We start from the raw sequence: 57,189 nt of genomic DNA, 5'->3' as shown, positions 1-57,189 counted from the left end.
ATCGCCGCGGCGAGGGGCGGAGCAACGCTCGGCCATTGGGTGACCGGCGGTGACATTGCCGCGCGCATTGGGTGGGCGCAGGAGCTTGTGCGCGGCAAGGCGACGAAGGACGCGATCCGGCTGATCACCGATCTGGTCGGCACCGGCGTCGCCAGTCAGGAGTCCATTCCGGCTGCATTCGCGGTGCTGGAAATCGCCGGCGGTGATCCCTGGCAAGCGGCGGTGATTAGTGCCAATCTCGGTGGCGACACCGATACGATCGGCGCCATCGCGACCGGCATGGCCGGCGCCTGCACCGGCTTTTCCCGATTGCCTCAGAACCGCATTGCTGACCTCAAGGGCATCGACATAGCGGCGGTTGGCGCGCTCACCGCCGACCTTGTTGCGGCCCGTATATCCAAGCGCCGTGCGGACAGGACCGGTCCCGGCAAGGATGCGGCGGCATGAGTGGGCGTCTCGTCCATGTCGGCAGCACGGTGGTCGACTATGTCTATCGCATCGACGCCTTGCCGGCGCCGGGTACGGAGAAGACGGCGTCGAGCTACACGCAAGTCGCCGGCGGCGGCTTCAACATGATGGCCGCGGCCAGCCGCACCGGCATGAAGGTGGTGTTCGGCGGCCAGCTCGGCAGCGGACCCAATGGCGACTTCCTGCGCACGGCCTTAGCCAGTGAGGGGATCGAGACACTGACGCCGCCATCGCCCGTCATGGACAGCGGCAATTGCGTCGCCATGATCAGCAGCGATGCCGAGCGCACCTTCGTCTCGTGGCCTGGTGCGGAGAGCTTGCTCAGCCTTGACATGATGGCGCCCGTCTCGGTCGCACCGGGGGATTGGGTGTTCACCTCCGGCTATACGCTTAGCTATCCGGGAAGCCGAGACGCGCTTGTCGACTGGATCGAGGCACTTCCGGCCGACACACCGCTTGTCCTCGACCCGACACCTGTCGTCGTCGACATTCCCCGCCCTATCCTGTCGCGGATACTCGCCCGCACCAACTGGTTGAGCTGCAACACGACGGAAGCGGCCGCGATTGCCGGTCCGGGCGGCGTCGAGACACTCGCGTCACGGCTTCTTAGCGACCACTCCCCGAAGGCCGTCGGCGTCGTTATTCGCGCCGGAGCGAAAGGCTGCCACATACGGCTGGCCGATGGCTCGGCGCAAACGAGTGCCGGCTTCAAGGTCGACGCCATCGACACCAATGGCGCCGGCGACACCCATATCGGCGCTTTCGTGAGTGCGCTGGCGCGCGGCGTGCCGCCTTTTGAAGCAGCGCGCTACGCCAATGCGGCGGCGGCCATTTCCGTCACCCGCCACGGTGGTTCATCAGCGCCGACCGACCACGAGATCCAGACATTCCTAAGCCATGCCGGCGGTCCGCCGATCGGCCTCCATGGCCGGAAGCAAGAGGCCAAACGCCCGACAGCCTGACAAAGCCCGGGAAGCGGGCAAACACAGAGAGGAACGAACATGCGCATGCCCGACTTGACTGCCCTGCTGACGGCGACCGCCGTCTTCACCTCCGCACTCGCATTTGCCGCCAAGGCCGACGAGGTGCACGTACTCAACTGGAAGGGCTACGGCGCCGACGAGCCGTGGGCCATCGAAGCCTTCGAGAAGGCGACCGGCAACAAGGTCGTCAACGATTTTTTCAATTCCGAACAGGAGATGCTGACCAAGCTCAGGACCAATCCCGGCCTTTACGATGTCGTCATGATCAACGCCGCCTTCAACGACCAGGCGATGGCGGAAAAGCTGATCCAGCCGATCGACACGTCCAAGCTGCCGAACTTTCCCGACATCAGCAAGGACAAGGCCGGATCGCCGATGCTCGTCCATGACGGCAAGGTCTATGGCGTGCCGTGGGTCTGGGGGCTGACGGCGCTCGCCATCAATGAAAAATCCTTCGATAAGCCGCCGACGAGCATCGCCGAAATGTGGGATCCCGCTCACAAAGGCCGCGTCACCATCCGTGATGATGCCGTCGAGGCGGTTCAGTTCGGCGCCATTGCCACCGGCCAGAACATCAACGACATCAAGGATATCGAGGCGGTCAAGGCGAAGCTCACCTCGCTGATGCCGCAGATCAAGACGTTCTGGAGCTCGGAGAACGACTGGAACCAGATGGCTGCCTCTAACCAGATCGACATCGGCACCTATTGGAGCGGCTCGGCCGACCGCGCCAAGACCCATTTCAAGCTGCCGGTCGCGCTCGTGATCCCGCAGGAGGGCGCTGTCGCCTGGCTCGACGCCTTCTCCATTCCGGTCGGTTCCAAGAATGTCGCCGGCGCCGAGGCCTTCATCAACTACATGATCGACCCGAAGTTCTATGTCGAATGGGTCACCAAGGTCGGAGCCCCGGTATCCGCCAACACCAAGGCTGTAGAAGCACTTCCCGGGGATGCGTTCAACCGCAAGGTGATGGGTGACCCGGCAGTCGCCAAGCGCATTCAGTTCCAGGCGCCGATCACAGACGCCCAGCGCGAAACCTATCTGTCGCTCTGGCAGCAGCTCAAGGTCGACGTGAAGTAACAGCAGAAGCCGGGATCAGCCGACCATCCATGTCGGCTGATGCTTCCCCATCCTGGGAGGTGGATGTCATGGCAGCACAGGTTGCGGCCGCGTCGCGCAGCGGATTGAGATCGGCCTTGCCACTGCTGGCGCCTGCCTATCTCTGGCTGACGGTTGCGATCTTCCTGCCGCTCTCAGCCATGGTCTTCTTCTCCTTCATGACCGACCTGCCGCTGTCGGGAAAGCCGTGGGCGTTCACGCTCGAAAACTATGCCGCCTTCTTTTCACAAAGCCTTTATCTGACATTGCTTTTGGCCTCGCTGCGCCTCGGCCTCGAGGTGACGCTGTGGTGCATCGTCATCGGTTATCCCGCCGCTTATGTGCTGGCCAAGGTGCTGAAAGGCCGCAGCCGAGAGGCGATTTTCCTTCTCGTCATCCTGCCGTTCTGGTCGAATGGGCTTGTGCGCATCTTCTCCTGGGCGATGGTGCTGCGTGAAGGAGGCATTCTCGACACCGCGCTCAACGCCGTGCTGCCGTTCAAGATCAACATCGACCTGATGTATTCTTATCCGGCGGTCATCATCGGGCTGGTGCACTCCTACGTGCCTTACATGGTGCTGACCTGCTACTTGACCCTGCAGGCCATCGATGACTCGCTGATAGAGGCCGGGCGCTCGCTCGGTGCCTCGCGGCTGCAGGTGCTGAATCGGGTCATCATTCCGCTGTCGTTGCCGGGGCTGGTGGCGGGCGCAGCGCTCATCTTCGTCCCGGTTGTTGGTTCGTTCATGGAACCGCGCATCCTCGGCGGCCGTACCGGCACCTTTTACGGCACTGTCATCGAGGACCAGTTCGTCGCAGTGTTCAACTGGCCGCTGGGTGCTGCGCTCTCCTTTATCCTGTTGGCCGTCGTGCTGGTCATCCTGGCGGTTGCCTCGCCGGTGCTGCGGAGGGCTACGTGATGGCGACGACACGTGTTCTCGAATGGCTCGGCCGCCTCTACATCTGGCTATTGCTCGCCTTCCTCTATGTGCCCATCGTCATCATGGCCCTGATGTCTTTCAACGTTTCGCCCTTCTACCAGCTGCCGTTCGAGTGGACGACGGAATGGTATGTCTCGCTGTGGCAGAACGCCCAGCTTATCTCAGCCACCTGGAACAGCGTCGAAATCGCAGTCATCAGCACCATCATCTGCGTCGTGCTTGGCTCGGCCGCGTCACTTGCGCTCTACCGCTATGAGTTTCGCGGCAAGAAATTCCTGCAGGCGCTGCTGTTTCCGCCAATCGCCATTCCGTGGCTGATAACCGGCACGGCGATGTTGATCTTCTTCTTCGGCGTCGGCATTGGGCGCGGCCTGTTCGCCATCCTGCTCGGGCACGTCGCGCTTGCGCTGCCCTACGTCATTGTCGTCGTGTCGGCCCGACTGCAGACCTTCGCGCCCGAGTTGGAAGAGGCGGCGCGCTCGCTCGGCGCCAATCAATGGCAGGTGACGAACCGCGTCACGCTGCCCTGGATCATGCCGGGCGTCATTGCCGGCGGGCTGTTCGCCTTCGCCGTGTCCTTCGACCAGTTCGTCGTATCCTACTTCCTGTCGACGCCCGGCCAGACGACGCTGCCGGTCGAAATCTACGCCGCGATCCGCAAGGGATTCACACCCGAGATCAATGCGGTCTCGACGATCATCATTGTCGTGTCGATGGCACTGATGCTGCTGACGGCGCGCTTCTTCAAATTCGGCGGAGAGAAATAAATGGCTGGCGTCCAAGTAGCGAACGTGTCGCGCGCTTTCGGTGCCCATAAGGCGCTGGACGATGTCTCCATCGATTTCGCCGATGGCGGCTTCTATGCCCTGCTCGGGCCGTCAGGCAGCGGCAAGACCACGCTGCTGCGACAAATCGCGGGCTTCGACTTTCCCGATTCCGGCCGCATCACCATAGGTGGTGAGAGCGTCGAGCGGGTGCCGGTCGAAAAACGGCGCATCGGCATGGTGTTCCAGAACTACGCCCTGTTTCCCAACATGAGTGTTGCCGGCAATGTCGCCTTCGGCCTGTCGGTACGCGGCGAGCCCAAGGCAGTGATTGCCAGCGAGGTACAGCGCGCACTCGACCTCGTGCAACTCGGCAGGCTCGGCGGCCNTCGGCGGCCGCCGGCCGCACCAGCTGTCCGGCGGCCAGCGCCAACGGGTTGCGCTCGCTCGCGCGATCGTCATCCGGCCGCGCGTGCTGTTGCTTGACGAGCCACTCGGCGCGCTGGACAAGGCGCTGCGCGTCGACATGCAGATCGAGCTCAAGCGCATCCAGCGCGAGATCGGCATCACCACCATCTTCGTCACCCACGACCAGGAAGAAGCGCTGACGATGAGCGACCGCATCGGCATTCTGCGCGATGGCAAGCTGGTGCAGGAAGGCTCGCCCGAGGAGATCTACGATCGGCCGAAGAGCGAGTTTGCCGCCACTTTCCTGGGCGACGCCAACATCCTTCGCGGCGACAGCACGGGCAACGGCATCCGACTGCCGGACGGCACAGCGATTGCCGCTGGCGCGGGTGCCAAGCTTGCCGCTGGTGCCAAGGCAAGCTGCGCCGTGCGGCCCGAACGCCTCCGCATCTTCATTGATGCCGAGGCTCCGGATGCGGCCAATGCGAATGTGCTGCGAGGGCAAGTGTCCAAACGCATCTTCGCCGGAAATAGCAGCACTTACTTTGTCGAGCGTGCCGGCCAGACACTCAAGGTGATTGTGCAGAACACCGGCGCTGGCAGGCTGGCGGAAGGTCAGGACGTCGTGCTGAGCTGGTCGCCAGAAAGCACGGTCTTGATCGCGGCGGGTTAGATTGACAATCACCGTCGATTTTGTCGTCGGCGTTGCCGCGGTGGCCTATCCGGGCAAGGGTGGCGGATTTACCAAGACGCTGCTTCGCGGCCGCACCTCTCGCGTCGTGGTGACGATGGGCATGCCTTCCTTCTTTACCGGCTCTGGTTCCTCGGCCACGGCATTGCCGGCATGGGGCGCAGCATCTTCGGCGCATTCATGCACGGCTCGACCTCAGCGCGGCAGATCGACGGCGAAGCCGATGGGCCTTCCGAGCCCTCTATGGCGTTATAGGTCTTGGCACCGTCGGCCCTTAGCGGAGCATGACGGAAAAGGCTGAAACGCCCCCCTTTTCGCCGCAGCTCAGCCGCTTTCCATCGAAGGGCTTTCAAGGTGGTAGGCGCGTGAGCCCGTTCCTAGTCCGAAATGATTACTTGCGCTGTAGCTAATGTAATTACAATCTTATCAAGCCGGAAGCCGCATCGACCGGCCAAGCGCGAGTACCGTCTCCGCCACTGTCTCAAGACAGCCGACGACATTTTTTGCGGTGCGCTCTAAGGGGGAAATTCAATGAGATTGACGATTATTTGTGCGGCAATTGTGATTGCCGGATCCACCGCCACCGTTGCGCACGAGAAGAAGATGGTGGTCAGAACAGAAGTCACGTCAGCCTGCCCCGACTTGTCAGGCACGGTCAAGAAAAAGAGGGGAACAGATTTGGATTGCCGTTCAACCGGAACTGTCTCCAGCGCGGTCCCGAAAGACAAATCGGAGCCGCGCCTAGGCTATGAAACGGTTAGTCCCGGATCATATCAATCTTTTAGCTCACAACCGGCTACGAAGGCGAGCGCCGGCATGATGCGCTGCCCCTCCCCGTGCGATTGTTCCTTCGATCGGCGACAGCAACGAACGAGCTGTGAAGCGGTACTGCCCCAAGCGGATGTTGTATCACCGTCTTGGTCTGTCGGATGACGAGATGAGGCCGGCGCCAGCTAGGAACCTGCGAACTGCGATGCGAACATCCTGCTGCTGTCCAACCAGAAGATGTCCGCCAGTGTCGTAGACGACCAGTTTGGGCCTTGAACGGCCCTCCACTCCGGTAACAACAGGCAACTGCAATATGGAACAGTCGCCTGGCCCTCTGCATAGCCCTTCAGATGCGTCTTTGATTATTGCTTGAGGAACGCGCCCGTGTAGGTCTGGCCGGCAAGCGTAACGGTTCCGGCCAGGGCCCCGTCGGGCCGCATGACAAAACTGACGTCCGCGCCATTCGGTAAGCGCTCAAGCTTCAACGTGCTCCCTACAATTCTTCCAGCGCCGGCGGCCTCTCCCGGATAGTTGTCGCCCAGATTTCCCCACGCATAGGTGACCGTCACCTTTCCATTGGAAGAAATCGTCTGAACGGCAAGTTTGGCGTCATAGATCCCGTCCAATTGTCCGGCCCATAGACCCGAAAAAGCAGCATACTTTGTTGGAACGCCCTTGCCAGGGGGAGTGACCGCCACGGATTGATCTAAGATCGCTGAGCCGGAAGGAACAGCGCCAGGATCCAAGGCAGGTTGTGAAGGAATACTATCAGGTTCTAACGCAGGTTCGAGAGTGGCGGGTTACGGCGTTTCAGGAGCCGATTGGCACGCGGCTAAAGCAAGCGCCGCGAAGCCAAGCATTGCGTTGCACATGCGGTGTGCCATCTTCTGGTGCCCCGGGCCATCTTTGAGTCTAGCGCGGGCCGACCTTATCACGCGTTTTCACAACCTGTGTCTAGGCAAGGTATGTCGTACGACGGCGGCTCGTCGAAAAGGAGCCTTTGGTGCCGTTCAGATCACAAAGTTGATGGCTGACGCTGACCGCTAGCTGACGATGCTTTGCCAACGTTGGCGATCTGACAGTTGCTGGGCCCATCATTCTTTACCGCGACCTCGGCGGCGAAGCATTGCGGTCGACCGCTTGACGGATCGATACGGTCGGGGTCGGGATGCGCATTTGCGCGTTCACTGCTGGAAGCGCGAATTGGCAGTCTGAAGCTTGCACCGGTTGAGCTATCCCGAGGGATCTCCTGATTCATCCGCCGAGATATTTGTCTCAAATATTCTCCGGCGTGACTATTTCGAAAGGTATGGACCGCTGAAGCGTAGCGAACGGTGCTTGTGGTCCCATGACATCAATCATTGTCTGCACAAGAAGTGCAGAGATCGCCTCCAGCGGATGACAAAGGGCTGCGGTGATCAACCCTTCAGATAATCCCTTTCGGGTCTCGGGGCCAATGTCACGGCAAACCAACTTGATCCCCGACCGCCTTTCGGAAGGAACCTCCCTCAGTGCGCGAAGTACACCGGTTATTCCGCCGCCGACGATCAGAATTCCCACAAGATCGTCAGTCGCCTTCAGCAACTCGGCCACCATTCGGTAAGCCTCGCTCGATTCCTCGTGGGTGGGGCGACTTTCCTCCACCGTGAGCCTTGGAGCGTGCTCGCGCAAGTAGGAGCGAAAGCTAGCGTCTGCGACGTCTTGGCATTGATACCGATGATTCCCTATGAAAACCGCAATGCGACCAGGACCATGGGTCGTTTGGGTAATCAGGAAGGCTGCAGTGCGCCCCAGTTTCCAGTTGTCGGTGCCCACATACGCCGCCCGTTCCGGCGCTGATTGGTCCGTAATGTAAGAAACGACTGGTTTCCCCATCTCCTTCAATGAACGGATGGCCTGACCAATGATCGGGTGATCTGCGGCGACCACCGCGACGGCATCGCATGCGTCGCCGAGTGCGATGAGGCGGCTCGAGATAGTCTCTGGCGTCAGCAGATCCACAAAGTCGACGACAGGTTCAATCACCTCGTCCCGACGATCGCGACAGGCGCCGACGATTTTCTTCCCGAACAGCTGGTAGAGGTCGCGGGTGGACTGCTGGAGCAGGAAACCTAATCGGTACTGGGGCGATAGCTGACGGGCCCGGTTATCAATCGCTCCGATAGCGTAAAACCCTATTTCTTCCGCCGCGCTTTGGACGCGTTGAACGGTTTTCGGGCGTACGGAAACGGTCCCACTCAGAATTCTGTTTACAGTCGCTGTAGATACGCCTGCCGCGGTAGCGAGATCGCGAATTGTCGGCCGTTTCATGAATGTTAACCCTCTTTTGTATCATCATGATTGAAGCTAAATGATACAAATGTCATTTTGATATTATTTTCGACTTCTACAAATATCAACCCTCCGATATAAAACGTGCCGAGCTAGGGCTCAATTTGATGATGAGCCCCGGGGCGACTGGACCCGCAAGCACACGACTGATCCGGGCAAGGAGGTGCTGTTACGATGGATGACCTTCAGTATGGAACACGCGACAAACGCGGCAATTGGGCACCGCACCGCCGTGCAGAGCCGGCGCCGTTGTGGCATTGTCCGTTCAATGCAAAAAAGGTGGTTGCCTGGATTCCCGATTTTTTTTGGCCATGGAACGCTTTCCACATCGCCACAGCGATCCTTTGGGTCAACCTGCTCATCCCGAGCTGGCAGAGCCTCGCAAGCTTGTCGCTACTCAACTATTTCTGGCTATACGGTCTGAACGCCGCCGGCATTTTCCTGTTTTATGGTTTCTTCGAGCTGCGCTACTACGTTCATCGCCGGCAGGGGACGCGCTTCAAATACAATGCGAAATTTCCGTCTGATGTGCCGTCCGACGTTTTCTGGTTCCAGCGCCAGAACCTAGACAATTTCCTGCGGTCTTTCTTTGTGACCATCCCGCTGTGGACCGTGGTCGAGATCATGATGCTGTGGGTCTATGCCAACAGCTGGGCGGCCTGGCTGCCCTGGACAACCAATTGGCTCTACTTGTCCTTCCTGGTGTTGATCGGACCGTTTGTGCACGAGGTTTATTTCTTTCTGCTGCATCGCGCGATCCATTGGCCACCCCTTTATAAATGGGTGCATTCGGTCCACCACAACTCGATCAACCCGAGCCCGTGGTCGTCTCTGTCCATGCATCCGGTCGAGGGTTTCCTGTACCATGCCGAGGCTTGGCTGCACTTATTGATCCCATCCAACCCGGTCTGTGCCTATTTCACGCTGCACGGCGCCGGTTTCGGCGCAGTCAACGGCCATCTTGGCTTCGAGACATTCGAACTCACCGACAAGATGAATCTCGATAGCCATTCCTACGTGCATTACCTGCACCATAAGTACTTCGAGGTGAACTACGGCGGTGATGGCCTCGTGCCCCTCGATAAGCTGTTCGGTACTTGGCACGACGGTAGCAAGGAAGCCGACGACGCGATGAAGACGCGCTTCCTCAAAAAGAAGGAAAGGCGGCGCGCCAAGCAGGAAGCCCGCGGCGCGGCCTCTGACATGCCGGCAGAGTGACGGAACGACACCGTCCCGCATGTGCCTGAGAGGAGCGGGCGGGCGGGACAGTAGAACTTAATTTCAACACCCGCGAGGCGGGTGAAACCTGGGAGGACGACTGTGACGTTATTCAAGACACTCGTGTCGGCAACGGTGCTGACAGCATTTAGCACTGGCGCGACGCTTGCCGCCAACATCTTCGTCATCGGCGGCAAGCCGGACGACCCGTTCTGGTCAATCGTCAAACGCGGCGCCGAAGACGCGGGCAAGGTGGTCGAAGCCCAGGGTGGCAAGGTCACCTGGCTCGGGCCCCAGAACTACGACAATCTGGGCGTGGACGCCGCCGAACTGATCCGCCAGGCAATCGACCAGAAGGCCGACGCCATTGTCGGTCCAGACTGGGTGCCGGAAGCGATGGACCCTGCGTTCAAGGCAGTCGTGGATGCTGGCATTCCCCTAGTGATTTACAATGCCGGCGGGTTGAAAGCGGCCGATCGCCTCGGCGCCATGAACTATGTTGGCTCTGACGACTACAAAGGCGGCGTCGCCGGCGGCGAGTATCTCGCCAAGGCCGGCAGCAAGAAAGGCGTCTGCATTAACACCCTCCCGGGTGCGGCCAATATCGAGGCTTACTGTGGTGGCTTCAAAGAAGGGATGAAGAATGGCGGCGGCGAAGCCGACGTCCTGCCCTTGCCCGCCACGTCCTTCGGCTCGGCTACAGCTGTGGCCCAGGCGGTAAAGGCCTATCTGCTGCAACATCAGGACGTGAACGCCGTGTTCACCATCGGCAACGTTGACGCCAACTCCGCCATGAACGGCATCACGCAGTCCGGGAAAGACGGCAAGGTTCAGCTCTGCGGCATAAACTTCGACGAGACCATCCTGAATAACGTGAAGGAGGGAAAACAGGCCTGCGCCATCGACCAGCAGGGATACCTGCAGGGCTACCTCGCCGTCGCGATTCTGAATGGCAAGGTGAACTACGGCCTGACCGTGCCGACCCGCGAAATTCTCACCGGCCCCGGCATAATCGACAAGAGCACTGTCGAGGCCACCATTGCGGGCGTGAAGGCTGGGACGCGCTAAGTCCTCAACCATGGCCGCTCGCGAAGAAGCGAGCGGCCCTTCCATCCCTGTAATGTGGCGACCGCGTTCGGCCGCCCGCTTGCTAGCGGATCCATTATGACGGCGCATCCAGTGATATCTCCCGCAGCCCCAACGTCAGAGCCCGCTCGTCATGCACTGGCGCTCGGCCGTCTGGCGCGCCGGCCCGAGGCGGGCTCGTTCCTCGGCATGGCCGCAGTCTTCCTCTTCTTCGGACTTTTCGGTGGCAGTGGCTTTCTGTCAGCAGCCGGTACGGCCAGCTGGCTCAACGTCGCGGCTGAGATCGGCATTATCGCCCTTCCGATAGGATTGCTGATGATTGCCGGCGAACTGGACATATCGGTTGGCGCTATCATTCCCGCCGCCTCTCTGACCGCCGCCATCATCTCCGGCCACTATGGCCTACCAGATTGGCTCGGCATCTTGGCTGCGCTCGGGATGGGCCTCGCCGTCGGATTCATCAATGGCTTGTTTGTGACGCGAACCATCATCCCGTCCCTCATCATTACCATAGGGACCATGTTCGGCACGATGGGCCTCACGCTTGGCCTCACCGTCATGATCGCCGGCAGCACCGGTGTATCGTTGGTGCCGGACGCTCTCACCAAGGCGATCCTTGGCCAGTATCTCGGCGGCATGTTCCAAGTCACAATTCTCTGGTGGCTGGCCTTCATCGTCAGCGCATTCTGGATGCTGCACGTCTCGCCGGTTGGCAACTGGATCTATGCACTCGGCGGTGACAAGGTAAGCGCGCGCAACGTCGGTATTCCTACCAACCGGCTTACAATCGGCCTGTTCATGTTCAGCGGCTTTAGCGCCGCTTTCGTCGGGGTCAGCCAGGTGATGGTCTACCAAAGCGCGCAGGTTCTGGCAGGCGGGTCCTTCATCTTCAATTCCATTATGTGCGTGGTTATAGGGGGCGTGCTGCTTACCGGCGGCTTCGGCTCAATCGTCGGCATCGTGTTCGGCACGATCACCTTCTCAGTCGTCAACCAGGGAATCTACTTCACCGGTATCGATCCTAACATGGGAAGCATCATCATCGGCGCACTTTTGCTGATCGCGGTGCTCACCAACGACACCTTCCGGCAGCTGGCTCTCAGCTATTCGGCGAAGAAGGCGTGAGGGACAGCCATGACTGATGCAATCAAGGCTTTTCTGCGCCGCCCCGATGCGGGCTCGATCCTCAGCCTGGTCGGTGTCGTACTGTTCTTCGTCATTTTTGGCGGTGTCGACCTTCGGACCCTCGTCGGTGCGGCCAGCTGGGTCAACTTCGCCGCCAATCTCGGCATTGTCGCCATTCCTCTCGGCCTCCTGATGATCTCGGGTGAACTCGATATCTCCATCGGTGCGTTGATCCCAGCGGGCTCAATGACCACCGCCATCCTCACCGGCTATTACGGCATGCCCATGATGGTCGGCATCGTGGGCGCGCTCGCGGTTGGCGTGATGGTCGGCCTCGTCAACGGCCTGCTGACCGTCCGCACTTCCGTGCCCTCGCTTATCATTACGCTCGGCACGCTGGTCGCCATGCAGGGCGTGGTGCTCAGCGCCTCGGTGTTGTTGACCGGCAATGCCAGCGTGGCGGTCACCGCGCCAGGCTGGGCCAAATTTCTGTTCGGCCAACTGATCGGCGGCAGCCACCAGGTCATCATAGTCTGGTGGATAATTATCGCTGTGATCGTCGGCTTCGTCGTGCATCAGACTCGATACGGCAACTGGCTATTCGCCATGGGCGGCGACCGCATAAGCGCCCGCAATGCAGGCATTCCGACGGGCCGCATGACCATCGCGCTGTTCGTGCTGTCCGCCGTCAGCGCCACATTCGTCGGTATGTGCCAAGCCATCCAGTTCAATTCGGCCCAAGTCTCCGGCGGAATGAGCTTCATCTTCAATGCGATCGTGTCTGTGGTGGTGGGCGGCGTGCTTCTCACCGGCGGCTTCGGCTCGGTGATCGGCATCTTCGTCGGTACAGTCACGTTCGCCATTGTGAGTCAGGGAATCTATTTTACCCAGATTGACCGCAACTGGTCGAACTTGATCATCGGTGTGATGCTCCTGGTGGCTGTGCTGATGAACCAGTCCTTCCGCGAGTTAGCCCTGTCGTACAGACCCCGGAGGGGCGCGAAGCCCGCCGGAGGTGCCGCCAAGCACTGAGAGAAGTTTATGAAATTGAAGGCCAATCCCGCGAAAAAGGGCTGAACGCGTCATGAGCGACAAACCTGCCATTCTCGAACTGAAGAACATCAACAAGTCCTTCGGCGCGATCGACGTGCTGCACGACATTTCATTGGAAGTGCGCCAAGGTGAGGTGTTGTGCCTGTTGGGCGATAACGGTGCCGGCAAATCCACCCTGATCAAGACGCTAGCGGGCGTCTTCATGCCCACCAGCGGCCAAATCTTGATGGACGGCCAGCCGATTAGCTTCAACGGGCCAAGTGATGCGCAAGAGCGCGGCATTGCCACGGTGCACCAATTCGGGGGCACTTTCCCGCTAATGAGCATAGGCCGGTCTTTCTTCGTGGGATTGGAGCCAACGAAGGGCTGGGGCCCGTTCAAGTTCTACGACCGTAAGCGCGCCAACGAAATCGCGGTCAAAGCGGTGCAAGATTTCGGCATCACGCGCATCGACGATGGCGACCGGCTGGTCGGCGGCCTGTCGGGCGGCGAACGTCAGTCCCTGGCTATTGCACGCGCCGTTCATTTCGGGGCCCGCGTCCTCATCCTCGATGAGCCAACCGCGGCGCTCGGCGTCAAGCAGGCGGCACACGTGCTTCGCACGTCAACGAAGCCAAGCGCCGCGGACTCGCGGTCATCTTCATTACCCACCAGGTGATGCACGCGATGGCTGTGGGCGACCATTTCGCCGTGCTCATCCGCGGTGCCATCGCCGCGGATTTCCGCAAGCACGAAAAGACACGAGAGGAGATCACCGACCTGATGGCCGGCGGCGAGACCATGGCCGACCTCGAAGCCGAGATCGAAAATTATATGGATGAGCACGAAGGCCATCCGCCGCCTCTGGAAGTAGTTGAGGAGCGAACGAGTCGATAGGCTTCCCTCAGCAAGCGCGGCATCCGCCGCCTCCACATCAACCGACGCCTTAGGATTGCCAGGGTCGGCGGCCGTTAACTCAGAAAAAAGGCAGAAGAATACATGACAACCCGCATTGCCGTGATTGGCGCCGGCCTAATGGGCGCAGACCATGCTAAAATAGTCGCCGAGGACCTCCCCGGCGCCACGCTCCAGCTGGTGTGCGACAGGGACGAGGCGCGTGCCCGAGCGGTCGCCAATGCCCTTGGCGCCTCCGACATCTCCACCAACCCCGAAGGCGTCATCGCACGGCACGACGTGGATGCGGTGATCATCGCGAGCCCCGATTTCACGCATGCGCCGTTGTCGCAGGCTTGTATCGCGGCCGGCAAACGCGTGCTGTGCGAAAAGCCTCTTTCTCCATCGTCCGCCCAATGTGTCGCAGTGATGGAGGCTGAACAGAAGGCGGGTGCGAAGTTCGTCCAGATCGGCTTCATGCGCCGCTACGACCGCTCCTACCAGGAAATGAAACGTGCTCTATCAGGTGGCCGGCTTGGACGGCCGCTGATGATGCACAATTTCCACCGCAACGTTGAAACGCCAGCGGCCGATTTCACCGGCGCCATGGCCATCACCAATTCCGCCCCGCACGAATTCGACGTGGTGCGCTACGTACTCGACACTGAATACGCTTCAATCTCGGCCTTCCAGCCGAAGCGCTCCGATGCACTTGTCGCGCCAGTCTTCATGGTGCTCCAGACAGTTGACGGCCAACTCGTCAACATCGAGATCAACAACAATGCCGCATATGGCTACGACGTGCGCGCCGAGCTTATTGGCGAGCAGGGTGCTGTGGCGATGAACAATGTCTCCTACACCCGCTTAGATTCGGCGCTCGCCCAGAGCACGGGCTACGATGCAGACTGGCGGACCCGCTACGCCGACGCCTACCGCAGGCAGAATCGCGACTTCCTTCGTTTCGTAACTACCGGCGAGTTCCCCGGCACCGCCGCCGATTGCTGGGACGGCTACTGCGCTGCCACCGTTGCCGAGGCGGGCGTGAAGGCGCTGAACGAAGGGCGCAACGTGTCCGTGCAAATGATCGAAAAGCCGGAGTTTTATGCATGAAATTGGGTTTCGTTTCCGACAGTCTAGGCGACCTTCCCTTCGAGACGATGCTGGACCATGCAAGCGCATGGGCGTCGATGGCGTCGAGGTGAACACCTGCGGCTGGTCCACCGCACCGCATTTCCCGCTCTCGTCCCTACTGGGCGATAAGCAAGGCCAGAAGCGCTTCATCAATGCGTTTGAGGAGCGCGGGTTGGAAATCATCAGCCTCAATGCAAACGGCAATCCGCTGCATCCAACCGACCCAGCCCAGGGTCAGGGGTTGAAAGATACGATTCGCGTGGCCGGGGAAATGGGCATCCGGACCGTGTGCACCATGAGTGGCCTTCCTGGCGGCAAAGCTGCCGACGCCATGCCTAACTGGGTCGTCTCGTCGTGGCCCCCGGAAACGCAGACCATCCTGAAATATCAATGGGAAGAGAAGATAATCCCGTTCTGGACCGACATCGTGGCGCTGGCTCAGGAGAATGGCGTGGAGCGCATTGCGCTGGAACTCCACGGCAACCAGTGCGTCTACAACGTGCCCTCGCTCTTGAAATTGCGGCAGGCGGTCGGCCCGGTCGTAGGCGCCAACCTAGATCCCTCGCACCTCTTTTGGATGGGCGCTGATCCCCTGGCGGCGGCTCAGTCGTTGGGCGAGGCGGTCTACCACGTTCATGCCAAGGATACGATGCTGAACGGCCCGGTGCAGGCGACGACCTCTCTATTGGAAAACGGCAGCCTGATGAATATTCCGGCGCGATCCTGGAGCTACATCACGCTGGGCTTCGGCCACGGCGAGGAGTGGTGGCGGCAATTCTGCTATCGCCTGAAGATGGCTGGCTACGATGGTTGGCTCTCGATCGAGCATGAGGATGTCCTTTTGAACTCGCTCGACGGGCTCGAAAAGTCCGTTGCGCTACTCCAAGGCGTCATGCCGTCCGCCCCTGCCGACTTCAAACCGCAAGCCATCTGAAGGAAGACACCATGCCCTGGATCAACGCCTGTGCCGCCAACGAAATAGAAGCCGAAGAAGCCAAACGCTTCGATCATGGCGGCCGCACCTTCGCGATTTTCCGCAACGACGCGAATGAATACTACTGCACAGACGGGCTTTGCACGCACGAGAAGATTCACCTCGCTGACGGCCTCGTCATGGCCAATACGGTGGAATGCCCCAAGCACGCTTCCGTTTTCGACTTCACGACCGGCGAAGTAGAGACGCCACCGGCCTGCGAGAACCTCAAGACTTACAAGACGAAGGTCGAGAATGGCCGCGTCATGATCGAGGCTTGAGCCATCATGGGCCAACCCTTCCAGCTGGCCGCCTGCGCCGAGATGCTTTGGCTTGATCGCCCAATTGCTTGGCGCGTCGCGCGCTTGCATGAGATGGGTTTCGGCATCGGATTGTGGAATTGGCCGGACCATGACCTCGAGGAGCTCGAGAAGACGGGCGCGACTTTCACAATCATGAACGGCTATCTCGACGGAAGGCTCGCCGATGATGAGGGGGCCGACATTCTCTTAAAATCGGCGCTCGAGACCGCGAAGGTCGGAAAGCGCCTCGGAGTTGCTCGGTTGAACCTGCATGGCACCGGTCTCGGCGAGGGCGGCATTCCTATTGTAAAAACTGACGTCGAGACTGGCCCGATGTGGCTCAAGGCGCGGGACACGTTAAACCGCATCTGTGACATGGCCGAGGCCGAAGATGTAACCTTCACGCTCGAGAATCTGAACCGGCTTGACCACCCCGGCTGCCCATTCGGCTCGACGGCAGCAGTGCTGGCATTGGTGTCGTCGATCAACAGACCGCAATTGCGTATCAATCTCGACCTCTATCACACTCAAATCGGCGAGGGCGATATTGTGCGCTGGTGCGAGAAGTGCCTGCCGTTCATCGGCGAGGTGCAGGTGGCTGACAACCCGGGTCGTCGCGAGCCGGGAACGGGCGAGATGAACTGGCGGTACATCGCGAGAGCTCTATTCGACATGGGATACCGCGGGCCGGTGGGTTTGGAGGCGTTTGCCCAAAACGATCCGGAAGCGGCGTTGGACGCTTTTCGGCGGGCTTTTACGGTGTGAGCTATGCCGGGAACGGTCATCATAGGTGCGATGCGGGTTTGGGCGTTATGATCAAGCGCGGCAAGCTATCCGACTATGCTTTCCGATCCGAACACCGCTCGCAGACTCATTTTCAAGGTCGCCTGAACTGCAGCGGAGGCTGATTATGGGCATGTATCACAACCGTCCTCATGTCGAGGACATCCGAAAGATGAAGAAGAATGGACAGAAAATCTCCATGCTCTTCGTCAGCACGCCCGACGAGGCAGCTGCCGCTGCCGCAGCAGGCATTCATATGCTTTCCATCGAGGGTCGATTTTTCGATTCGGAAATGCGGCAGGCAGCGGGCGACTGTTTCGTACAGGTCGGCCTGCCATATGGCAGCTGGGGCAGCTTTGCTGGCCGCCCGCTGGCGACAGCAGAGGATTATCTGCGTGCAGCCTTCCACTTCGCTGGCATTGGTGGTGACGCCTTTTATTGTGCGGCGTCTTACGACATCCAGAAGGCACTTTGCGACAACTACATCCCTGTCGTTGGCCATATCGGCTTAACCCCGTCATACATCACCTGGACGGGCTGGCGCGCAGTCGGCAAGACCGCGGACGAAGCGATGCGCCTCTGGCGACACACCCAGAAACTTGCGGAGATCGGCGTCTTCGGAGCGGAACTGGAAGTCGTGCCCGATCGGGTCGCGAAATTCTTGGCTGAAAACTCATCGCTTGTCATGCTTGGCATGGGCGCTGGCAAGTATGCGGATGCGCAGTACCTCTTCACGGAAGATGTGTGTGGTTACGGCAAGAACCACACGCCGCGACACGGAAAGGTTTACCGACACCTTGGCCCTGAACTGCAGAAGATCCAGGACGAGCGCCTTGTCGCCTTCAGGGAATACAAGGCAGACGTCGATTCCGGTAGGTATCCCGGTGACGAGCATACTGTTCCGATTGGGGATGCCGAGTTCGACATGTTCATGCAAGCAGCCAAACAGTGAGAACCATGCGTGTGGGGCTATCTGATTCCTCACGAGCGGGCGGTAGACAAGTCGTATCTCGCGACAGTCCGGTGCCAACGCTCGCCGAACTCAAAATGCTGATTGCGAAAAAGGAGCTCGTACTTCCCACGAAGTTGGAAACTGTCGCCCGGGTGATGTTTGCGCAGCCGGACTACGTGGCTTTCGAGAATGCCGCCGCGATCGCGCGCCGATGCGGAGTGTCCCCGACAACCTTATCCCGCCTCGCACCGCGCCTCGGCTTTAGGTCCTTCAAGGAAATGCAGAATTGCTTCCGAAATTGTATCCTAAATCGAAAGAACCAAGCAAAACAAGCTGACACGCTTTCCAGCCCGTCATTGAGAGACGGCCAGACCGCGTCCGGTTAGCTTAGATCATCGAGAGCTGTGAATAGCAGGAGATGGAGCAACCTCGACCTGCAGCGTAGTCCTCGGCAATGTCCGCTTTTCGGCGATGGCGAAGTCCGCAGCAATGACTGACTTGGTGAAGCGTTTCTGGTGGCCTCAGGCGTACGAAAGTCTCTCATGCAGGAACCCGCGGGCCGCGGACGATTGCCTATGGGGATTTGTGCCTCGGGGGTGCCAGCGCTTGTCGCGAACCCCGCATTGGGCATGTCGTGGAAGCGGCTTCCGGGCCAGGTCGCAGAGCCTGTAGCGTTGCTTCCGACGGGAATGGTGTGCGTGACGACCGGCGCCACGGCAACGTGCACATAGCATCCTGTTGACCGGCGCTTCAGATGACGCAGGAAGGCCTGATGGTCGGCCAGGTGCGCCGCCGATCCGAAGAAGGCGAGCCGACCGGCGTCGTGCAGCGCGACCAGCCGGGTCAGGAACAGACGGCGGAACAGGTTGGCCAGTACTCTGACTGGAAGAACGAAGGCCGGCCGCGACGATATCCAGCGTGATCCGTCCGGCGCGATGCCGCCGCCCGGCATCCTGCTGCCTATGGGGTCCCAAGCCCGCATCAGCATGTCTTGCTGCATGCGCTGCGAAGCGGCGTGATCGGAGCATCGGTCGACAAGGTAGCCGTGGCAAGTTCCTCTCGTTGAAGGGAACTCCATGATCAAATCGCAGGCTTTACCTGCTCAAGGCCTATGAATACGCGTCACCTCAGAACCAGGCGACCCTCCCGCGAAGCGGGTTCGTGCATACGGCGCAAAGCGGTCATTTTAGGGTATGTTCCGAAGTGATATCACACCATCGATCGCCACCAAGGTAACGTTCAGGTCGATAGCCAGCGTTCGTTACAGAAAAGCCTTGGGTCTAAAGCTCGATCTGACACGGCGCGTTCACAAGCGGTTCTGTTGTTCGCTCAACCGCTCGCCCCGTGGTCGCTCAGACAGGAGGGACCTGAGCGCGCTCAGGATTTGAACCTGCGACCCCATCGTCCCGAACGATGTGCGCTACCAGGCAAAGCCGCAGGTTCCCGGGTTCCTTCGTCACGCTCGCTCCGCAATGATTGCATTTCCTTTCGGGCTTTGTGTGGGGAACCTGTGGTGCGATCGGGCCAAGTTCACGTTTTCATCGCCACCTATCCTGAGCGAGGTTTTCGTTGCCTTGGCGGCGACGTGCTTCTTGGCGATCTTCTCGGCGGCGTCTGCCTGGAAGTCGGGATGATGGTGACCATAAGTATCGATCAGAACATCCACGGTGATGCCGAGAAAGCCCGCGGCCTGCCACATGTCGGCGCCGGCCCGCATCAGCCAGGTCGCAGCGGTGTGGCGAAGCGTGTGCGAAGTGACGTCGGGACCGAGGCCGGCAGCGTCGCGAGCTCTCCTAAAGCTCTTCTTGACCGACCCCACCGGCTTTCCATTCCACTCCACCACAAAGTCTTGCGATATCTTGCGACCAATATTTGCGCTCTTGCCGCGCGCCTTGGTCCTGATATCGAGATCTGTGCACGCCCAGCGGCGGAGATGCGCCAACAGCCTGTCCGGCAAGCGCACAGGCGGCTGGCGTTTTTTGGTCTTCTTTGCGCTATCGGCGCGGCGGTAAAAGATGCCGCGGTCGAGGTCCACATAACCACGCCCTTTGGTGGGACGGATGGCGGCACCGCAAACTGCGGCAGAGCGCGTTCCTGTATAAAGCGCGACAAGCATGAAGCGGGCGAGGTGTCGCCCGGTACGCCGGTCGCTCTCCTGGCCCTTCCATTTCTGCTTCATACGCCACGCGGCCCAGATAAGGGCGGCCGCCTCACTGCGCGTCAACCAGCGCTCGCGCGCACCGGCCTTGTCAGGCAGGACAATCGTCGGTGCGGCAGTCGTGTGGCCTTCCCTGCGGTAGTAGTTGATGGCCGCACGAAGATCCTCGAGTTGGCGGCGCGCAACGGCTTCGGTGGGACAGAACGCGACGTAGTCGCGGCAAAGCTTGCCGTTGATAGCGGCGAGCGTCTTTTCACCGAAGAAATCGAGGATGTTGTCCAGCCGAGCCGCCGTCTCTTCCGGCGCGGCATGCTTCGGTGCAACCTCTCTCAGGTAGACGCTGACGACATCGGCTATCAAGACATCTTCGGCACCGCGCGCTCGATGGTACTTGCCGGCGATGTAGACCGCGAGCGCCTTTTCAGCTTCAGGTCCTGGATGGCCTTTTTCGCCGCTGCCAGCGCTGATGAACGTTGTTCGATCGCGGATAAACCATCCAGCTTTGTTTCGGAGTGTTCCGTCCTTTTTCCAGCTTTCGCCGCGCCAGACGAGGCGTGGCCCTTTCGACGCCCGCGGCATAGTTCCCTCATTCTGGTGATCGCCAGCAAGGTGACGTACTCCTTTCCTGCGATTAGCTCGGTTTCAAGTCGGCCGGCGTCACGTTCCTTGCGTAGGCCTGCTGCGCACATCGAGCCATCGGGAAAGGCAATTCGTGCTGCAATCGCGACGCGCAGGGGCGCGGTCTCGTCGAATTGTTCGGGGATTTTCAAAACGGAGCCCTCAGCCAATCTCTATGGTCCGATAGTTTCGCTCGGAAACAGACGGATCGCGGGTCGCATTGAGCACACTTTTCTGTCTCGCCATTCCGGATGCCCTGCCGCACGATCTTTTCTCTGAATATACGGCTGCGAAAAGCGCCGACTGGAGCGCCTGCGGCAAAGATGCTCCTTTGACCTGCTAATCGGAACGGTTGCGCTGACGCGCACTCCACGAGCCTTTCGGCTGGCTCCCCACTTCCGTGGCCGGTGAAACCGCTCCCGACTGGGCTTCGGCTGCGCGGCTTACTCACTGGCCGGCTCCCTTGGGCCGGAACTCCCGCGCGCCGCTTTAGTGGGTTCGGCTGATCGCCTCACGCTGCGGTTTCGAACGGTGTCTTTCACCTCGGAGTTGGTCAGCAACCGCAATCTTCGTTCGAGTCCATAGAGTTAGAGGGCCGCGCTTGGCGCACTGACGGGTTGAAGACTGGGAGAGAGGCTCCCGGCGCCCGGCGCGGAGACTCGCAATGACCAAGCATCAGCACCAGGCTGCCCCGACCCGGGCCAGCGTATATGACGATATCACCAACAAGATCATCGGCGAGCTGGAGGCCGGTCGGCTGCCCTGGGTTCAGCCATGGGGAATGGCGGCTGCGAAGGCGCCGCTCGCCATGCCGAAGAACGCCGCCACCGACCGGCGATACTCTGGAATCAATATCCTGATCCTCTGGGGTTCGGTGATCGAGCAGGGTTTTTCAGGACAGAGCTGGCTGACCTTCCGCCAGGCGCTCGCGCTTGGCGGCAGCGTCCGCAAGGGTGAGCATGGAACGACGGTCGTCTACGCCGATCGGTTCGTGCCCGACGACGAGAAAAAACGCGCCCGCGAAACCGGCGAGCAAGCCCGTTCGATCCCATTCCTCAAACGCTTCACGGTGTTCAACGCCGCGCAGTGCGACGGGCTGCCCGACGGTGTTGCAATGGCCACGCCCCCGCCCCTACTCGGCCTGATCGAGCCCAAGGTCGAGAGGCTGATCAAGCAGACGGGGATCGATTTCCGGGTTGGTGGCAGCCGCGCCTTCTACGCTCCGGCCCACGATTATGTGCGGGTCCCGCCACCCCAAGCCTACTTCGAGCCGATCAATTGGCACCGGACCGCCCTGCATGAACTCGGGCACGCCACCGGTCATGCCTCACGCCTCAACCGGGATTTGTCTGGTTCCTTCGGCACCAAGAAGTATGCCTTCGAAGAGCTGGTTGCCGAGATAAGTGCGGCTTTCTGCGGCGCCTCGCTGGGCATCACGCCGACCGTGCGTCACGCCGACTATATCGGCTCGTGGCTGGAGGTGCTGCGCGAGGATAACCGTGCGATCGTTCGCGCCGCCTCTCTGGCAAGCAGGGCTGCGGATTATCTCTTGGGGTTCTTGCCCGACAAAGTCGCCGCTGACGACGATCGGCGGGAGGCAGCGTAATGGCCGCCCGCTTCCAGTTCGGCGTCTTCCTGCGGATGCGTTCATGACCGAAGTCTGCCTGGATGCCGGACCCCGCTGCGGCGAAGTCGTTGCAGAGCGCCAGGACCGACCGGCTGCTCCGCGACAAGTGTCGCGTGGCTGCAGAGCACATCAGAGGGCGAGGAGTGACGGAATTCTCATGACGGGTTTGGAGGTCGAGAGAGAGGCTCTCGGCCGCCCGTCGCGGAGTACATCCCGATGGCTACTGCCGTTCAGAAGATCACCCTGTCGTCCTCGCGCGACATTCCGTTCAACAAGCTAGTGCTCTCCCAGTCCAATGTCCGGCGCGTCAAGGTCGGCATCTCGATCGAGGATCTTGCGGCCTCGATTGCCCGCCGCGGCTTGATCCAGAGCCTCAGCGTCTTGCCCGTCGTCGACAGCGACGGTAACGAGACTGGCATGTTTGAGGTACCTGCCGGAGGCCGGCGCTTCCGCGCGCTTGAGCTGCTGGTGAAGCAAAAGCGCCTCGCCAAGACCGCCCTCGTGCCCTGTGTCGTGCGCGCCCGTCACAGCGCGATCGTGGCCGAGGAGGTGTCGCTCGCCGAGAACATTGAGCGAGCGCCGCTGCACCCGCTCGATCAGTTTCGCGCCTTCCAGGACATGCGCCAAAAAGGCATGAGCGAGGAGGAGATTGCCGCAGCCTTTTTCGTGCCGGTCAACGTTGTTAAGCAACGGCTTAGGCTGGCTTCTGTCTCCCCAGTGCTGCTCGATGTGTATGCCGATGACGGGATGACGCTGGAGCAACTCATGGCTTTCACGGTCTCTGAAGACCGCGCTCGCCAGGAGCAGATCTGGGAGGCAATCAGGGATGCCTGGTCGAAAGAGCCCTATCAAATCCGGCGCATGCTAACCGAAACGACGGTGCACGCCTCCGACAAGCGCGCCGTCTTCGTGGGGACCGACGCCTATGAGGCCGCGGGTGGTATCGTCATGCACGACCTGTTCCAGTCCGATGACGGGGGCTGGCTGCAGGATGCAGCGCTGCTGGACCGCCTAGTGATAGAGAAGCTCAAGGCGGCTGCCCAGGAAGTTGCAGCCGAGGGCTGGAAGTGGGTCGAGGTCGCTGTCAGCTTCCCCTACGACGCAACGCGTGGGCTGTATCAGCTGCAGAGTGACCCGCTCGATCTCTCTGCCGAGGAGCAGGCTTCCATCGATGCCCTCAACGCCGAGCATGCCAAGCTTGAAACCGAATATGAGGGTGCTGACGAGCTGCCCGAAGACGTCGATCAGCGACTCGGTGAAATCGAGACCGCGCTCGCCAATTTCGACAAGCGCCCAAAGCAGTTCGATCCGGCCGACATCGCCATCGCCGGCGCGTTCGTCAGCATCGACACTGACGGCTCGCTCTCGGTCGACCGCGGCTTTCTCCGGCCTGAGGACGTGCCGCCGATGTCATTTGACGGCGCGAATGAATCGAAAAGGGACGGCGGGTCCGGGGCTGCCGACTCGTCGGTGCACCGTGCCGTTGTCACCATTGGCGGCCAGGCAGTCGAGTGCGAGGAAGACGAGGACGATGCGGTCAAGCCCCTGCCGGACCGACTGATGACAGAGTTGACCGCACACCGGACACTGGCGTTGCGCGATGCGGTTGCCGGCAACCCTCACGTCGCCATGACAGCGCTCTTGCACAAGCTGGTCACTGACACGTTCCAGCACCGCACCACGAACGGGTGCCTGGAGGCCTCGATCCGTCACGTCTTCTTCCCTCTGCAGGCAGGTGACCTAAAGGACAGCCCCTCGGCGAAATCGGTGGCCGAACGCCATGAGGCCTGGAAATCGGACCTGCCGACCGAGGACGATGCACTTTGGGACTGGATCGCCTCACTTGATGAGACCAGCCGCGCGGCGTTGCTCGCCCATTGCGTCAGCTACGGCGTGAACGCGCTCCACGAGAAAGGCGACCGCTATGGCGGCGCTGTCTCGGCACACGGCGTTCGGCAGCGGATCGCGCAAGCTGATCGACTGGCACGCGCGGTCGGTCTCGATATGGTTGACGCCGGCTGGACACCGACAGTCGAAAACTATCTCGGCTGCATCACCAAGTCTCGCATTCTCGAGGCGGTGCGAGAGGCGAAGGGCGAACAGGCCGCGCAGCTGATCGAGCACCTGAAAAAGGGAGATATGGCGAAGGAAGCCGAGCGCTTGCTGACCGATAGTGGCTGGCTGCCCGAGCCACTGCGCCTGGTCGACCTCGACGGCAGTGCTGGCGCTGATAGCGGCGCCGGCGCCGACGGCTATGGGGAAGAGCTGCCCGAATTCCTCTCAGACGACGATGCGCAGATTGAAGACAGCGAACCGCACATGGCCGCTGAATAGATCGCCTCGCGCGGAGCGGCTTCGGCCGCTCCGCGCCCTTTCCTACCCCTGCCGGACGCTCACTTTCTCACACACGGGCAAAGCCAATTGGCCGCTTCTGCCGCGTCCTTCTCGCTCGGCGGCTGCTGCCCCGCCGTCCCACTGCGTGCCAAGATATCGCCCCCGGGCTGCCAACCGCGTTGCCGCTGTCGTCGTTGGACTGACGGCGGGTAGCGGCGCAGCGCCTGGATCGAAGAAGGATCGTTATCGGCAGGACCGCAGTCCAGAGGGGAGAGGCCGGCCAGGGCGGATTTGAGCCGGATTGGTCGAGAGAGAGGGCCGCCCGGTTCATTCCCGTTCCGCTCTCCTCGAGGTTTTTCTCCATGCTTGATGTTTCTTCGAAGACTGCCGCACCGGCAGTGCCGCTTCCGCTTGTCTCATCCCCGGCTGTCGAACCAGCTGCCGCCATCCACCGCGCGGCGCAGTTTCTTCTGCCCCATCTCGAACGCGGTCAGCGTGTCGACGCCTCGAACCTTCGCTCGGCCATGGAAGCTGCCTTCGGTGCCTCCGATGCGTCCGGCGCATGGGACTGGAAATCAGCCTATGACGCTTGCGAAGTCGCGACGGTGCTGTTCCTGCGCAAATACGGAAAGTCGCTTTTCCGCAAAGCCGGTTCTGCGGCCGCCGCACTTCCGATGCTGGGCAAGATTGCCGGCCTGTTCCCAACTCACACGCGCCGCTCCGAAGAGACCGAAGCGCTTCAGCAGTTCAGCACCCCCATTCCGCTCGGTCTGGCGGCCGTGACTGCCGCGGCAATCACCCCTGCCGACCGCGTGCTTGAGCCCTCCGCCGGCACCGGGTTACTTGCTATTTTGGCCGAGATCAGCGGCAGCACGTTGCTGCTCAACGAACTGGCCGAGGCCCGCGCCGGGCTTCTCTCATTGCTCTTTCCGGCTATCCCCGTCACTCGCTTCAACGCAGCGCAGATCGATGATTATCTCGATCCCGGCATTGCACCAAGCGTCGTGCTAATGAACCCGCCGTTCTCGGTTCTGGCCAATGTCTCGGGTCGCGTGTCCGACGCTGCCTATCGTCACGTCGCCTCTGCGCTGGCCCGGCTCGCCGAGGGCGGGCGGCTTGTCGCAATCACTGGCGCAAATTTTTCCCCAGAGCTGCCCATCTGGCGCGAGTCCTTCGTCAGGCTCCAGGAGCGCGGTCGCGTGGTGTTCACCGCCGCGATCGACGGCGCCGTCTACGCCAGGCATGGCACCACCGTCGAGACGCGGCTGACCGTCATCGACAAACTGCCGGCCGACAATCCAGGCACCTTTCCAGCATCAGCCGGCACGGCGCCCGATGTCGCCACACTGATCGCCAGGATTGGCGAGCACGTTCCCGCACGGCTGCCGGTCAGCGCTTCGGCTTTTGCGCCCGCCGTCAAGGCACTGGGGCCCACAGCGCACACGGTGCGCGGTGATCTCGCCAGATCCGCCGCTTCCTCTCCGGTGCGCAGCCTCGCCGACCCGGAAGGCGCCGAGCTTGCCTACGAGACTTTGGACTGGAGGCCTGCCGAAAGCAGGCACATCACCGATGGCATCTATGAGGAGTACGGGTTGCAGGCGATCCGCATTCCGGGCGCCCATCCGCATCCGACCAAGCTGGTTCAATCGGCGGCGATGGCATCCGTTGCTCCGCCGAAGCCGAGCTACCGGCCGATTCTTCCTGCCAAGGTTGTCAGCGACGGCCTCTTGTCCGACGCGCAGCTAGAAACAGTCATCTATGCCGGCGAGGCCCATTCGGAGTTCCTCGCCGGTTCCTGGACGGTGGACGACACCTTCGATCTTGTCTCTGCCGCGCGCGACGATGCCGCGCACGCCGTGCGATTCCGCCGGGGCTTCATGCTCGGCGACGGGACGGGCGCCGGCAAGGGCCGCCAGTCGGCCGGCATCATGCTGGATAGTTGGATGCAGGGCCGCCGCAAGGCGGTGTGGATCTCCAAATCCGACAAGCTGATCGAAGACGCCCAGCGCGACTGGTCTGCTCTCGGCATGGAGCGCCTGCTGGTCACGCCGCTGTCGCGGTTCCCGCAGGGCAAGGCCATCCGCCTCGATCAAGGGGTCCTATTCACCACCTACGCCACGCTGCGCTCCGACGAACGCGGTGAGAAGGTCTCGCGCGTGCGGCAGATCGTCGAATGGTTGGGCACCGACTTCGACGGAGTGATCATTTTCGACGAGAGCCATGCCATGCAGAACGCCGCAGGCGGCAAGGGAGAACGCGGCGACGCCGCCGCCTCACAGCAGGGACGCGCCGGGCTCCGCCTCCAAAACGCCCTGCCGAACGCCCGCGTCGTCTACGTCTCGGCGACGGGCGCAACCACCGTCCACAACCTCGCCTACGCGCAGCGTTTGGGCCTATGGGGTGGTGAGGATTTGCCCTTCGCGACCAGGGCCGAATTCGTCGAGACGATCGAGGCCGGCGGCGTTGCCGCCATGGAAGTGCTCGCCCGAGACCTTCGCGCACTCGGTCTCTATACGGCCCGATCGCTCTCGTACGATGGTGTCGAATACGAGCTGGTCGAGCACCAGCTTACCCCCGAGCAGACCCGCATCTACGACGCCTATGCCGGAGCGTTCAGCGTCATTCATAACAATCTCGACGCCGCGATGCGGGCCGCCAACGTCACAGGCGAGACCGGGACACTGAACCGTCGGGCAAAGTCGGCTGCACGTTCGGCATTCGAGAGCACGAAACAGCGCTTCTTCGGGCATTTGCTCACCGGCATGAAGACGCCGACCCTGATACGCTCGATCGAGCGCGATCTCCATCAGGGCCATGCCGCCGTCATCCAGATCGTCTCGACCGGCGAGGCACTGATGGAACGGCGCCTCGCGGAAATTCCAACCGAGGAATGGAACGACGTTCGCGTCGATATCACGCCGCGCGAACATGTCCTCTCGTATCTGCAGCATTCGTTCCCGGTGCAACTCTACGAGCCGTTCACCGACAGCGAAGGCAATTTGTCGTCACGTCCGGTCTATCGCGACGGCCAGCCCGTGGAGAGCCGCGAAGCGGTCGCCCGCCGCGATCGCCTCATCGAGCAACTCGCTTCACTGGCCCCCGTGCCGGGGGCACTCGATCAGATCGTACAGCGCTTCGGCACCGACCTCGTAGCGGAAGTGACAGGCCGGTCGCGCCGAATCGTGCGCAAGACCAGCACTCGAGGCATCGATCGCCTTGTCGTCGAAAACCGCGCCGGATCGGCCAATCTCGCCGAGGCACAGGCATTCATGGATGACTGTAAGCGCATATTGGTGTTTTCCGACGCCGGTGGCACTGGCCGCAGCTATCACGCTGATCTCACTGCGAAGAACCGCCGCCTTCGAGTTCACTATCTGCTCGAGCCGGGCTGGAGAGCCGATGCCGCCATCCAGGGCTTGGGGCGCACCAACCGCACGAACCAGGCGCAGCCGCCGCTGTTCCGGCCGGTTGCGACCGATGTGAAGGCTGAGAAGCGCTTTCTCTCGACGATAGCCCGGCGCCTCGACACATTGGGCGCCATTACGCGCGGCCAGCGCCAGACCGGCGGCCAGGGCCTATTTCGCCCTGAGGACAATCTGGAGTCGCACTATGCCCGCGACGCGCTGCGGCAGCTTTACCTGCTGCTGGTTCGCGGCAAGGTGGATGGCTGCTCACTCCAGATGTTCGAGGAAGCGACCGGCCTCACACTGACGGATTCCACCGGCATCAAGGACGAGCTGCCACCGATCACGACCTTCCTCAATCGGCTGCTGGCGCTTACCATCGCACTTCAAACCGTCCTGTTTACAGCCTTCGAACAATTGCTAAATGCGAAAATCGAGGGCGCCATCGCCTCCGGTGCCTACGACATCGGCTTGGAAACACTGCGTGCGGAGAGCTTCGTCGTCACCGAGCGACGCGTCATCCATGTCCATGCCGCCACCGGTGCGGAAACGCGACTGCTGACCATCGCCCAGCGCAAGCGCAATCGACCCGTTTCACTTGCCGATGCCCTCGCCCAGCTTCACGATCCCCGCGCGAAGCTCCTGGTCAACAACCGATCCGGCCGCGCCGCCGTACAGGTGCCAGCGCCCGCGCTGATGCTCGACAATGGCGAGATCGAATGGCGCGTCCGGCTGATCCGGCCGATGGAGCACCATCAGGCCTCATTGAAGATGATGGCGGAGAGCCACTGGGTTGAGGCTGAGCAGGCTGCATTCGCTGACGCCTGGAGTGTCGAGACGGCTGATGTGCCCGAATTCACGGACAGCACTATCCATGTCGTTGCCGGCATGCTGCTGCCGATCTGGAAGCGTCTGCCCAGGGAATTCTCACGTGTGTACCGGCTCCAGACTGACGATGGCGAGCGCATCATCGGTCGTCAGGTCCCGCCAGCATGGATCGCAGGCGCACTGGCAACAAGCTCGCCTTCGATCACAGCCAGTGATGCTTTCGTTGCGCTACTGGGCGGTCGAACGATCCTCGACCTCGCCGATGGTCTGCAGCTTCGGCGCAGCCGCCTCATGGGCGTCAGCCGAATCGAGCTGACGGGCTTCAACGACACAATGCGTGACCGTCTTTCGGCTTACGGCCTCTTCCGAGAGATCATCTCCTGGAAGCTGCGCATGTTCGTGCCCGCCGACGCATCTGGACCCGCAATTCTGGGCAAGTTGCTGAAGGGCTATCCAGTCCAGCGCATCGACACGCGGGAGGATGCGTGATGGCCCGCCACGATGCGTCAGAACTGGCGCACCGCCTCGGCCAGCAGGCTGAGGCGGTTTGTCGCTACTATCTTTCAAACGGGCATCGCGAGGGCCGCTACTGGCTTGTCGGCGATGTGCAAAACACGCCGGGCCGCTCAATGTTCGTGCGTCTCGTCGGGTCAGCGAACGGAAAAGGAGCCGCCGGCAAGTGGGCCGATGCGGCGACTGGCGAGCATGGGGACCTTCTAGACGTCATCCGCGAAAGCCGCGGCTTCAGCAACTTCAAGGACGTTGCGAATGAAGCAATGACGTTTCTCGGCTTGCCGCATCCCGAACCAGAGCAGATTTCTCCCCGGCCGAAATCGGTAGACACGCCATCCGGATCATCTGAAGCAGCGCGTCGGCTGTTTACGATGTCGCAGCCGATTGCGGGTACGGTCGTAGAGGCGTATCTGCGCAACCGCAGTATTACCGCTTTGCACGGGACCGAAAGCCTGCGTTTTCACCCGCGCTGCTACTACCGGCCCGACGAACACGCGCCGACTGAGACCTGGCCGGCGATGATCGCATCCGTCACCGATCTCGACGGCCATTTGACTGGCGCACATCGCACCTGGCTTGATCCTTCCGGCAGAGGCAAGGCATCGGTCGGTACGCCGAGGCGCGCGATGGGCGATCTTCTCGGTCACGCGGTTCGCTTTGGCCTGCCGGGCGACGTCATGGCGGGCGGCGAAGGCATCGAGACCGTCTTGTCGCTTCGATGCATCCTGCCCGATATGGCTATGGCAGCGGCACTTTCGGCCGCCCATCTTGCTGCCATGCTGTTCCCCCTCACGCTGAGACGGCTCTACATCGTGCGCGACGCCGATCCAGCCGGTAACGGCGCGCGTGACACCTTGATCGAAAGAGCGAATGCTGCCGGGATCGAGGCGGTCGTGCTCTCGCCGGCACTTGGTGACCTCAACGAAGATCTCTGTACGCTAGGCGTGGATGCCGTTCGAGCAGCAGTCCGTGTTCAGCTCGCCCCCCAGGACATCGCCCGTTTCATGGCAGTGGCGGAATAACTCGGAACGAACAGCCTGTCCGCTGTCGCTTGCATCGCTTGGATGCTCCTGAAGTCGGAGAGAACCGCGCCTGCGGGCCTTCGAGAGGGCGATCGGCCAGCAAACGACCCGGACCCGCAATGTCTCCGGCCGACTATTTTCCGGCGCGCTCCCCAAGGGAGCGCTTTCCATCGCGAAGCAAAATAGCCGGCCTTCACCCTCCTCCGCTGACACTCCGGCCCTTCGCTTCGCTGCGGGTGCAGGTCCGTCCCGTCCGCCGGCTTCCGTCGCCATGAAGGCCGCGAGGGTCGCGGTCCAACCGGCGGAGCATCCAATGAGCGAGCATGACGACTACGAACCACAGCACTCGTCTTCACCCATCGACCTCGTCCTCACCGAACTCCAGCTCTATGGCTACCGACCCTTCGCGGATGAGCCTGATCCTCGACCGCTTCCAGAGGGCCACTGCGTCGCCGGCGCGATCGCCGACATCTTCGACGCCCTCATCGTGGCACTGCAAGACACTCGCCTCGAGCCCGATCTCGACGATCTTCTGTGGTCGACCGTCAACATCTTTCACCGCGCCGCAGATCGGATCGAGCGCGAACTCGATCACAACGAGCAGGCGCAACGCCGCAGCCAGCGTGAGCAGGACGGCAGCGAAGTGAAATCCGTCGAGCTGGAACGCCTGACGGCCGAAGGGCAGACGCTGATCGAACGCCAAAGCGCCTTCGAACTGATGCGTGATCAGGCCGCGGAGCACTACGAGCGCCACACCGGATCGAGTTGGCGACCGCGCAGCGGATCGATGGTCAACCACCGCAACATGACCTCTGCGCTGATCGACAGCCGCGACTTTCTCAGCGCCAAGAAACGCGCCTCGCAGGAAGTCCTTCTGCCACCTGGCCCGAAAATCGCCTTCACCGCTGGGCTCGACTTCAATGACCACCAGCTGATCTGGGCCAAGCTCGACCAGGTCCACGCCAGGCATCCCGACATGGTCTTGATGCATGGGAAATCGCCGAAGGGTGGCGAAAAGATCGCCTCCTGTTGGGCAGACCGTCGCAAGGTACCCCAAATCGGCTTTGCCCCTGATTGGACAAAGCATGCCAAAGCCGCCCCGTTCAAGCGCAATGACGCAATGCTGGAGGTACTGCCGATAGGCGTCATCGTCTTTCCCGGGACCGGAATTCAGGACAATCTTGCAGACAAGGCAAAGAAGCTCGGCATCCCAGTCCTCGACTTCCGCCCCAAGGGAGGCGGCGCGTAAGCGCTGCCCGCCCCTACCCTTTTTTCGATTGTACGATACGGCCGCGATCGGGCAGCGCGTACTGTATTTGCAGCTCGCTGGAGTGCTTGGCCCGGGATGCCGGATCTCAGGCTCCCAGCGCCGCCCGTCTTTTTGCGATACTCAAGTCCGCGCCCTAGCAAAGGCGCGCGACGCCGTCACGCTTGCCGTCAACGTTTCAGCTGCGTCGCAGCTGGCATCACAGCTGCGAATAACGACGCCTGTTTAACCGAACAGGGCCTGGATCTGGGCGAACTCACCGAACAACCGGCGTGGGCAGGATGCTTTTTTCGGCCGTCGCATTGTTAGCGTCGTCGCTGACTCGGCATCGCGCGACGCACAGTTCGAATCCACCACGGCGTGCCGTCTCGTTCCAAAGATAGCGCATATCCGGTGGTGCACGTCAGCCGTGACTTGAACCATCACGTGCGTTTCTTATGCGCGTTGCTGACAACAGCTTGCGACTTCGCGATGCCTGTACAGAGGAGCATCGACGCCGGTGATCGTCGTAGCCGGGATTTCGCCAGCGACGGTATCGCCAGGTTCTCCGTTGATGTCTCTATCTGGTGGGCCGCTCCAAACGGCCTCTTTAATGGGCTGATCTGGCCGAAGGTCGGCTGCGCCTCGATCGCCTAAGCCGCAATGGCGCCGATCGACTTTCTTCCCCTGCCGGCTGCGCCGTCATTCCTCGCCAAACAACAAAGTCGCTTGGCTGCCATCCTCCGCTGGCGCTGCGGTCGCAAGCGATGCGGCGTCGATCGCCTCCGGCCCGCCGATCGCCATCGAGGCCGCAATGGTGCGGGCTCGAAACAGAGTTCAAGGAGAAAACTCATGGCGATAATCGGAACCTTCAAGAGGACCGGCAACAACGAGTTCACCGGCGAAATCGTCACTCTCTCGCTCCAGACCAAGAACGTCCGCGTCGTGCCCGAGACCAACCGCTCTGGCGACAGCGCCCCCAGCCACCGTGTCTTCGTCGGGCGGGTCGAGATCGGCGCCGCATGGTCCAAGCGCTCCAATGACGGCCGCGACTATCTCGGCGTGAAGCTGGACGATCCGAGCTTCACTGCTCCGATCTACGCCAACCTCTTCAACGATGAGGAAGGCGAAGGCTACAGCCTCATCTGGTCGCGCCCCAACGGCCGCCGCAACGCGGAGTAAGGCCCCGACCAAGGCTCCGCCCGGACGAACAGGGCGGGGCCGTCCTCCTTTTCACGACAAGATGAGCGCAGTCGCTGCGCAACGAGCTCCGTCGGACTTTGGGGCGACTACCTGTCGTGTTCCCGGCTGGAGACTTCATTCCTGCATGTTGCCTCGCCGATAATCGAAAATTCGCGGTGCTTCCCGCGTCAACTCACGGTGCCGATTTTCTGATCAACTCGCATGGGTCCACATTCAGCGCAGTTGCGATCCTCCCAAGAACACTGATGCTGGCCGAGACCCGAGCGCGCTCGATCGATCCGACGTAACGCATGCTCAGTCCAGAGCGGGCGGCCAGTTCCTCCTGCGTCACGTTCTGGTCATGGCGCAGACGACGCATGTTGGCCGCCATGATCTCCTTGAGATTCATGACGGATTAGGGACCAGAAAGGGAACTATCGTTCTAGGAATGATCGTTCCTATTCGCTATGATTGGTGCTCGATCTAAAGGACGGCTCCTTCGAGATCGCGATCGAAATATGAACGGTCAAATACCATGCTTAAACCGCTGCTCGATCCTGATGTCGCCGACATTGCGCCGGATGCCCCGGTCCTGACCGGCTATGACGAGGAGCGTCTGCTCACCTACATTCGCCTGCTTGACGCGGCAGCGGAAGATGCCGATTGGCGAGAGGTGGCCAGGATCGTCTTGCATATAGACCCGGAGCAGGAGCCGGAACGAGCGTTCCGGTCCTGGGAGACCCATCTTGCCCGCGCGCGATGGATGACGACCAGCGGCTACCGATATCTTCTCGCTGGCGGCGCTCCGCACTGACGCGGCCGGCGCTCCATTTTGCTGAATCGGCATAATGGTTTGCCGACTCTCAAACTATCCAACTTCCTTATCCCCCTGGAATGTTGACGCCGACGCCTCACATCCGGGTACGCGGAGAGGACAGGAACAGTGCAAGGCGATTGGACCGATCCGGCGGCGTATTCACACATGTGCAGCTACCAGGCTACGGAGTTCGCTGCCGAGTATCTGATCCGGAATGACGAATTCGTGGCAGAGTGCAGCCAGCTTGCATCGCAATTCGCTGGTTCTGGAGAACCTGCCGGTCAGCCCGATCTCGCCGCCCGTTGGGGCGCGCGATTTCAAAACTGCCGGTGCCGGACTTCCGAAAGTTGACAATATCATCTGGACAGAACAGGCCTCGCCGCGCGTGCTCAGGGTCATGCGGGTATCTGCATCCCATCAGACAGTTCGACCTTCCAGCCTTGGCGGAGCCAGCGTTTGGCCGCAGGACGAAGGCCTTCACATTATTTGGTCTACCTTAATTGGGAAAAGTTATCTCGTCGCTGACGACCGCGCCGGTGAATTCAACGCTATCCTTCTGCCGCTCGACGCTGCATTCGAGACGCGGCTCGATGCAGCGCGCCGGTTCTGGCGCGCACTGAACGGCCGGGCAGCCAGTCCATCTTACGGCGCGCTGCCGCAACAGACCAAGATCAGGCATATCCTCAATTTACGCGCACATGATGGTCACCGCACGGGTGCAACCTATCGTCAGCTCGCGGAGGTGCTGTTTTCGCAGGAGCCGATTGTGCCGCGAGATTGGCGTGATCATCATCTCCGCCACAAGGTCCGAGCTATCTTACGCCGTGCAGCTTTTTTAGTCGCCGGCGGCTATCGCGATCTTCTCTTCTACCCCCACAACCGCAGCGAAAAGTCCGGCCGCCGAAGTCCTTCTTCGGGGTAGCAAAAACGCGCCCCCCAATCTTTGCCCTCCCTCGCCTTTCCTCATTTCGATCATGGTCCACTTCGCGCGTCCCGGCAGGCCAGGACGACAGCAGAACCGAATGGAGATCGAGCGATGTCGAAGGGTCCCGCGGACGCGCCCCAAAAGTATTTGCGCACGAAGGAGGCAGCACCCATCGTCGGGCTCTGCGCCCGCACACTCGAAAAGCACCGGACCTACGGCACCGGCCCAAAATACCGAAAGGTCGGCGGGCGCGTTCTCTACGACATCAACGACCTGCACGCCTGGATAGAGTTGGGCGCACGCACTTCCACCAGCGATGCCAACGCGACCTATGTTCCGCCGGCAAAACCCCATGCAGCCCGCGCGCCCGCCTATGTCGGCAGGCGCGACCGCAGCTCCTGATCTGTGGCGCACCGAAAATGCAGTATCGCGAGACCGTTCAGCAGCAATTTGCGCTGCCTCATGTCCCCTCATCCGACTTCCCTCCACGCAGCACGCGGGACGTCGTGGCGTGGCAGCTCGTCTTATTGGTGAAATCCCGCCGCCTGACACCGATCCACTCTCATGCGCGCGAAGAATCGACCTGCGTAGAGGCGGCAAGTGTGCACGGCATGGCAACGATTTGGAACGCTGCCATCCTGGTCTGGGCTGTGTCGCAAAACATCCACGCGCAAGCCAGGAGATTGCAACCGCGCCGCCTGGTAGCGGCGAAACAGCAGCAAACCCTGACCTTCAGGTCGCCGCGTCAACGGCGGCACGTCCACAGCCGGATAGCCGCACGCGAGCAGCCGAGTCCATACACGGGCAAGCGTCTTAAAGCTTGCCTGCTGCGCCCCGGGATCAAGTCATGAGCAAGCGCACAAAGATCATCGCCACCATGGTTGGCGGCGCAGTGCTCGCCGCGGCGCCGGCATGGATTAGCCATCCGCCGATATCCATCTGGAACGCATCGGCGAGCATCCCCGTCGGGCTCTATCGCGTCCAGCCGGCCGACAAAATCGGTATTGCCAATATCGCCGTCATCATGCAGCCCGAGCCATTGGCGGCCTTCATGGCAAGACGCGGGTATCTGCCGAAAAATGTGCCGCTCCTGAAGCGTATTTTGGCACTCGGGGGCGCAACCGTCTGTCGCCAAGGCACAACGATCATCGTCAACGGCAAGACGTATGGACATGCGCGCGAGCGTGACAGTCGCGGTCGACCCCTGCCCATCTGGCAGGGCTGCCGCGACATTGCCGAGGCCGACGTCTTCCTTATGAACCCGGGTGCAGCCGACAGTTTTGACAGCCGCTATTTCGGCCCGCTCCCGCTCTCATCGATCGTTGGCCGTGCGGTTCCCGTCTGGACCACGGAGCGCACCACTCCGGTGCTGGATATCACCAACGATCCCCTCGCTAGCGAGCCGTGACGGCTCGGCTCGACGCGCACTAACACTCAGAAAGGAGCACTGCAATGACCCAGATCGGAACCTTCACGCGCAATGATGACGGCTTCTTCGGCAATCTCTCCACGCTAACAATCGAGGCGAAGATTGCCATCCTGCCTGCCGAGAAATCCAAAACCGAAAACGCGCCCGACCATCTGATCTATTGCGAAGGGATGGCGGTCGGTGCCGCTTGGGACCGCGCCGGAGACAAGGCTGGGGATTACCTCTCCGTCTCAATTGACGACCCGTCCTTTACGCAGCCGATCCGCGCCAAGCTGTTTCGGTCCGATGCAGAGAACAGCGTCTGGAGCCTGCACTGGAACCGATCATCGAAGCGCGACGGGCGAGGCTGAACAGATGCTTCTGGAGCCCTTCGACGAATCTTTCTCGCCAACCCTTTTGATCCATTGCGCGCCGGTCAAACCCTTCGATCCGACCGCCCGCGAGGCAGCCCAGAGGGGGCCGGACACTTGCTTGTGGCTGCGGACGCCGATTTCATCACAGTTTTGGCAAAGCCGGTTCGATCGGCGAGCCCCTGCCCTTAACGGAAGCGAACACCGTCGCAGGCTGGCAGCGCATCGGTTCTGCGGTCTGCGGGATGCAGCCCACAGAGGCATGACGACGTTTGCCGCATGTGTCATGCTCGGCTTCGTGGCGCCCGAAACTGGTGCAGCGGCTTCCTCTCATGGTGAACGGCCGGCGCACTCCGAGTCGACGATCTTGTCGGCTGGCCCGTGGTCGCGGCATATCCGGGAAGCGTCAAAACGCTTCGCCATTCCAGAGCGGTTGCTGCGCGGCGTCATGCATGTTGAGAGCGTCGGCGATGTTCGTGCGCTTTCAAGCAAGGGCGCAATGGGCTTGATGCAGATCATGCCGGTGACGTGGGAAGAACTGCGCATCAAATACCGTCTCGGTGACGATCCCTATCAACCGCGTGACAACATTCTTGCAGGTGCAGCATATCTTCGCGAAATGCTCGACAGCTTCGGGCGCAGCGGCTTTCTTGCCGCTTACAATGCCGGTCCTGGTCGGTACACGGAACATCTCATAACCGGCCGTCCGCTGCCACGCGAGACGGTCGACTACGTCAGGAAACTCGCGCCGCTGCTCGATGGTGCAGTTCTCAGTCCGCGGCGCGCGCGGCAGGGAAGGGGCAGAGCCAGCTCGCTCCGTGCAACGATCTTTGCGCATCCCCATGACATTCGGAACGCCACTGCATCGGATGGCAATGGTTATGGCGAGACGATCTTTGCGGCGATTCATTCGTCCGCAATGCGGTCGCCAATGGGCAATCCTGTTGCGGACCTGACCGCGATCGAGCCACGGCCGGGTGAAACCGATTTCCAATCGAACCACGCTGTTTCCGGCCTATTCGCTCAGCCCTCTTTAGCCATATCGCGATGATCGCCACGTTCCTCCTCAATTGCATTCCGGCCTGTTCCGTCGCGGAAATTGCGGCGGAAGGGTTGGCTGTGGATGAGAACAGAGAGATTGGCAGGATAAAGGGCCGCGAGGTGCGGCTCGGTTCGGCCGATTGTTTTCCTTACGATTTTCGTCTCATTTCGCAATGTGCTGGCACAATCAGCGATGTGCGCTATTCCCAATTTTTCAGTCTTTCAATGGAAACCGCACCTCGTGGCCGTCTAGCATGAAGCGTGACGATAGCTTTCGCGTCCGCCCCGGTCGCATCCGCTCCCGCGCCGGCCAGCGCGCACGACCCTTCATCTTCCAGGCTCTTGCGGCCACACAGCGCGCCGGCGGGCACCTTACACGCGAGGGTCGGATCACCTCCCCGCGAGCTTCAACGTTTGGCCGCGGCAGGTCAGCGAGCATCCGCGCCAGTCGCCTCATCTCTGACAGCTCACGCGGCGCCGTCGTCAAGACCCGTGTGGTACGGCAGTTCAGAGGGTCTGCGCCACTCGCCACCCATCTCAAATATCTTCGCCGCGAAGGTGTTACACGTGATGGTGAGAAGGCGAGGATGTTCGGTCCCGACACCAAAGATGCAGATCATGACGCCTTCTGCGACCGCTGCAAGGATGATCGGCATCACTTCCGTTTCATCGTTTCGCCGGAGGATGCAATGGAGCTCGGCGACCTCAAGAACTTCGCTTGTGACCTGATGGTCGACATGGAGCGCGACCTCGGCACGAGGCTCGACTGGATAGCCGTCGATCACTGGAACACCGAACATCCGCACGTTCACATCCTCGTTCGCGGCGTTGCCGACGATGGCGAGAGCCTTGTCATCTCGCGCGACTACATCCGCCAGGGCATGCGCGATCGGGCGAGCGACATTCTCACCCAGACGCTTGGGCTCCGCACGGACCTCGACATCCGCCAGGCCATCGAGCACCAGGTCGACACTGAGCGCTGGACGCAGCTCGATCGCCAGCTTGTTCGTGACGCCGACCGTCATGGTATCATTGATCTCGCGCCACACCCTGATCGCCGGCCCGACGAGTTCCTGGGGCTCAAAGTCGGCCGGCTGCGGCAACTGGAAAGCCTGGGCCTCGCGAACGAGATCGGTCCCGGCCAGTGGATGGTGGTCGAAGAGGCCGAGGCCACTTTGCGCGCCCTCGGTGAACGCGGCGACACCATCAAGCGCATGCACCGCAGCCTCACTGTGCATGGGCTAGAAAAAGGGACGGCCGACTATGTGCTGGCCGCCGAAAAGATTGATGCGCCCGTGATCGGCCGACTGCTCGAACGCGGCCTTGATGACGAACGGCGCGGCGCGGCCTATGCCATCGTCGATGGCATTGATGGACGCACGCACCACATTCGCTTCCATGACCCTGATGCGGCCGGAGACTCCGACCCGGGCTCGGTCGTGGAGTTGTGCCGCGATGCGAGTGCAAATGGCGGTGGCCGGGTCACGCTCGCGGTCCGCTCCGACCTCTCAATCGAACAGCAGGTCCATGCTTCCGGCGCGACTTGGCTCGATCGCCAACTCGTTGCACGCGAGCCTGCCGAATTCGGTGACGGCGGCTTTGGCAGGGACGTAAGACAGGCACTGCAAGATCGGGTCGACCACCTTGTCAGCCGCGATCTGGCCAGGCGCGAGGGACAGCGCGTCATTCTTGTGCGCAATCTGATCGATACTCTACACGATCATGAGGTGGAATCGCTCGGTGCCCGCCTCGCCGCCGAGACGGGCCTCTCATTCACGAAGGCTGCCAACGGCGATCATGTGGCTGGGATTTACCGGCGGCGTTTCTCGCTGGCTTCAGGCCGGCTCGCGATGATCGACAATGGGCTCGAATTCAAGCTCGTGCCCTGGTCGCCGTCGCTCGAAAAGCGATTGGGTAATCAAGTCATCGGGGTCGTGTGCTCGGATACGGGGGGCGTGGATTGGAACCTGGGAAAGAAGCGCGGCATCGGGCTATGAAGGTTACAGGCGTATGCTCTATCCTGATGCTGGGAAGCCAGCACGGTCGCACATTCTATTTGTACCCGCACAGTGAAGCGCCGATTGCCTCGCAAAATAGGGACTTTGCGCATCCTCGATTCAGTCTGGCGCCCGCGATCGCGGCACTGGCGCTGTTTGCCTTCGTCTATCATTGGAACAGCTATCTGTGGCCGCTGACAGTTTTGCAGGGCAATGCAGAGGATTATCCGATCGTCATTAGCCTCAGCCGCCTGCTCAGCTACAACAGAGGCGCCCTCAATACAGGACTGGTCATGGCCGGCGCCACGCTCGCCGTGCTGCCGCCATTGATGCTCTTCGCCTTCCTGCAGCGCTTCTTCGTGGATTCGATCGTCGGCTCGGCGGTCAAGGGATAATGGACCAGCGCGGCGCTCTGTGCTAAGGTGTACACAGATCAACACAGGACACCGCTATGGCCGCTAGCACCACTATGACAATTCGCGTCAGTCCCGATGTAAAGGAAAAGCTCGACCGGATCGCAACCGACACCCGGCGTAGCAAGTCGTTCCTCGCAGGTGAAGCCGTCGCAGCGTATGTCGATCGCGAGCTTGAAATCATTGAAGGTATCAAGCGCGGCCTTGCTGATGTCGAAGCTGGGCGCATCGTGTCTCATGATAAGGCCATGGCAGAAATTTATGCCGCGATTGATGCCGGCATGGGCCGCAAGGTGTGACGCGAGCCGTTCAGTGGTCTCGCGGTGCGCTGGACGACATCAAGGAACAGATCGCCTATATCTCGCAGGATAATCCGCGCGCTGCGCGCCTGGTCGCAGACCGGATTCTGGACGCAGGGGCCGCGCTTGGGGAAATGGCAACCGGGCGACCCGGCCGTCTATCCGGCACCTATGAAAAGCCTGTGAGTCGCCTGCCCTACATCATCGCTTATGCCGTGACCGCCAAGGGCGGCCGGGAAAGCATTTCAATTTTGCGGGTGATCCACGCAGCGCGCGGTTGGCAGGACGAGGAATGGCCGAACTAAGCAAAATCTCGCGACGAAGGGGCTTTAATCGCGAGCGGATTTGCTGCCAACAATTTTGACAGCAAGCTGCCGGTATTGCTCCCGAGTTTAACCGGAGACCTGGGTGGGAGCATATACGTCGAGCACGTTCTGAGTTTCGTCCGTTCGCAATGAGTTATGGCTGCTAACGATCTGGCAAAACCATGATTCAGTCCGCGGTCAGCACGACCTTGACACTCTGTGAACGGTCGACGGCAAGTCGGAAGGCATCGGGGGCGCAAGAAAGCGTGCGCTCGGCGGTCACCAGTTTCAGGACGTCCACCTCTCCCGACACGATGAAATCGACTGCGCGACCGAACTCCGTACCGAAGCGGAAGGTGCCTTTGAGGTCGATCTCCTTGGCCATCACTGCATTGGCAGGCAGCGGGATCTGGCCACCGGGAAGATTGCCGACCTGGACCACCGTGCCGCCGCGCCGGACACTGGCGATCGCCGCGGCAAGGCCTGCGGCAGTGCCTGAAATCTCGAACGCCACATCAAGCGAACCGCCGGCCGCGAGCGCCTGGAGTTCGGCGTCGCCGCCGGAAAGGTCGATCGTCCTGTCGGCGCCCAAACTGCGGGCGAAGGCGAGCGGCGCGGCGGCGATGTCGGCGACGGTCAGTTCAGCGCAGCCGGCAAGCCTGGCCGCGAGCATGGTCAAGAGACCGATGGGGCCGGCACCGAACAGGATGACATTGCGGCCCCTGATGTCGCCCGCCCGCGTGGCGGCGTGCAGGCTCACCGCTAGCGGCTCGGCAAGTGCCGCCGCCTGGTAGGCCACATCAAGTGGAACCTTGAAACATTGCGCGGGCGTGGCGTCGAACAGACTGACGAAGCCGCCCTGCATATGCGGTGTCTTCGATGCCGAGCCCATGAAGTAGATGTTTTCGCAGAGATTGGCGCGGCCTTCCAGGCATCGCGCGCAACGCCCGCACCAGCGCGATGGATTGACCGCGACATGGTCGCCGACGCCAAGGCCGGGCGCGGCGCCGTTGATCTCGACGATTTCGCCTGAGATTTCGTGGCCGAGGACAAGCGGCGAAGTGACGACGAAGTCGCCGGTACGGGCATGGCGGAAATAATGCAGGTCGGAGCCGCAGATGCCCCCTGCCCCAAAGCGCACCCGCACCATACCTGGTGCCAGCGGTTCAAGCGGACGCTCCACGACGCGCAGGTCCTGCGGGCCGAACAGCGTTGCGGCAATCACCTGGCCGCTCACCGGATCAAGCCCATCTCGGTCGGCAGCCAAAGCGTGATGGCGGGTATGAAGGTGATCAGAAGCAGCGCCACGATAAGCGGCACCAGCCACGGCAGGATCGCCATGGTGGTGCGCTCGACCGAAAGCTTGGCGACGCGCGACAGCACGAACAGCACCATGCCGAGCGGCGGGTGCAAAAGCCCGATCATCAGGTTGAGCGTCATGATCAGGCCGAAATGCACCGGGTTGATGCCGTAGACGGCGGCGACCGGCAGCAGGATCGGCACCAGAATCGTGATCGCGGCGATCGTATCGAGGAAGCAGCCGACCACCAGCATCAGGATGTTGACCAGGATCAGGAAGACCCATTTATTTTCGGTGAGCGCGAAAATGAAGTTCGAAAACAGCTGTGCCGCCTGGCTGACGGTGAGCAGCCAGGCGAAGATCGATGCGGCGGTAACGATGAACAGCACCGACGCGGTCGTTTCGATCGTGTCGAAGCTGGCCTTGGCAAGCAAACGCAGCGTCATTGTGCGGTAGCGCACCAGCCCGAGGAAAAGCGACCAGATCACAGCCGCCATCGCCGCTTCGGTCGGCGTGAACCAGCCCATCGTCATGCCGCCGATCAGGATGACCGGCGTCATCAGCGCCATGACCGCGGAGAAATCGAAATACCAGTCCGCGGCGATCAGCAGCAGCAGCGCGATGCCGACCGCGATGTTGATCGACAGGCCAAGCTGCACAAGCACGTAACAGCCAATCGGAAAGGCAGCCACCACCAGCACCTCGCCCGCCGCTTCGGCGAGCCGCCGAAGCTCGAAAGGCGTGTCGGAACCCCAGCCGCGATTGTAGGCAAAGATGGCAACCGTAATCATCATCAGCACGGTCATGACCACGCCGGGCAGGATGCCGGCCATGAACAGCGCACCGATCGAGACATTGGCCATCATGCCGTAGATGACGAAGGGCAGCGAGGGCGGAAAGATCGGCCCGAGCGTGGCGGAAGCGGCGGTGACGCCAACCGCGGCGTCGATAGGATAGCCGTGATCCTTCATCGCCTTGATCTCGATGGTGCCGATGCCAGCGGCGTCGGCGAGCGCGGTGCCCGACATGCCGGAAAAGATCACCGATCCGATGATGTTGACCTGCGCCAGGCCGCCTTTCATCCAGCCGACCAGGGCAAGGGCGAAGGAATAGATGCGCCCGGTGACGCCGGCGATGTTCATGAGGTTGCCGGCCAGGATGAAGAACGGAACGGCGAGTAGCGGAAAGCTCTCCACCCCGGCGATCATGCGCTGGGCCGCGATGATATCGGGCGCGACGCCGTAGATGACGAGGTAAAGGATCGACGCGGCCGCCATCGAAACGGCGACCGGCACGCCGATGAGCATCAGGACAAGAAAGCCCCCGACCAGAAGCAGCATCGCTCAGACCCCCGCTGTCTCGAACGCACCGGGACGCTCGAGCACCGAATAGCCGCGCCGGTAATTGCCGATAAAGACCTGGATCGAGCGCAGAAGCATCAGCACGAAGCCCGCCAGTACGGCGTAGAAGAACCAGCGCCGCGGCAGGTTGACGGTGACCATGCGCTCATGCGCCACGATCGTGACGTAGCGCCACATCAGCCAGGATCCGTAGGCGAAGAATGCGATGCGGATAATATCGACGGCGAGCGCCAGCCAGCGGCCGACACGCTCCGGCAGATAGTGGTAAAGCACGTCGACGTGGATATGGCGCGAAAGGCGCACGCACATGGCGGCGCCCAGAAAAACGACGACGACGAGCGCGTTGATGGCGATCTCCTCGGTCCAGGCAAGGCTGTTGTTCAGCGCATAGCGGGTGAAGAACTGCAGGAAGACACAGACGACCATGCCCCAGAAAACGGCAAGCGTAATCCAGTCCTCGACGCCGTGGTCCGACAGGTCGACGTGTACCGGCACCTCCTCGAAGGCGTGCGCGATCTCTTCGACGGTGATCTCGGTGTGGTGTTCCTCGGCCATCGGCGCGGGCTCCCGAAGCTGGTGGGTCGTCAAGGATTGAAAAGGCCGTCCGGCGCAATTTGGAGCCGGACGGAAGGGCAGGTCAAAGCAGCAAATCCGATTGCCGCTCTATCCTCTTGATTAAGCATCCGATTTCCGGATAGCCTATTTGATGGCGCGGATCGCTTCCCAATCGGACTTGTTGTAGCCGAACTCCTCGAAGGTGACCTTCTCCAGGACATTCTTCTCGAAATCGGCACGGTCGACATCGGTTACGGTGATGCCGCGGTCCTTGAATACCTGCACCAGTTCCTTTTCGCGGGCGACGATCTTTGCCGTGGCGCGGGCGGCAGCCTCCTGCATCACCTCGGTGAAGATCTTCTTGTCCTCGTCGGAAAGCGAGGCCCAGCGCGACGCCGATATGATGGTGTTGAGATGATCGACGATATGGCCAGTGAGCACGATGTTCTTCTGCACCTCGTAGAATTTCTTCGCCTCGATGGTGGTCAGCGGGTTCTCCTGGGCCTCCACCGTGCCGTTCTGCAGGGCCAGATAGACCTCGGCGAAGGCAATCGGCGCGGTGTTGGCGCCGCAGGCACGCGGCATGGCCAGATAGGCCGGCACGTCGGGAACGCGCATCTTCAAGCCCTGCATGTCGGAGCACTTGGCGATCGGACGGTTCGAGGTGGTCTGCCGCGTCCCGTAATAGGTGGTGGCGGCGATATGATTGCCGGTCTTGTCCTCATAGCCCTTGGTCAGGGCCTTGTAGACGTCGCTTTTGGTGTATTTCAGCAGATGGTCGGCATCGCGGAAAGTGTATGGGAAATAGGTGACGCCGATCGGTGGATATTCGCGCGCCGCGAAGCTCGATCCGGAAATGATGATGTCGACGGTGCCGAGCATCAGGCCCTGGTTGATGTCCGCTTCCTTGCCAAGCTGCGAGGCCGGATAGACGTCGATGGCGTAGCGGCCCTGGGTGCGCTTCTTGATTTCGTCGGCCGCCCACACGGATTCGGTGTGGAAGGGCTCCGTCGTCTCGTAGACATGTGCCCATTTCAGGACCGTTTCCGCCGAGGCCGACGCCATGGGTATGGCAATTGCGGCGATCGCACCGAGCAGAACTGCGTATTTTCTCAGCATCTAATTCCTCCCTGGTTGAACTTGACGGCCGGATCTCCCCCCGGCCAACTGCTATTCCGCAACCTCCTTGGCTGCGGCTCTCTCATCGAAATTGCGTGAGAATCTGATTTGCGACTGGCGCAGATGCTGCTGCATGGCGGCCTTGGCCCGCTCGGGGTCGCGCGCGGCAATTGCATCGCGCACGGCACGATGTTCCTTTGCCGCGACCTGCCAGGAATCGCTGGTCTCGAAATAGATCGACAGGCGTTCGAAGTACGGGTTCATGCGCTGGTCGAAAAGCTCGCCGATGAAGCGCACCAGCACCGCGTTCTCGAGAATGCCGGCGACAGCGGTGTGGAATTCCCGGTCGAGCGCAATGGTCATCTTGTTGGGGTGACGCATGGCCTCCATCCGGCGCAGCACGTCGTCGAGCCGTTCGATATCTGCAGGCCGGACATGGAGGGCCGCTTCGGCGGCGATCGCGCCTTCGACGAATTCGCGCGCGCGCAACAGCTCGAACGGGCCTTCCTCGACTTCGGGTTCGGAGGCGGCGGCGCTCGGCGGATCGATGACGTAGATACCCGAGCCGACGCGGATGCGTATGCGGCCTTCGACCTCCAGCGCTATCAGCGCTTCACGGACTGTCGGGCGGGAAATTCCGAGCTGGTCGGCCAGATCCCGCTCGGTCGGCAGGCGGTCGCCGACGGAAAACTCGCCGGCATCGATCAGCTGCCTGAGCTGATCGGCGACCTGTCGGTAAAGCCGGCGTGGTTCAACGGACTGGATCGGCATGCGCGTTTAGTTCCCTCCCGGGGCCAACCCTGGTACATTGGTCTGACCCATTGACCGCAGCCTAAACTGACGACCAAGAGAGTCAAGCTGGATAAAAAAGACAGAAGAAGAAGGCGCCCTGACCCATCTATCCGGTGCACCTATGTGGCGCGGCCCGCGCAGCGGAAGGCGGCGCATTGCGAAGTATTGCATGCGTCAGCGCCGTCCTCCGCGAATGACCAGGACGTTTCCGGCGGCAACGAGGACGAGCCCGATGATCGCGTACGCAGTCCAGTCATAACCTTCCAGCGCCGTGGAGATCAAAAGCGCAAAGACGGGAAATATGACGGTCGCATAGCCGGCGCGGGCGCCGCCAATGCGTCCGAGCAGCGTCAGGTAGGCGGCGAAAGCCATGACCGTCGATATGACGGCGAGGAAGACCAGCGAGCCGATATAAGGGGCGGTCGTCGCGAACACGAACGGCTCACCAAGCAGGAAGGCCAGGAACGCCGACCACAGAGTGCCATAAAGCATGCCCCAGGCGCTCGTTGAAACGAGCGGCAGGTCGCGGCGCTGGTTTGCGACGGAGACGAGATTGCCGGCGCAGAAGCTCAGCGTGCCGCAGAGGCACAGGAGAAGGCCCACCAACGTGCCGCCGGAAAGCCCGTTGGCAGCGATTTCGGGAAAGAACATCAGCGCTATTCCGGCGAAGCCGATGATGCCGCCGGCGAGAATGCGCGGCGCCGGGCGCTCGCCGATGACCAAGGCACCGAGCAGCATGTTGATGACCGAGGCGAGCGAAAAGACGACCGAGAGCAAGCCGCTGACGAGATAGCCGGCGCCATAATAGAAAAACAGGAAGTTCGACGAGAAGATGAGGATGCCAAGCACAGCAAAGCGCAAATGATCGGCGATCGGAAAGCGGAGCCGCCGACCGGAAAAACCCGCCCAGGCAAACATCAGCAGCGTGGCGATGGCGAAGCGCCAGACCAGATTGACCTCGTTCGACACGCCGCTGCCGACCTGAAGTTCGATCGCGAACCACGATGCGCTCCAGGCAATGACCGTCAGCGCGTAAAGCCCGTAGTCGACGGGTTCGAAGGGGCGGTCGCGCGTCGTCATGCGCATTTCCGCGTTAGCCGGCTCCAGGGCGTCGTTTGGTTCTTTGGTTACCGACATGCTGGCCAAGACGCTTCCGCTCACAAGACGTTTACAGACCAACCGCCCGCCTTCGCCGCTTCTGGCCCCAGACGACGAGACCGAGCAACAGCAGAGCCGGAATGGCGAACCAATAGCGCGACGTCCGTTCCGCAGGGACTAGCACCTGGTTGATTTCGTCGCCGGGCTGCAGGCCGAATTTGGCCGCCTGGCTGCCCAGTCGCACGACGCCGACTGTCACGCTATCGCCAAGCGCACTGACGTCCAGGCCCGCAGCCTTCAGGCGTTCGGCCGATGAATTTGCGGGCCCGAGTTGTAGCCGAACCAGCTTCGATATCTCATCGCCGTTGAGGTTCAGTGTCGTCAGGCGCAGGCGAACCGCTCCGCCTTCGGCTGTCTCGTCGACGATACGGCTGAGTTCGGAGGCAGGCACTGCCCGATAAGGTTCGCTCACCTGATCGAGCAACAATCCCGGTCTGAACAAGATGAAACAGGCCACAAGCAACGCAATCGTCTCGTACCAGCGGTTGCGCACGAGCATCCAATTCTGCGTCGCTGCTACAAACGAGACCATGGCGAGCGTCGATGTGACCACCATCGCGACGAAGTCGAACGGCCCTTCGAGATCGATCATCAGCAGTCCGGTGTTGAAGATGAAGATGAATGGCAAGAGGCCGGTACGGATCTCGTACTTGAAGCCCTGAATGCCGGTCTTCACCGGATCGGCGCCTGAAATTGCCGCAGCAGCATAAGCCGCCAGCCCCACTGGCGGCGTCACGTCCGCCATCAGCCCGAAATAGAAAACGAACATGTGGACGGCGACCAGCGGCACGGCAAGATCGTTCTGCGCCGCCAAATCGACGATGACCGGCGCCATCAAGGTGGCGACGACGACATAGCTCGCAGTGGTCGGCATGCCCATGCCGAGAATGATGCAGATCACCGCGGTGAACAAAAGCATGACGATGAAGCTGCCGCCCGAGATGAATTCGACCAGCTCGGTCATTACCAGCCCGATGCCCGTGAGCAGAACCGTGCCGACGATGATGCCGGCCGTCGCAGTGGCAATGCCGACCGTCGTCATGTTGCGTGCGGCGGCGGACAGGCCACCGACCAGATCGTCGAAACCGTGAAGCCAATGCTGCGCCAGCGCGCGGTCCTTGCGGAAAAAGGCGGTGAGCGGCCGCTGCGTGACGATCAGCGCCATAAGGGCGACAGCGCCCCAGAATGCCGACAGGCCGGGCGACAACTCCTCCACCATCAGGCACCAGATCAGCAGGATCACAGGCAGCAGAAAATGCAGGCCGGTGCGCGCCGTCTCGCCGAAGTGGGGAATCCTGACGATCTCGCCCTCCAGATCCTCCAGCGGCAGGTCGGGATAACGCGCCCGGTAGGCGACAAGGCCGATGTAAACGGCGATCAGCGCGGCAGTGATCATCCAGGTCGCGGCCGCGCCGAAAACGATCTTCGTCCAGCCAATGCCGTAATAGACAAGCCCTGCGAGGACGATGAAGCCGCATACGCCCATCAGCCCGCGCAGCGCACCCTGATAGGCCGAATGGGCGCTGCGCGACGGCAGACCCTTCAGCCCCATCTTCATCGCCTCGATATCGACGATGTAGAACAACGAGCCGTAGGTCAGCAGCGCCGGGTAGAAGGCGTGCTTGACCACCTCGGCATAGGAGATGCCGACATATTCCGCGATCAAGAACGCGGCGGCGCCCATCACCGGAGGCATCAGCTGACCATTGACGCCGGCCGCGCATTCGATGGCGCCCGCCTTCACCGCAGAATATCCGACGCGACGCATCAGCGGGATGGTGAAGGTTCCGGTGGTCACGACATTGGCGATCGACGACCCGGAAATCATGCCGGTCAGGCCGGAAGCCACGACACCGGCCTTGGCCGGACCGCCGCGGTATTTGCCGAGCAGCGAGAAGGCAAGCTGGATGAAAAAGCCGCCGGCGCCGGCGCGCTCCAGCAATGTTCCGAACAGAACGAACATGAAGACGACGTTGGTGGACACACCGAGGGCAACACCGAAGACCCCCTCCGACGTCAGCCACATCTGCGAGGCTGCGCGCGATAACGTCGCGCCCTTGTGGCCGAGCAGGCCAGGAAGGTGAGGCCCGGCGAAGATATAGGTCAGCATGATCGCCGCGATGACGGTGATGGCAGGCCCGACGGCGCGACGGGCGGCCTCGAGCAGGATGAGGACGCCGGCGATCGAGACGACCAGGTCAGCCGTAGTAGGAAGGCCCGGCCGATGGGCGATATCGCTGTAAAAGACCAACAGATAGAGGGCGGACGCCGCCCCGGCGATGCCTAGCACCCAGTCGGGCAGCGGCACCCGGCTGCGCGACGAGGTCTTGAAGGCCGGAAATGTCAGCATCGCCAGAAACAGGGCGAAGGCCAGATGGATGGAGCGGGCGATGCCGTCGCTGACGACACCAAAATTGAGCATGAACGGAAGGGGCGAGGCATACCAGAGCTGGAACAGCGACCATGCCAGCGATACGCCGAGGATCAGCTTCGCGGTGCGGCCGGTCGGCTTGCGCCCACCGGTGTCGGCCTCGGCGACGATCTCGCTAAGCTTGTCAATGTCGATAACGGGTTGGTCAGGCCCTGCCGCCCGCTGGCTTTGATCTGTCATCGTTCCCCACAATTATTTGCGATGCGAGGCGCCTGTGGCGCCTCGCATTGAAGGCCTCAGAGCCAGCCCTTCTCCTTATAATAGCGCTCCGCGCCCGGATGCATTGGCGCCGACAGACCGGTCTTGATCATCTCCTTGGGATCGAGATTGGCGAAAGCCGGATGCAGTTTCTTGAAGTCGTCGAAATTTTCGAAGACCGACTTCACCAGTTCGTAGACCACCTCATCGGGCGTGCTGGCATTCGTCACCACTGTCGCGCGGACGCCGAATGTCGTCACGTCGTCCGGATTGTTGGCGTACATGCCGCCCTTGATGGTGGCGACTGAATAGTACGGATGAGCTGCCAACAGCGCGTCCACTGCCGGACCGGTCAGCGGGATGAGTTTGGCGCCACAGGCCGTGGTCGGATCCTGGATCGCGGCGGAAGGATGACCGACGCCGTAGAAGAAACCGTCGATCTTGTTGTCGCACAGCGCGCTGCCCTGCTCGTCCGCCTTCAGCTCCGCGGCAAGCGAGAAATCGCCGAGCGTCCAGCCCATCTGCTTGAGCAACTCCTCCATGGACGAGCGGGTGCCTGACCCGGGATTGCCGACGTTGAAGCGTTTGCCTTTGAAATCCTCGAATTTGGTGACGCCGGCGTCCGGCCGCGCTAGCACGGTAAACGGCTCGGGATGGACGGAGAACACGGCCCGCAGATCCTTGAACGGCTTGCCGTCGAAATTTCCGGTCCCCTCATAGGCCTGGTACTGGACGTCCGATTGGGTCAAGCCGAAATCGAGGTCGCCGGTCTGGATGGAGTTGACGTTGAAGACCGAACCGCCGGTCGACTCCGTCGAGCATCGGATGCCGGTTTTCTGCCGGTCCTTGTTCATCAGTCGGCAAATGGCGCCGCCGACGGCGTAGTAGACGCCGGTGACCCCGCCGGTGCCGACCGTGACGAAGCGCTGCTCGGCTCCGACGGATGGCAGCGCCAGCAGCATGCAGGCCGCCGCGCCGATCAGGGTTTTCATTGAACTGTACATGGTTGCTACCTCTCTGGTGGGGTGTCCCGGCCCGTCGCCGATGACGCGTTGGAACTGGTTGAGGCGGTCCGCGTCGTGCGGGTCAGGCCGCTGAAGCGATCGCAGCGTCGATCGCCTCACCGAGCCGTTTGACGATCCGATCGATATCCTGTTTGGAAATGATGAATGGCGGCGCCACAAGCACATGAACGCCCCGCACACCATCAATCGTCCCGGCCATCGGATAAATCATCAGGCCGCGGGCCATTGCTTCGCGCTTGATGCGGGCGTTGAGTTCAAGCCTCTGGTCGAATGGTTCCTTGCTGGCGCGATCAACCACCAGCTCGATTCCCCTAAATAGACCCCGCCCGCGAATGTCGCCGACGTGATGGTGGTTATCGAAGCGTTGGTGCAGGCGTTCGTCCAGCTGCGCGCCCATTGCGCTGACGTTGTCGAGCAGACCGTCACGCCGGATGACCTCCTGCACGGCAAGGCCGGCCGCCGCTGCCATTGGATGGCCCATATAGGTATGCCCATGCTGGAAGAAGCCCGAGCCTTGGGCAAAGGCATCGAAGATATGCCGGCCGAGCAGCACCGCGCCAATCGGCTGGTAGCCACCGCCGAGCCCCTTGGCGATGGTCAGCAGGTCGGGAGCGATGCCGTCCTGCTCGCACGCATGCAGCGTGCCGGTACGGCCCATGCCGCACATCACCTCGTCGAGAATGAGCAGCACGCCGTAGCGGTCGCAAATCGCGCGAATGTGCTTGAAGTAGTCCGCGACCGGCGGCACCGCGCCGAGCGTGGCACCCACCACCGGCTCGGCGACAAAGGCGATGACCTCGTCCGGGCCGAGTTCTAGGATCTTGTCTTCGAGCTGCTGGGCGGCGCGCGCCGCATAGGCTTCGTCGCTTTCGCCATGCTTTTGATAGCGATAGGCGTAACAGGGGTCGATATGGTGGGTCTCGATCAGCAACGGCCTGAACTGGGCGCGCCGCCATTCGTTGCCGCCGGTGGCAAGAGCGCCGAGCGTATTGCCGTGATAGCTCTGCCGGCGTGCGATGAGATGGCGCCGTTGCGGCTCGCCTTTCTCGACAAAATATTGCCTGGCCATCTTGAGCGCGGCCTCGACCGCCTCCGAGCCGCCGCTGACTAGATAGACGTGGTCCAAGCCTTTCGGCGCGTCCTCGACCAGCCGATCCGCCAAGCGCTCCGCCGCTTCGGTGGTGAAGAAGCTGGTGTGGGCGTAGGCGATGCGGTCAAGCTGGGTGTGCAGTGCAGCGATCACGTCGGGATGGCCGTGGCCGAGACAGGACACGGCCGCGCCGCCCGACGCGTCGATATAGGACTTGCCCTCGGCATCGAACAGTTCGATGCCTTGGCCGCGAATGGCGACCGGCAGCGTCGAGTGGATGGTTCGATGAAGAATGTGTGTCATCGACGGTCCCTCATGGGCATTTTCTTCGGCGGACGTTGGTTCAGATGGGTCTTGAGAGCAGCGCCCTGCTCATCGAAACGTCGCAGCGACTCAACAGCGCCCTCGCCTGCCTGCCCTGCGACAAGAGCACCGAGGACCTCAGCAACGATGAAAGCTGGCGTCATGGTGTGGAAAAAGGACGGACTGCCGGTCGGCACGACGACTAGGTGATCGGCAAGCAGCGCCAAGGGCGCTACCCCGCTGTCGGTGATCGCAATGACCGGTACGCCGCGGCCGGCAGCGTACTCGACAAGCTCGATGGTGAAGCGCGTGTAGGGCAGGACGCTGGCGGCGATCAGCACGTCGTCCTTGGTCGCATGGGCCAGAGCGTCGCCATCGGTTCCGCCGATGCCGTGCAGCAGCACCGACTTCTCGCCGATCAGCGACAGGATGTAATGCAGATGCCAGGCGACTGCGTGGCTCGAGCGCAGGCCGAGGCAATAGACGCGCCTTGCCGCACTCAGCGCCCTGGCCGTCTCGACCAGACGGTCGATCGACCTGCCTTCGGCGAGATGGGAAAGCTGGCTGGAAATCGAATCCAGAATATCGGCCGCCAGCGCGTGGTCGCCCTTGAGCTTTTGGCTGGCCACCTGAAGGCCCGCCTTGCCGGCGAAACCGATTTCGCCGTCCCGGATCGCGGCGGCGTAGATATCGCGTACCGCCTCGTAGCCATCAAGGCCGAGATGCTGGGCCAGCCGCGTCATCGTCGCCGGCTGCACTCCTGCGTGCCTGGCCTGCTCGCGCATAGACAACAGCGCGACATCATACGGCTTATCAAGGACATAGCGCGCAGCGGACCGAAGCTGCGCCGACATACCGTCGAAGGCAGTGACGATCTGTCCAGCAAGCTCTTCCTGGTCCATGGATATTGCTAGCTCGCCAGACCAGCGATTGCAACGTCTGTTTCAGTGTGATCAAAGACTGATTCATATGCATCTTGTCACTTACAGAACGTTCCCATGAAGCCGCCCCATGGTCTCGACCGCATCGCCATAGCCGTCGCCCCGAACGGGGGACGTCGCAGCAAGGCCGACCATCCGGCGATTCCGCTGACACCAGCCGAACTTGCGAGGACGGCCGCGGAATGCGCCGATGCCGGTGCGGCTATGATCCACGTTCATGTCCGTGACAGAAGCGACAATCATCTGCTCGACGCCGACGCCTACCGCCAGGCGATCGCCGCCATCCGCGGTGCTGCCGGCGACCGCTTGGTAATCCAGATCACCTCCGAAGCGCTCGGTATCTATTCGCCGGCCCAACAGATGGCCGTCGTACAAGATGTAAAGCCGCAAGCTGTCTCCCTGGCGCTTCGCGAAATCGTTCCTGATGCCGGATCGGAACTCGCCTTCGTGCGCTTCATGGCCTGGCTGCACACCGAGGGGGTTGCGCCGCAGATCATCCTCTATTCGCCCGAGGAGGCCGTCAGGCTTTCGGACATGCAGCAGCGCGGACTGATCCCCTGGGCAAGCATACCGGTTCTCTACGTGCTGGGCCGCTACACGCCGGGACAGACGTCCGTTCCTGCCGATCTCTTGCCATTCCTTGCGGCGAACATGCCGCGCTTCGACCATTGGAGCGTCTGCGCCTTCGGCCGCAACGAAGCGGCGTGCGTGACCGCCGCCGCGTTGCTTGGCGGCCATGTCCGGGTCGGCTTCGAAAACAATCTTTTCCTTCCGGACGGCAGCATAGCCTCGTCCAACGCCGAGCTGGTAGCGACCGTCGCACGCATACTCGCCGACTGCGGTGTCAAGATCGCCTCGGCCGCCGAGTTGGCGGCTCAATGGAACGCGCCGTTTCGTTCCATATGACAAACCAAAGCCTATTTTCGGCGGCAAGCTCGCGCAAGGCATAGAGAGGCGGCTGCAATGTCATCGCCACGGAAGAACGACGTGTCCCCGCCCGCGGCGCGGCGATTGCAACAACAGTGCCGGTCGTTGTAACCATTCCGGCCGCTTGATTTTGGAGGAGACGCAGCATGGACCGATTCACCGGCGGTTGCCTGTGCGGCAACGTCCGAATTATCGCGTCGGGGCGCCCATACCGGGTCGGCCTTTGTCACTGTCTTGACTGCCGCAAGCATCATGGCGCCCTTTTTCACGCTTCCGCGATTTTTCCTGAGGATGCGGTGACGATCGACGGCGAAACACGCGACTATGCCGGGCGGTTTTTCTGTCCCCGCTGCGGCTCCTCCATTTTCGGACGCACCGCAGACGAAATCGAAGTAAACCTGGGGTCGCTGGATGCGCCTGACCAGCTGATGCCAACCTACGAAAGCTGGATCATCCGTCGCGAGGCCTGGTTGCCGCCGTTTCCGCTCACCAGACGATACGAGCGCGATCGTGACGCCACGGGTCGCTTTGAGGAATAGGTCGCACGAACGCTGCCGAGGAGGCAACGACATCAGAACACGGATGAGGCCGCCTTCTCGCGCCGCTAAAATGTGAACTTGCACGCTTACAAGGTGCGCTGCCTTCATCCACATTGCCCCATAGGCATTCGTGAGCGCCTAAGGTGACCCGTGACAGCCAAGGCGCCGTACCTTAGAGGAGGATCGCAGGGGATGGGATTCATCGTCGCGATCCTGACGTAGGCTTTGTACAGAGCGCCGCGTTCAATGCTGGCCGTTTAGGAGGTCACGCCGGAAGATCGGCCTTGCGGAAGCCATCAACGAAATGCCCAAGCAGCGCAGCGTCGTGGAATGGCACTGTCGTGGTCCAGTGGCCCGCCGCCTCGAAACGATGATCACAGGCTAGTGGTCGCGGCGACAATCAACCCGCCCAAGACGGCGACATTGATGGTGAAGCCGGTACGAAGCGCTTCGCGTTCATCGCCGCTGTAGCGCCAGAAGTTGAGCGCCATGAACGACGCCGCAATGGTGAATGCGGCCAAGGTCGCGGCGGGAAACGGTCCACCAAGGCCCGTTGCTAAGCAAAAGCCACCTGCAATCTCAAGCACCGATCCGGCCGCGAGAAGAGGCCTGGGAGCAGGAAAGCCCCGCTCGGCCAGGGACGCTGCAACCGCCCGGAACCTGAGGAAATGCTCGGCGCCCGCCCAGATAAAGACGCAGCCGAGCAAAACCAATCCGAGGTGGTGGAAGAACGCGATCATTCCTTGCTGCCGTCCTCGGTGTAAACCGCAAGCTCGTAACCATCCGGGTCCGCGAAATGGAAGCGCCTGCCGCCCGGGAATCCATAGATCGGCCTGACGATCTTGCCTCCCGCCTGCTCGACCCGCTTGACCGTTCCCGGCAAATCATCTGCATAGAGGATGACGAGCGGGCCTCCTCCGGACCTCGCTGGGCCAGCGGCAAAGCCACCTGACAAGCGCCCGTCGTTGAACTCGCAATATTGCGGGCCGTAGTCGGTGAAGGTCCAGCCGAAGGCCTTTCCGTAGAAGTCGCGTGACCGCTGAATGTCTTTCACGTTGAATTCGACGTAGTCGATCCGTTGATCGTTGTTGTTGCTCATGACGCATACCTCTCGTGTGATGTACGACGCCGAAAGATAAGCACGCATCTCGCTTGCCGGATTGAACGAAACGGCCATCGACGTATGAGCCGCACACGGCGCTGCCGATGGCGATGCACGTAGCATCACCCCTCACCTGCCCTCTTCCTTCCGGCCGGAAGAAAACAACCGATTCTTGCAACCGTTCTCGATTGGCAGACGTTGTCGGTCGTGCAGATTCTTGTCTCGAGCGACGGCGGGCGCAGCCACTGCGTCGTAGGTTCACCGCCGGTAGTCCGAAGAGGAGCGAGATGAGCGATCCCGTCCCAGCGCAGGCAACGGGTTCATTTGAGCAACGTCCAGCGTCGGCGCGGCTTCGCGGGAGCTTTGCTTCGGTGTGGGTGCATCGAATGGACCCGGCGGGCTCACCGCCGATCGTCATCATGCCCGACGCAACGATCGATCTGCAATGGATCGGAGGCAGCTTCCGAATTGCTGGCCCTGACAAGGAGCCGCAGACCGAGGTTCTGGCGGCAGACGAGATCGTGATCGGCTTGCGCTTTCATCCTGCCACGGCGGCGGCATGGCTCGGCGTGCCGCAAATCGAGCTTGTCGGCCAGAGGCTGTCGCTCGACGATTTATGGGGAGCGCGAGCCCGGCGCCTCGCCAGCCGCGTGCGCGCTGGTGACAATCTCGAGGATCTGGCCTGCTCGCTCCAACAGGTCGTCGCCGAGGAGGCGGCCTCCCACGCGACAGACGTTCCCATGCAGGCGGCATATCGCTTGATTGAGCGCGGGCCGCCACCCGACGCGCCTCTCATCCCCTGGTTGATGCGCGCGCTCGAGATGAGCGAAAGGACGTTGCGCCGGCGCTTCGACGAGAGCTTCGGCTATGGCCCCAAGACGCTCGACCGTATCCTCCGCTACCAGCGCTTTCTGCGGCTTTCGAGCCAATCGAACAGCGCTACGGCCATCCTGGCAGCCGAGGCGGGCTATTCCGACCAGGCGCATCTTGTCCGCGAGAGCCGACGCCTGACAGGAAGCACCCCGCGACAGATTCATCGGCTGCTGCAGAACGGGTGAAACCTCTCGGCGCGTCCTTCGACTTGGCGGCGCGCTGTTGGCCGTTTTGTTCAAGTCTTCATTGTCGCCCGACTTTATCCTGGTGTCTCCGACAACCAGAGGAGACTGCCATGAAACCGCGCATTTCGGTTTTGACTATCGCTGTCGCCGACCTCGAGAGTTCTCTCGCATTCTACCGCGACGGTCTCGGCTTGCCGACGGAAGGGATCATCGGCCGCGAGTTCGAGCATGGCGCCGTCGCGTTCTTCACGCTGTCCGGCGGGTTGAAGCTCGCGATCTGGGCGCAGGACGACCTCGCCTACGACACCGGCCTCCCCAAGGCGCCGATCAGCTCGACCTCGTTCACGATCGGACACAACGTTGTGCCCCGCGAAGAAGTCGATCAAGTGATGGATGAGGCCGCCCGCGCCGGAGCCGAGATCATCAAGCCTGCCCGGGACACATTCTTTGGTGGGTACGCCGGATATTTCCGCGACCCGAACGGACACCTGTGGGAGGTCGTCTGGAACCCCGCCAACATACCGAGTGAGAATCCTCTTTAAGGGCGGCGCGGGCCTGCAGTCTCGCCGGTGCTGGCAAATTCTGTCGGCACCGGGCGGGCGGCATGCTTTCCCTGGCAACTAGGCAAGTTCGACGGCAGGCCACCGGCACAATCTTAAGCGCTGATTATGTAGCTCTATCCAGATTCGCCTCGCCTGCGTGACGCATCATGCGGCGGAAGCTCATTGAGATATGCGCCCGCCTTATGTGCCCGATGGACTCCCAGTCGCCGATCTCAGCGGCGGCAAGGACCTCTTCCATTTCGCGGCGGAACGCGGTGAATTCCTCGACAAG

Annotated in this window: 53 protein-coding genes and 4 pseudogenes (1 of these 57 only partly in view); 38 read left to right on the top strand and 19 right to left on the bottom strand. The window is 61.6% G+C overall.

Translation table 11 applies throughout. The annotated features are described in order from the left end of the window. From X773_RS42265 to X773_RS79265, 6 genes and pseudogenes are all read left to right on the top strand, one after another. On the top strand, positions 1-447 hold a 447-nt coding region (locus X773_RS42265), incomplete at its 5' end, for an ADP-ribosylglycohydrolase family protein (RefSeq protein WP_023674322.1). Further along, the gene (locus tag X773_RS42260) at positions 444-1,430 is read left to right on the top strand and encodes a PfkB family carbohydrate kinase (RefSeq protein ID WP_023674321.1); all 987 of its coding nucleotides are present in this window, start codon (positions 444-446) and stop codon (positions 1,428-1,430) included. The genes X773_RS42265 and X773_RS42260, both read left to right, overlap by 4 nt. 39 nt (positions 1,431-1,469) lie before the next feature. Beyond that, entirely contained in the window at positions 1,470-2,531 is a 1,062-nt protein-coding gene (locus X773_RS42255) for an ABC transporter substrate-binding protein (protein WP_031211132.1), read from the top strand. A 68-nt stretch (positions 2,532-2,599) separates the two neighbouring features. Then, positions 2,600-3,469: an ABC transporter permease gene (locus X773_RS42250; RefSeq protein WP_031211130.1), complete on the top strand. Its 870-nt coding sequence runs from the start codon at positions 2,600-2,602 to the stop codon at positions 3,467-3,469. Beyond that, a complete protein-coding gene (locus X773_RS42245) occupies positions 3,469-4,257 on the top strand; it encodes an ABC transporter permease (protein WP_023674318.1) in 789 nt (262 codons plus the stop codon). Before X773_RS42250 ends, X773_RS42245 begins: the two co-directional genes overlap by 1 nt. Next, positions 4,258-5,335, top strand: a pseudogene (locus X773_RS79265) (ABC transporter ATP-binding protein). Between the two features lie 1,148 nt (positions 5,336-6,483). On the opposite strand, the gene X773_RS77220 reads toward X773_RS79265, so the two are convergent. Beyond that, positions 6,484-6,747 (bottom strand): hypothetical protein, encoded by a 264-nt coding sequence (locus X773_RS77220; RefSeq protein ID WP_023674314.1) that lies wholly within the window; start codon positions 6,745-6,747, stop codon positions 6,484-6,486. 649 nt (positions 6,748-7,396) lie between these two features. Further along, positions 7,397-8,431 (bottom strand): LacI family DNA-binding transcriptional regulator, encoded by a 1,035-nt coding sequence (locus tag X773_RS42230; protein ID WP_023674313.1) that lies wholly within the window; start codon positions 8,429-8,431, stop codon positions 7,397-7,399. Positions 8,432-8,626: 195 nt separating this feature from the next. Here X773_RS42230 and X773_RS42225 point away from each other — a divergent pair, with 195 nt between their 5' ends. From X773_RS42225 to X773_RS42180, 10 genes and pseudogenes are all read left to right on the top strand, one after another. Further along, positions 8,627-9,670, top strand: a complete 1,044-nt coding sequence (locus X773_RS42225) for a sterol desaturase family protein (protein WP_023674312.1) — start codon at positions 8,627-8,629, stop codon at positions 9,668-9,670. A gap of 123 nt (positions 9,671-9,793) precedes the next feature. Further along, a complete protein-coding gene (locus tag X773_RS42220; RefSeq protein WP_023674311.1) occupies positions 9,794-10,738 on the top strand; it encodes a sugar ABC transporter substrate-binding protein in 945 nt (314 codons plus the stop codon). 207 nt (positions 10,739-10,945) lie between these two features. Continuing rightward, complete coding sequence (locus tag X773_RS42215) at positions 10,946-11,881, top strand: ABC transporter permease (RefSeq protein ID WP_023674310.1); 936 nt, start codon at positions 10,946-10,948, stop codon at positions 11,879-11,881. Between the two features lie 9 nt (positions 11,882-11,890). After that, the gene (locus tag X773_RS42210) at positions 11,891-12,913 is read left to right on the top strand and encodes an ABC transporter permease (protein WP_023674309.1); all 1,023 of its coding nucleotides are present in this window, start codon (positions 11,891-11,893) and stop codon (positions 12,911-12,913) included. Positions 12,914-12,965: 52 nt separating this feature from the next. Then, positions 12,966-13,810, top strand: a pseudogene (locus tag X773_RS42205) (ATP-binding cassette domain-containing protein). Positions 13,811-13,912: 102 nt separating this feature from the next. Beyond that, positions 13,913-14,917 carry a Gfo/Idh/MocA family oxidoreductase gene (locus X773_RS42200; protein ID WP_031211122.1) on the top strand — a complete coding sequence of 335 codons (1,005 nt, stop codon included), beginning with the start codon at positions 13,913-13,915 and terminating at the stop codon, positions 14,915-14,917. Next, positions 14,914-15,872, top strand: a pseudogene (locus tag X773_RS42195) (sugar phosphate isomerase/epimerase). The gene X773_RS42200 and the pseudogene X773_RS42195 overlap by 4 nt, the downstream one beginning before the upstream one ends. Positions 15,873-15,883: 11 nt before the next feature. Beyond that, the gene (locus tag X773_RS42190) at positions 15,884-16,192 is read left to right on the top strand and encodes a MocE family 2Fe-2S type ferredoxin (protein WP_023674304.1); all 309 of its coding nucleotides are present in this window, start codon (positions 15,884-15,886) and stop codon (positions 16,190-16,192) included. Between the two features lie 6 nt (positions 16,193-16,198). Further along, on the top strand, positions 16,199-16,978 hold the full coding sequence (locus tag X773_RS42185) for a TIM barrel protein (protein ID WP_023674303.1): 780 nt from the start codon (positions 16,199-16,201) through the stop codon (positions 16,976-16,978). A gap of 145 nt (positions 16,979-17,123) precedes the next feature. After that, positions 17,124-17,948, top strand: coding sequence for a 3-methyl-2-oxobutanoate hydroxymethyltransferase (locus X773_RS42180; RefSeq protein ID WP_023674302.1), 825 nt, complete (start codon positions 17,124-17,126; stop codon positions 17,946-17,948). 763 nt (positions 17,949-18,711) lie between these two features. Here X773_RS42180 and X773_RS77925 read toward each other — a convergent pair. The 3 genes and pseudogenes from X773_RS77925 to X773_RS77920 form a co-directional block, all read right to left on the bottom strand. After that, positions 18,712-18,897: pseudogene (locus tag X773_RS77925) on the bottom strand (transposase); the annotation flags it as partial. Between the two features lie 507 nt (positions 18,898-19,404). Then, on the bottom strand, positions 19,405-20,466 hold the full coding sequence (locus X773_RS42175; protein ID WP_245274606.1) for a site-specific integrase: 1,062 nt from the start codon (positions 20,464-20,466) through the stop codon (positions 19,405-19,407). Beyond that, positions 20,463-20,894 (bottom strand): excisionase, encoded by a 432-nt coding sequence (locus X773_RS77920; RefSeq protein ID WP_245274605.1) that lies wholly within the window; start codon positions 20,892-20,894, stop codon positions 20,463-20,465. The genes X773_RS42175 and X773_RS77920 overlap by 4 nt, the downstream gene beginning before the upstream one ends. Positions 20,895-21,388: 494 nt before the next feature. Between X773_RS77920 and X773_RS42170 the strand changes: the two genes are divergently transcribed. The 6 genes from X773_RS42170 (at position 21,389) to X773_RS42145 (ending at position 32,880) form a co-directional block, all read left to right on the top strand. Further along, positions 21,389-22,330 (top strand): zincin-like metallopeptidase domain-containing protein, encoded by a 942-nt coding sequence (locus tag X773_RS42170; protein WP_023674298.1) that lies wholly within the window; start codon positions 21,389-21,391, stop codon positions 22,328-22,330. Between the two features lie 237 nt (positions 22,331-22,567). Beyond that, positions 22,568-24,685: a ParB/RepB/Spo0J family partition protein gene (locus tag X773_RS42165; protein ID WP_023674297.1), complete on the top strand. Its 2,118-nt coding sequence runs from the start codon at positions 22,568-22,570 to the stop codon at positions 24,683-24,685. Positions 24,686-25,047: 362 nt separating this feature from the next. Beyond that, the gene (locus X773_RS42160) at positions 25,048-29,406 is read left to right on the top strand and encodes a strawberry notch family protein (protein WP_023674296.1); all 4,359 of its coding nucleotides are present in this window, start codon (positions 25,048-25,050) and stop codon (positions 29,404-29,406) included. Continuing rightward, entirely contained in the window at positions 29,406-30,452 is a 1,047-nt protein-coding gene (locus X773_RS42155; RefSeq protein WP_023674295.1) for a toprim domain-containing protein, read from the top strand. The genes X773_RS42160 and X773_RS42155 overlap by 1 nt, the downstream gene beginning before the upstream one ends. Before the next feature lie 313 nt (positions 30,453-30,765). Then, positions 30,766-31,701: a DUF2493 domain-containing protein gene (locus X773_RS42150; RefSeq protein WP_031211117.1), complete on the top strand. Its 936-nt coding sequence runs from the start codon at positions 30,766-30,768 to the stop codon at positions 31,699-31,701. Between the two features lie 849 nt (positions 31,702-32,550). Further along, positions 32,551-32,880, top strand: a complete 330-nt coding sequence (locus X773_RS42145) for a DUF736 domain-containing protein (RefSeq protein ID WP_023674291.1) — start codon at positions 32,551-32,553, stop codon at positions 32,878-32,880. A 193-nt stretch (positions 32,881-33,073) separates the two neighbouring features. Here X773_RS42145 and X773_RS42140 read toward each other — a convergent pair whose 3' ends face one another. Continuing rightward, positions 33,074-33,289: a helix-turn-helix transcriptional regulator gene (locus X773_RS42140; protein WP_023674290.1), complete on the bottom strand. Its 216-nt coding sequence runs from the start codon at positions 33,287-33,289 to the stop codon at positions 33,074-33,076. A gap of 126 nt (positions 33,290-33,415) precedes the next feature. On the opposite strand from X773_RS42140, the gene X773_RS42135 reads away from it, so the two are divergent. The 12 genes from X773_RS42135 to X773_RS42100 all read left to right on the top strand — a co-directional run bounded on the left by X773_RS42135 (position 33,416) and on the right by X773_RS42100 (position 40,456). After that, the gene (locus X773_RS42135; protein ID WP_023674289.1) at positions 33,416-33,694 is read left to right on the top strand and encodes a DUF2285 domain-containing protein; all 279 of its coding nucleotides are present in this window, start codon (positions 33,416-33,418) and stop codon (positions 33,692-33,694) included. 217 nt (positions 33,695-33,911) lie between these two features. Continuing rightward, a complete protein-coding gene (locus X773_RS73535; RefSeq protein ID WP_023674288.1) occupies positions 33,912-34,619 on the top strand; it encodes a DUF2285 domain-containing protein in 708 nt (235 codons plus the stop codon). Positions 34,620-34,733: 114 nt separating this feature from the next. After that, positions 34,734-35,024, top strand: coding sequence for a helix-turn-helix domain-containing protein (locus X773_RS42130; RefSeq protein WP_023674287.1), 291 nt, complete (start codon positions 34,734-34,736; stop codon positions 35,022-35,024). A gap of 17 nt (positions 35,025-35,041) precedes the next feature. Then, entirely contained in the window at positions 35,042-35,473 is a 432-nt protein-coding gene (locus X773_RS42125; RefSeq protein ID WP_023674286.1) for a replication initiator protein A, read from the top strand. Beyond that, positions 35,470-36,030, top strand: coding sequence for a S26 family signal peptidase (locus tag X773_RS42120; protein ID WP_023674285.1), 561 nt, complete (start codon positions 35,470-35,472; stop codon positions 36,028-36,030). The genes X773_RS42125 and X773_RS42120 overlap by 4 nt, the downstream gene beginning before the upstream one ends. A gap of 44 nt (positions 36,031-36,074) precedes the next feature. After that, a complete protein-coding gene (locus X773_RS42115; RefSeq protein WP_023674284.1) occupies positions 36,075-36,401 on the top strand; it encodes a DUF736 domain-containing protein in 327 nt (108 codons plus the stop codon). Between the two features lie 286 nt (positions 36,402-36,687). Beyond that, entirely contained in the window at positions 36,688-37,452 is a 765-nt protein-coding gene (locus X773_RS0137030) for a lytic transglycosylase domain-containing protein (RefSeq protein ID WP_245274604.1), read from the top strand. Then, on the top strand, positions 37,449-37,700 hold the full coding sequence (locus tag X773_RS76140) for a hypothetical protein (protein WP_156937256.1): 252 nt from the start codon (positions 37,449-37,451) through the stop codon (positions 37,698-37,700). Before X773_RS0137030 ends, X773_RS76140 begins: the two co-directional genes overlap by 4 nt. After that, the gene (locus X773_RS0137025; protein WP_031211113.1) at positions 37,697-39,439 is read left to right on the top strand and encodes a VirD2 family relaxase/mobilization nuclease; all 1,743 of its coding nucleotides are present in this window, start codon (positions 37,697-37,699) and stop codon (positions 39,437-39,439) included. The genes X773_RS76140 and X773_RS0137025 overlap by 4 nt, the downstream gene beginning before the upstream one ends. Next, the gene (locus X773_RS42110) at positions 39,436-39,834 is read left to right on the top strand and encodes a hypothetical protein (protein ID WP_245274603.1); all 399 of its coding nucleotides are present in this window, start codon (positions 39,436-39,438) and stop codon (positions 39,832-39,834) included. The genes X773_RS0137025 and X773_RS42110 overlap by 4 nt, the downstream gene beginning before the upstream one ends. Positions 39,835-39,890: 56 nt before the next feature. Next, positions 39,891-40,151 carry a CopG family ribbon-helix-helix protein gene (locus X773_RS42105; protein ID WP_031211112.1) on the top strand — a complete coding sequence of 87 codons (261 nt, stop codon included), beginning with the start codon at positions 39,891-39,893 and terminating at the stop codon, positions 40,149-40,151. Beyond that, on the top strand, positions 40,148-40,456 hold the full coding sequence (locus tag X773_RS42100; RefSeq protein WP_023674278.1) for a type II toxin-antitoxin system RelE/ParE family toxin: 309 nt from the start codon (positions 40,148-40,150) through the stop codon (positions 40,454-40,456). Before X773_RS42105 ends, X773_RS42100 begins: the two co-directional genes overlap by 4 nt. Positions 40,457-40,643: 187 nt before the next feature. Here X773_RS42100 and X773_RS42095 read toward each other — a convergent pair whose 3' ends face one another. The 10 genes from X773_RS42095 to X773_RS42050 all read right to left on the bottom strand — a co-directional run bounded on the left by X773_RS42095 (position 40,644) and on the right by X773_RS42050 (position 52,690). Continuing rightward, positions 40,644-41,693: an L-idonate 5-dehydrogenase gene (locus tag X773_RS42095; protein WP_023674277.1), complete on the bottom strand. Its 1,050-nt coding sequence runs from the start codon at positions 41,691-41,693 to the stop codon at positions 40,644-40,646. Then, positions 41,690-43,096 (bottom strand): TRAP transporter large permease, encoded by a 1,407-nt coding sequence (locus X773_RS42090; protein ID WP_023674276.1) that lies wholly within the window; start codon positions 43,094-43,096, stop codon positions 41,690-41,692. The genes X773_RS42095 and X773_RS42090 overlap by 4 nt, the downstream gene beginning before the upstream one ends. 3 nt (positions 43,097-43,099) lie before the next feature. Next, positions 43,100-43,672 carry a TRAP transporter small permease gene (locus X773_RS42085; RefSeq protein ID WP_023674275.1) on the bottom strand — a complete coding sequence of 191 codons (573 nt, stop codon included), beginning with the start codon at positions 43,670-43,672 and terminating at the stop codon, positions 43,100-43,102. Positions 43,673-43,816: 144 nt separating this feature from the next. Next, positions 43,817-44,737 carry a sialic acid TRAP transporter substrate-binding protein SiaP gene (locus X773_RS42080; RefSeq protein WP_245274611.1) on the bottom strand — a complete coding sequence of 307 codons (921 nt, stop codon included), beginning with the start codon at positions 44,735-44,737 and terminating at the stop codon, positions 43,817-43,819. Positions 44,738-44,842: 105 nt separating this feature from the next. Then, positions 44,843-45,562: a FadR/GntR family transcriptional regulator gene (locus X773_RS42075; protein ID WP_023674273.1), complete on the bottom strand. Its 720-nt coding sequence runs from the start codon at positions 45,560-45,562 to the stop codon at positions 44,843-44,845. A 195-nt stretch (positions 45,563-45,757) separates the two neighbouring features. Next, positions 45,758-46,663, bottom strand: coding sequence for a DMT family transporter (locus X773_RS42070; protein WP_023674272.1), 906 nt, complete (start codon positions 46,661-46,663; stop codon positions 45,758-45,760). Positions 46,664-46,751: 88 nt separating this feature from the next. Next, the gene (locus tag X773_RS42065; protein ID WP_023674271.1) at positions 46,752-49,352 is read right to left on the bottom strand and encodes a TRAP transporter permease; all 2,601 of its coding nucleotides are present in this window, start codon (positions 49,350-49,352) and stop codon (positions 46,752-46,754) included. Between the two features lie 56 nt (positions 49,353-49,408). Next, a complete protein-coding gene (locus X773_RS42060; RefSeq protein WP_023674270.1) occupies positions 49,409-50,362 on the bottom strand; it encodes a TAXI family TRAP transporter solute-binding subunit in 954 nt (317 codons plus the stop codon). Between the two features lie 94 nt (positions 50,363-50,456). Beyond that, entirely contained in the window at positions 50,457-51,788 is a 1,332-nt protein-coding gene (locus X773_RS42055; protein ID WP_023674269.1) for an aspartate aminotransferase family protein, read from the bottom strand. Then, positions 51,785-52,690 (bottom strand): MurR/RpiR family transcriptional regulator, encoded by a 906-nt coding sequence (locus tag X773_RS42050; RefSeq protein WP_023674268.1) that lies wholly within the window; start codon positions 52,688-52,690, stop codon positions 51,785-51,787. Before X773_RS42050 ends, X773_RS42055 begins: the two co-directional genes overlap by 4 nt. Positions 52,691-52,786: 96 nt before the next feature. On the opposite strand from X773_RS42050, the gene X773_RS42045 reads away from it, so the two are divergent. Then, on the top strand, positions 52,787-53,635 hold the full coding sequence (locus X773_RS42045) for a 3-keto-5-aminohexanoate cleavage protein (RefSeq protein WP_023674267.1): 849 nt from the start codon (positions 52,787-52,789) through the stop codon (positions 53,633-53,635). 167 nt (positions 53,636-53,802) lie between these two features. Next, complete coding sequence (locus tag X773_RS0137020) at positions 53,803-54,195, top strand: GFA family protein (RefSeq protein WP_031211109.1); 393 nt, start codon at positions 53,803-53,805, stop codon at positions 54,193-54,195. A gap of 374 nt (positions 54,196-54,569) precedes the next feature. On the opposite strand, the gene X773_RS42040 is transcribed toward X773_RS0137020, so the two are convergent. Together X773_RS42040 and X773_RS42035 are read right to left on the bottom strand one after the other, a co-directional pair. Beyond that, on the bottom strand, positions 54,570-54,935 hold the full coding sequence (locus X773_RS42040; RefSeq protein ID WP_023674265.1) for a DoxX family protein: 366 nt from the start codon (positions 54,933-54,935) through the stop codon (positions 54,570-54,572). Beyond that, positions 54,932-55,294, bottom strand: a complete 363-nt coding sequence (locus tag X773_RS42035) for a glyoxalase/bleomycin resistance/extradiol dioxygenase family protein (RefSeq protein ID WP_031211108.1) — start codon at positions 55,292-55,294, stop codon at positions 54,932-54,934. Before X773_RS42035 ends, X773_RS42040 begins: the two co-directional genes overlap by 4 nt. 389 nt (positions 55,295-55,683) lie before the next feature. Here X773_RS42035 and X773_RS42030 point away from each other — a divergent pair, with 389 nt between their 5' ends. Both X773_RS42030 and X773_RS42025 read left to right on the top strand, forming a co-directional pair. Further along, positions 55,684-56,355, top strand: coding sequence for an AraC family transcriptional regulator (locus X773_RS42030; protein WP_023674263.1), 672 nt, complete (start codon positions 55,684-55,686; stop codon positions 56,353-56,355). A 110-nt stretch (positions 56,356-56,465) separates the two neighbouring features. Beyond that, positions 56,466-56,897: a VOC family protein gene (locus X773_RS42025; RefSeq protein ID WP_023674262.1), complete on the top strand. Its 432-nt coding sequence runs from the start codon at positions 56,466-56,468 to the stop codon at positions 56,895-56,897. 124 nt (positions 56,898-57,021) lie between these two features. Here X773_RS42025 and X773_RS42020 read toward each other — a convergent pair whose 3' ends face one another. After that, on the bottom strand, positions 57,022-57,189 hold the final stretch of the coding sequence (locus X773_RS42020; RefSeq protein ID WP_023674261.1) for a GntR family transcriptional regulator. Its footprint extends 564 nt past the window's final position; the window shows 168 of its 732 coding nt (coding positions 565-732); the start codon falls outside the window, past its right edge; it ends in the stop codon at positions 57,022-57,024.

Source organism: Mesorhizobium sp. LSJC280B00, assembly GCF_000502835.1.
Classification (GTDB): Bacteria; Pseudomonadota; Alphaproteobacteria; order Rhizobiales; family Rhizobiaceae; genus Mesorhizobium.
The sequence above is the reverse complement of the archived record's forward strand: the minus strand, read 5'-3'. Positions and strand labels throughout refer to the sequence as shown.

What these genes read in the sequence shown, in the direction of transcription:
- X773_RS42145 (WP_023674291.1), top strand. Translation starts at nt 32,551, where the DNA reads ATGGCGATAATCGGAACCTTCAAGAGGACCGGCAACAACGAGTTCACC.
- X773_RS42185 (WP_023674303.1), top strand. Translation starts at nt 16,199, where the DNA reads ATGGGCCAACCCTTCCAGCTGGCCGCCTGCGCCGAGATGCTTTGGCTT.
- X773_RS42055 (WP_023674269.1), bottom strand. Translation starts at nt 51,788, where the DNA reads ATGACACACATTCTTCATCGAACCATCCACTCGACGCTGCCGGTCGCC.
- X773_RS42110 (WP_245274603.1), top strand. Translation starts at nt 39,436, where the DNA reads ATGAAGGTTACAGGCGTATGCTCTATCCTGATGCTGGGAAGCCAGCAC.
- X773_RS42045 (WP_023674267.1), top strand. Translation starts at nt 52,787, where the DNA reads ATGAAGCCGCCCCATGGTCTCGACCGCATCGCCATAGCCGTCGCCCCG.
- X773_RS42225 (WP_023674312.1), top strand. Translation starts at nt 8,627, where the DNA reads ATGGATGACCTTCAGTATGGAACACGCGACAAACGCGGCAATTGGGCA.
- X773_RS42070 (WP_023674272.1), bottom strand. Translation starts at nt 46,663, where the DNA reads ATGACGACGCGCGACCGCCCCTTCGAACCCGTCGACTACGGGCTTTAC.
- X773_RS42170 (WP_023674298.1), top strand. Translation starts at nt 21,389, where the DNA reads ATGACCAAGCATCAGCACCAGGCTGCCCCGACCCGGGCCAGCGTATAT.
- X773_RS42155 (WP_023674295.1), top strand. Translation starts at nt 29,406, where the DNA reads ATGGCCCGCCACGATGCGTCAGAACTGGCGCACCGCCTCGGCCAGCAG.
- X773_RS42230 (WP_023674313.1), bottom strand. Translation starts at nt 8,431, where the DNA reads ATGAAACGGCCGACAATTCGCGATCTCGCTACCGCGGCAGGCGTATCT.
- X773_RS42120 (WP_023674285.1), top strand. Translation starts at nt 35,470, where the DNA reads ATGAGCAAGCGCACAAAGATCATCGCCACCATGGTTGGCGGCGCAGTG.
- X773_RS42065 (WP_023674271.1), bottom strand. Translation starts at nt 49,352, where the DNA reads ATGACAGATCAAAGCCAGCGGGCGGCAGGGCCTGACCAACCCGTTATC.
- X773_RS42260 (WP_023674321.1), top strand. Translation starts at nt 444, where the DNA reads ATGAGTGGGCGTCTCGTCCATGTCGGCAGCACGGTGGTCGACTATGTC.
- X773_RS42135 (WP_023674289.1), top strand. Translation starts at nt 33,416, where the DNA reads ATGCTTAAACCGCTGCTCGATCCTGATGTCGCCGACATTGCGCCGGAT.
- X773_RS42165 (WP_023674297.1), top strand. Translation starts at nt 22,568, where the DNA reads ATGGCTACTGCCGTTCAGAAGATCACCCTGTCGTCCTCGCGCGACATT.
- X773_RS42215 (WP_023674310.1), top strand. Translation starts at nt 10,946, where the DNA reads ATGGCCGCAGTCTTCCTCTTCTTCGGACTTTTCGGTGGCAGTGGCTTT.
- X773_RS42245 (WP_023674318.1), top strand. Translation starts at nt 3,469, where the DNA reads ATGGCGACGACACGTGTTCTCGAATGGCTCGGCCGCCTCTACATCTGG.
- X773_RS42190 (WP_023674304.1), top strand. Translation starts at nt 15,884, where the DNA reads ATGCCCTGGATCAACGCCTGTGCCGCCAACGAAATAGAAGCCGAAGAA.
- X773_RS42255 (WP_031211132.1), top strand. Translation starts at nt 1,470, where the DNA reads ATGCGCATGCCCGACTTGACTGCCCTGCTGACGGCGACCGCCGTCTTC.
- X773_RS42080 (WP_245274611.1), bottom strand. Translation starts at nt 44,737, where the DNA reads ATGGCGTCGGCCTCGGCGGAAACGGTCCTGAAATGGGCACATGTCTAC.
- X773_RS42160 (WP_023674296.1), top strand. Translation starts at nt 25,048, where the DNA reads ATGCTTGATGTTTCTTCGAAGACTGCCGCACCGGCAGTGCCGCTTCCG.
- X773_RS42090 (WP_023674276.1), bottom strand. Translation starts at nt 43,096, where the DNA reads ATGCTGCTTCTGGTCGGGGGCTTTCTTGTCCTGATGCTCATCGGCGTG.
- X773_RS42030 (WP_023674263.1), top strand. Translation starts at nt 55,684, where the DNA reads ATGGACCCGGCGGGCTCACCGCCGATCGTCATCATGCCCGACGCAACG.
- X773_RS42040 (WP_023674265.1), bottom strand. Translation starts at nt 54,935, where the DNA reads ATGATCGCGTTCTTCCACCACCTCGGATTGGTTTTGCTCGGCTGCGTC.
- X773_RS42210 (WP_023674309.1), top strand. Translation starts at nt 11,891, where the DNA reads ATGACTGATGCAATCAAGGCTTTTCTGCGCCGCCCCGATGCGGGCTCG.
- X773_RS42200 (WP_031211122.1), top strand. Translation starts at nt 13,913, where the DNA reads ATGACAACCCGCATTGCCGTGATTGGCGCCGGCCTAATGGGCGCAGAC.
- X773_RS42150 (WP_031211117.1), top strand. Translation starts at nt 30,766, where the DNA reads ATGAGCGAGCATGACGACTACGAACCACAGCACTCGTCTTCACCCATC.
- X773_RS0137030 (WP_245274604.1), top strand. Translation starts at nt 36,688, where the DNA reads ATGCTCGGCTTCGTGGCGCCCGAAACTGGTGCAGCGGCTTCCTCTCAT.
- X773_RS73535 (WP_023674288.1), top strand. Translation starts at nt 33,912, where the DNA reads ATGACGAATTCGTGGCAGAGTGCAGCCAGCTTGCATCGCAATTCGCTG.
- X773_RS42250 (WP_031211130.1), top strand. Translation starts at nt 2,600, where the DNA reads ATGGCAGCACAGGTTGCGGCCGCGTCGCGCAGCGGATTGAGATCGGCC.
- X773_RS42180 (WP_023674302.1), top strand. Translation starts at nt 17,124, where the DNA reads ATGGGCATGTATCACAACCGTCCTCATGTCGAGGACATCCGAAAGATG.
- X773_RS76140 (WP_156937256.1), top strand. Translation starts at nt 37,449, where the DNA reads ATGATCGCCACGTTCCTCCTCAATTGCATTCCGGCCTGTTCCGTCGCG.
- X773_RS42050 (WP_023674268.1), bottom strand. Translation starts at nt 52,690, where the DNA reads ATGGACCAGGAAGAGCTTGCTGGACAGATCGTCACTGCCTTCGACGGT.
- X773_RS42075 (WP_023674273.1), bottom strand. Translation starts at nt 45,562, where the DNA reads ATGCCGATCCAGTCCGTTGAACCACGCCGGCTTTACCGACAGGTCGCC.
- X773_RS42025 (WP_023674262.1), top strand. Translation starts at nt 56,466, where the DNA reads ATGAAACCGCGCATTTCGGTTTTGACTATCGCTGTCGCCGACCTCGAG.
- X773_RS0137020 (WP_031211109.1), top strand. Translation starts at nt 53,803, where the DNA reads ATGGACCGATTCACCGGCGGTTGCCTGTGCGGCAACGTCCGAATTATC.
- X773_RS42130 (WP_023674287.1), top strand. Translation starts at nt 34,734, where the DNA reads ATGTCGAAGGGTCCCGCGGACGCGCCCCAAAAGTATTTGCGCACGAAG.
- X773_RS0137025 (WP_031211113.1), top strand. Translation starts at nt 37,697, where the DNA reads ATGAAGCGTGACGATAGCTTTCGCGTCCGCCCCGGTCGCATCCGCTCC.
- X773_RS42125 (WP_023674286.1), top strand. Translation starts at nt 35,042, where the DNA reads ATGCAGTATCGCGAGACCGTTCAGCAGCAATTTGCGCTGCCTCATGTC.
- X773_RS42105 (WP_031211112.1), top strand. Translation starts at nt 39,891, where the DNA reads ATGGCCGCTAGCACCACTATGACAATTCGCGTCAGTCCCGATGTAAAG.
- X773_RS42035 (WP_031211108.1), bottom strand. Translation starts at nt 55,294, where the DNA reads ATGAGCAACAACAACGATCAACGGATCGACTACGTCGAATTCAACGTG.
- X773_RS42060 (WP_023674270.1), bottom strand. Translation starts at nt 50,362, where the DNA reads ATGAAAACCCTGATCGGCGCGGCGGCCTGCATGCTGCTGGCGCTGCCA.
- X773_RS42140 (WP_023674290.1), bottom strand. Translation starts at nt 33,289, where the DNA reads ATGAATCTCAAGGAGATCATGGCGGCCAACATGCGTCGTCTGCGCCAT.
- X773_RS42115 (WP_023674284.1), top strand. Translation starts at nt 36,075, where the DNA reads ATGACCCAGATCGGAACCTTCACGCGCAATGATGACGGCTTCTTCGGC.
- X773_RS42085 (WP_023674275.1), bottom strand. Translation starts at nt 43,672, where the DNA reads ATGGCCGAGGAACACCACACCGAGATCACCGTCGAAGAGATCGCGCAC.